The sequence below is a fragment of the Paenibacillus sp. JT31N17 genome (genome assembly GCF_056269255.1).
In genome coordinates this window covers 1-57671 of record NZ_JBWDNP010000003.1, presented here as the reverse complement: position 1 = coordinate 57671, position 57671 = coordinate 1, and the positions used below count along the sequence as shown (strand labels likewise).

At 54.7% G+C, this 57671-nt stretch carries 33 protein-coding genes and 1 other annotated feature (1 of these 34 running past the window's edge); of the genes, 2 read left to right on the top strand and 31 right to left on the bottom strand.

Translation table 11 applies throughout. From position 1 onward, the window contains the following. The 13 genes from AC0YOB_RS11900 to AC0YOB_RS11840 all read right to left on the bottom strand — a co-directional run. On the bottom strand, positions 1 to 611 hold the 5' portion of the coding sequence (locus AC0YOB_RS11900; protein ID WP_475793551.1) for an anti-sigma factor family protein. Its footprint begins 544 nt before the window's first position; 611 of the gene's 1155 nt are visible here — the first part of the coding sequence; the start codon lies at positions 609 to 611; its stop codon lies beyond the left edge, outside the window. A gap of 14 nt (positions 612 to 625) precedes the next feature. Next, positions 626 to 1174 (bottom strand): RNA polymerase sigma factor, encoded by a 549-nt coding sequence (locus AC0YOB_RS11895; RefSeq protein ID WP_210037738.1) that lies wholly within the window; start codon positions 1172 to 1174, stop codon positions 626 to 628. A 309-nt stretch (positions 1175 to 1483) separates the two neighbouring features. Further along, positions 1484 to 3418, bottom strand: a complete 1935-nt coding sequence (locus AC0YOB_RS11890; protein WP_475793022.1) for an AraC family transcriptional regulator — start codon at positions 3416 to 3418, stop codon at positions 1484 to 1486. Between the two features lie 312 nt (positions 3419 to 3730). Continuing rightward, the gene (locus AC0YOB_RS11885) at positions 3731 to 4684 is read right to left on the bottom strand and encodes a D-2-hydroxyacid dehydrogenase (protein ID WP_475793021.1); all 954 of its coding nucleotides are present in this window, start codon (positions 4682 to 4684) and stop codon (positions 3731 to 3733) included. A gap of 334 nt (positions 4685 to 5018) precedes the next feature. After that, entirely contained in the window at positions 5019 to 5729 is a 711-nt protein-coding gene (locus AC0YOB_RS11880; protein ID WP_475786312.1) for a S1 family peptidase, read from the bottom strand. Positions 5730 to 5754: 25 nt separating this feature from the next. Beyond that, the gene (locus tag AC0YOB_RS11875; protein WP_475793020.1) at positions 5755 to 15219 is read right to left on the bottom strand and encodes a chitobiase/beta-hexosaminidase C-terminal domain-containing protein; all 9465 of its coding nucleotides are present in this window, start codon (positions 15217 to 15219) and stop codon (positions 5755 to 5757) included. Positions 15220 to 15337: 118 nt separating this feature from the next. Continuing rightward, positions 15338 to 23068, bottom strand: a complete 7731-nt coding sequence (locus AC0YOB_RS11870; RefSeq protein WP_475793019.1) for an S-layer homology domain-containing protein — start codon at positions 23066 to 23068, stop codon at positions 15338 to 15340. 124 nt (positions 23069 to 23192) lie between these two features. Next, positions 23193 to 28700, bottom strand: coding sequence for a hypothetical protein (locus AC0YOB_RS11865; RefSeq protein WP_475793018.1), 5508 nt, complete (start codon positions 28698 to 28700; stop codon positions 23193 to 23195). Positions 28701 to 28855: 155 nt separating this feature from the next. Continuing rightward, on the bottom strand, positions 28856 to 29980 hold the full coding sequence (locus tag AC0YOB_RS11860; RefSeq protein ID WP_475793017.1) for a response regulator: 1125 nt from the start codon (positions 29978 to 29980) through the stop codon (positions 28856 to 28858). Positions 29981 to 30277: 297 nt separating this feature from the next. Further along, positions 30278 to 33016, bottom strand: coding sequence for a ComEC/Rec2 family competence protein (locus AC0YOB_RS11855; RefSeq protein WP_475793016.1), 2739 nt, complete (start codon positions 33014 to 33016; stop codon positions 30278 to 30280). A gap of 102 nt (positions 33017 to 33118) precedes the next feature. Next, the gene (locus AC0YOB_RS11850) at positions 33119 to 33649 is read right to left on the bottom strand and encodes a deoxycytidylate deaminase (protein ID WP_475786306.1); all 531 of its coding nucleotides are present in this window, start codon (positions 33647 to 33649) and stop codon (positions 33119 to 33121) included. Positions 33650 to 33690: 41 nt separating this feature from the next. Further along, the gene (locus tag AC0YOB_RS11845) at positions 33691 to 34983 is read right to left on the bottom strand and encodes a homocysteine synthase (RefSeq protein ID WP_475793015.1); all 1293 of its coding nucleotides are present in this window, start codon (positions 34981 to 34983) and stop codon (positions 33691 to 33693) included. Positions 34984 to 35051: 68 nt separating this feature from the next. Beyond that, a complete protein-coding gene (locus tag AC0YOB_RS11840; protein WP_475793014.1) occupies positions 35052 to 35726 on the bottom strand; it encodes a ComEA family DNA-binding protein in 675 nt (224 codons plus the stop codon). Between the two features lie 127 nt (positions 35727 to 35853). Here AC0YOB_RS11840 and comER point away from each other — a divergent pair, with 127 nt between their 5' ends. Beyond that, on the top strand, positions 35854 to 36693 hold the full coding sequence (gene comER / locus AC0YOB_RS11835; protein WP_475793013.1) for a late competence protein ComER: 840 nt from the start codon (positions 35854 to 35856) through the stop codon (positions 36691 to 36693). Between the two features lie 68 nt (positions 36694 to 36761). Here comER and leuS read toward each other — a convergent pair whose 3' ends face one another. From leuS to AC0YOB_RS11750, 17 genes are all read right to left on the bottom strand, one after another. Further along, on the bottom strand, positions 36762 to 39203 hold the full coding sequence (leuS, locus tag AC0YOB_RS11830) for a leucine--tRNA ligase (RefSeq protein WP_475793012.1): 2442 nt from the start codon (positions 39201 to 39203) through the stop codon (positions 36762 to 36764). A 73-nt stretch (positions 39204 to 39276) separates the two neighbouring features. Beyond that, positions 39277 to 39519, bottom strand: a binding site (T-box leader). Between the two features lie 66 nt (positions 39520 to 39585). Beyond that, positions 39586 to 40359, bottom strand: a complete 774-nt coding sequence (locus tag AC0YOB_RS11825; protein ID WP_475793011.1) for a class I SAM-dependent DNA methyltransferase — start codon at positions 40357 to 40359, stop codon at positions 39586 to 39588. A gap of 12 nt (positions 40360 to 40371) precedes the next feature. After that, a complete protein-coding gene (locus AC0YOB_RS11820) occupies positions 40372 to 41274 on the bottom strand; it encodes a CvfB family protein (RefSeq protein ID WP_475793010.1) in 903 nt (300 codons plus the stop codon). Beyond that, complete coding sequence (gene rsfS, locus AC0YOB_RS11815) at positions 41271 to 41618, bottom strand: ribosome silencing factor (protein ID WP_210037753.1); 348 nt, start codon at positions 41616 to 41618, stop codon at positions 41271 to 41273. Before rsfS ends, AC0YOB_RS11820 begins: the two co-directional genes overlap by 4 nt. Continuing rightward, complete coding sequence (gene yqeK / locus AC0YOB_RS11810; protein WP_475793009.1) at positions 41615 to 42190, bottom strand: bis(5'-nucleosyl)-tetraphosphatase (symmetrical) YqeK; 576 nt, start codon at positions 42188 to 42190, stop codon at positions 41615 to 41617. The genes rsfS and yqeK overlap by 4 nt, the downstream gene beginning before the upstream one ends. After that, positions 42180 to 42767, bottom strand: coding sequence for a nicotinate-nucleotide adenylyltransferase (gene nadD, locus AC0YOB_RS11805; RefSeq protein ID WP_475793550.1), 588 nt, complete (start codon positions 42765 to 42767; stop codon positions 42180 to 42182). The genes yqeK and nadD overlap by 11 nt, the downstream gene beginning before the upstream one ends. Before the next feature lie 62 nt (positions 42768 to 42829). Further along, positions 42830 to 43129: a ribosome assembly RNA-binding protein YhbY gene (gene yhbY / locus AC0YOB_RS11800; protein ID WP_210037755.1), complete on the bottom strand. Its 300-nt coding sequence runs from the start codon at positions 43127 to 43129 to the stop codon at positions 42830 to 42832. A 25-nt stretch (positions 43130 to 43154) separates the two neighbouring features. Beyond that, positions 43155 to 44057: a shikimate dehydrogenase gene (locus tag AC0YOB_RS11795; RefSeq protein WP_475793008.1), complete on the bottom strand. Its 903-nt coding sequence runs from the start codon at positions 44055 to 44057 to the stop codon at positions 43155 to 43157. A gap of 19 nt (positions 44058 to 44076) precedes the next feature. Beyond that, a complete protein-coding gene (gene yqeH, locus AC0YOB_RS11790) occupies positions 44077 to 45198 on the bottom strand; it encodes a ribosome biogenesis GTPase YqeH (RefSeq protein WP_475793007.1) in 1122 nt (373 codons plus the stop codon). Continuing rightward, the gene (locus AC0YOB_RS11785) at positions 45195 to 45722 is read right to left on the bottom strand and encodes a YqeG family HAD IIIA-type phosphatase (protein WP_475786296.1); all 528 of its coding nucleotides are present in this window, start codon (positions 45720 to 45722) and stop codon (positions 45195 to 45197) included. Before AC0YOB_RS11785 ends, yqeH begins: the two co-directional genes overlap by 4 nt. Before the next feature lie 160 nt (positions 45723 to 45882). Beyond that, positions 45883 to 48108, bottom strand: a complete 2226-nt coding sequence (locus AC0YOB_RS11780; RefSeq protein WP_475793006.1) for a transglutaminase-like domain-containing protein — start codon at positions 48106 to 48108, stop codon at positions 45883 to 45885. After that, a complete protein-coding gene (locus AC0YOB_RS11775; protein WP_475793005.1) occupies positions 48105 to 49367 on the bottom strand; it encodes a DUF58 domain-containing protein in 1263 nt (420 codons plus the stop codon). The genes AC0YOB_RS11780 and AC0YOB_RS11775 overlap by 4 nt, the downstream gene beginning before the upstream one ends. 5 nt (positions 49368 to 49372) lie before the next feature. After that, complete coding sequence (locus tag AC0YOB_RS11770) at positions 49373 to 50329, bottom strand: AAA family ATPase (RefSeq protein ID WP_475793004.1); 957 nt, start codon at positions 50327 to 50329, stop codon at positions 49373 to 49375. A 319-nt stretch (positions 50330 to 50648) separates the two neighbouring features. Next, positions 50649 to 50999 (bottom strand): stage V sporulation protein AE, encoded by a 351-nt coding sequence (gene spoVAE / locus AC0YOB_RS11765; RefSeq protein ID WP_210037761.1) that lies wholly within the window; start codon positions 50997 to 50999, stop codon positions 50649 to 50651. A gap of 31 nt (positions 51000 to 51030) precedes the next feature. Then, positions 51031 to 52041 (bottom strand): stage V sporulation protein AD, encoded by a 1011-nt coding sequence (gene spoVAD, locus AC0YOB_RS11760; RefSeq protein WP_475793003.1) that lies wholly within the window; start codon positions 52039 to 52041, stop codon positions 51031 to 51033. A gap of 2 nt (positions 52042 to 52043) precedes the next feature. Next, entirely contained in the window at positions 52044 to 52535 is a 492-nt protein-coding gene (gene spoVAC, locus AC0YOB_RS11755; RefSeq protein WP_475793002.1) for a stage V sporulation protein AC, read from the bottom strand. Between the two features lie 517 nt (positions 52536 to 53052). Further along, complete coding sequence (locus tag AC0YOB_RS11750; RefSeq protein ID WP_475793001.1) at positions 53053 to 54180, bottom strand: LacI family DNA-binding transcriptional regulator; 1128 nt, start codon at positions 54178 to 54180, stop codon at positions 53053 to 53055. Between the two features lie 144 nt (positions 54181 to 54324). Here AC0YOB_RS11750 and AC0YOB_RS11745 point away from each other — a divergent pair, with 144 nt between their 5' ends. Further along, positions 54325 to 57510 carry a beta-galactosidase gene (locus tag AC0YOB_RS11745; RefSeq protein ID WP_475793000.1) on the top strand — a complete coding sequence of 1062 codons (3186 nt, stop codon included), beginning with the start codon at positions 54325 to 54327 and terminating at the stop codon, positions 57508 to 57510. 74 nt (positions 57511 to 57584) lie between these two features. Here the strand turns inward: AC0YOB_RS11745 and AC0YOB_RS11740 are convergent, their stop codons facing one another. Next, positions 57585 to 57668, bottom strand: a complete 84-nt coding sequence (locus tag AC0YOB_RS11740; RefSeq protein WP_475793549.1) for an IS3 family transposase — start codon at positions 57666 to 57668, stop codon at positions 57585 to 57587. Positions 57669 to 57671 lie beyond the last annotated feature (3 nt).

The following is a 57671-nucleotide window of genomic DNA, read 5'->3' as shown; positions in this document are numbered from 1 at the left end:
GGGGACGATTCAGCAGAACCCCCGCCTGCTTGACTACTTGCGGCATTGTCTTTCGCATCGGCATTGTTGCCGGATACACGCACTTCATCATCTGCCTTGGGCATGTTGCTCTCTTGAGTGTTCTCATCCACAGTCATTTTGCGGCTCGCCGTATCGGCTGATGAAGTATCCGCGGTCATCGTACCGGAGTTCGCCGAATCGTTCTGGCTGTTCGTGCCCTCAAAAGGATTCGTGATGAAGATCAGGCCGACCACGATTCCTGCGGCGATAACGCCTCCCATAATACGTGTCGAAAACCGGCTTTTGCGTCTTTCCTGCGACCGGCCGCCCTGCACGCGTCTTGGTGCAGTCGCTTCTTGCTCCTCTTCCTGAGAAGGATCAGCCGCAGGCTCGGCGCTTTGAGCGGTCTGCAGCTCAAGCAGTCTGGGCATAATCGCATCAACCAGGCTGTAGCTCGGGGTTACCTTGGGAAGATTATCGAGTCCGGCGGATAGCAGCTTTAATTTCTCGAACACCGCTGTGCATTCGGGGCAATGCCGCGTATGAGTCATCAAGATTTCGGTTTCCCGATCATCAAGGTCCCCATCCAGCTCTCGTTGCATATATTCCATCACCTCTTGACAATTCATCCTCGGACACCACCTTTCTGATAATCATGGAGGTACGTTTGCAGCTGCTGTCTTGCCCGGAATAAATAGGATTTGACTGTATTTAGTGGCAGGTCTAAAGAATCGGCAATTTCATTGTAAGAAAAATCCTGTAAGTACCTTAAAACCACAACTGCCCGATGATGCTCCGGAAGCTTGTCTATAGCTCTGCGGATATCCTGCACCGCATAACTGGACAGCACTTCCTCTTCAACGGAATGCGAATCGGAAAACACCATTTCGTGTTCCTCGATCGACACAGTTGGTTTGTTGCGTCTGAACTTGTCGATACAAATATTTGTTACAATCCGCTGCACCCATGTTTTGAACTGCGCCTTCTCCTCGTAGGATCCAATTTTGGTATAAACGCGGATAAGCGCCTCCTGGGCCGCATCCATCGCATCCTGCTCGTTGTTTAATATATAGTAGGCTGTCCGGTAAACATGATTTTCAATCTCTCGCAATAGAGATATAAGAGCGTCGCCATCACCGGCTTGGGCCGCTTTAATTAGGCCGGGCTCTACCACGGAGGATCCCCCTCTCTTGCAACCTTTAGACGTAAAGGAAGTTGATAATGTTGCATTATTCAATCATTAAATCTTTAAACAAATTTTAGAATTATTATCATAAGAATGATTTGCACTGATTTTAAGAATATCAGAAAAGCAAAGTGCCGTATAGCCTTGCGGGATGAGCCTAAATTAGGATAATTTGCAGGTGAAAGCACTCTCTTGGCCATAAATAAAAATAAGAGCTGCAAAACCATGCATCAACGCATGTATTGCGGCTCTTGCCTGCAAGATGAATCTTCGCTCCTTTTCTGTAAGTCAAATCAATCAGAGGCTTGTCAGCCATGCAGCCAATTCTTCCGTCTGGCTCAGAATCGCTATCGGGTCCCAGTAGCCGGAGCGATCGCTTGTCCATAGGAACACATGATTATTTTTGACTGCCGGAAGCAACCCCCAAACCGGGTCAGCCTTGAGATCATCCAATGTTTTCGAATCGGAGGTCAGAATAATATAGTCTCCCACATAATCCGGCAATACTTCGGCAGAGAAGGAGGCCCAGCCGGGATCGGCCATTTCGGCGGCAACGTTCGCGGGAGGCTTGAAGCCGAATCCGTTGTATATCGGCTGCCCGCCTTTGCCGTAGCCCGTTCCGACGGCCATAATATCTTTGTCGCCCAGTTCAAGAATCGAAAACGTGCTGTCCGCAGGTATAGCCTTCAACACCTTCTCCTTGGCGCTGGCAATGCGGGTGTCATAATCGGCGAGCCAGGCTTTCACTTGATCTTCTAGGCCCAGCAGCTCGCCGAAATAGGCAACCTCCTCGTGTACCGTTTTTAAGGAAGCGTACGGAATGACGACTGTCGGCGCAATTTTCGACATCTGCTCGTTCAGTTCAGGATAGAAGTCGTCCATTATAATCAAATCCGGATCAAGCGACAGTATTTTCTCTACATTTCCGTTACCGTCCCCTATATTCTCAACGTCCTGCAGGTATTCCTGAAAATAAGGATTTTTAATATGATGATCGGACGTTCCGGCAGGCGTAATGCCGAGCGCAATCAAACTGCCGAGATACTCGCCTGCAACAATTCGTTGGGGCTTAAGGGGTACTTCCACCTCGCCGTTAACCGTTTGAACGACTTTGGTCTGCGCCTTCTCCGAAGCGGCCGGCGTGTCGCTTGGGCTTGGCAGTGAAGCGTCTGTCTCCCCCGTACCATTATTCGTGCCGCATGCGCTCAGCATCAGAATGGAGCTTAGCAGGAGCGCCGCCGCGAGTGCAGGCTTGAAATCTTTGAACATGAATAAATCTCCCTTTCCGTCACTATGATACTGATAATCGTTATCAATAGAATCAGTATAGTTAAATGACTCGGAAGGGGCAATGGAGGATCCCATGGTCGTGCAAGGACAATCTTCTGGCTTCTTCTTTGCGGCATGCACTTCTCTATAGCGCATTGGGGAAATACCCCTGTACTTTTTGAACAATCTGCTCAAATAACCCGGGTCTTGATAGCCGACACCAACTGCAATCTCCTTCAGCGTCGCGTCCGTTTCAAGAAGCAGTGCCGCCGCCCTGTCGATACGCACCTTGATCAAGTAGTCAATCGGGCTCATACCGGTACGGATTTTGAAATAGGAGGACAGATGGGGAACGCTATAATTCAGGCTTTCCGATAACGACTCCAGTGTAATGGATTCCGCATAATGTGTATGGATGATGGCAGCGGCCTGGGCGGCCAAATCGCGCTTAGCCGAGCTTGGGCCTTGCGCCTGCATCTGGTGAAGCAGCCCATGCATAAACTGATAGAGTAAAGTCCGGGCTCGCAGACGCATAAGCGGCTGTTTTTTTTCCCAGTCTTTGAACATATCGCTCAAGATCCGGTACAGCGCTATCGGATTGTCCGGAGTTATGCTGTACGAACGTTCAAAAGGCTGGGTCCGCTCTAGTAACACGGCAAGCTCTGGCGGTACAGGGGGAAGAATGCTCGCTTTGTAATAAACGCTATAGTAATCCAGGTCCTCGCTGCCCGCGACAATGTCGAGCACAGCCCCTTTGCCTGCGTGAAGCACTGTAAAGCGCCGCAATTGATAAAATTCCCGCCCCAAATTCACGGCAGCATGGCCTCGAATCGACATAAGAAACAGGCTTGAGGGAACATAATAGGAGCGTATAGATTCGCCGGCCTTGATTGTAGTGCGACGTATATCTATGACTTTGCAAAACGCCTGATTCCATAGAGCAATAAGATCATTTATGTCCATTACGTGACCCAGCCTCCACTCTTGTCTTCAGGGGCACTTTCCGCGTCTAGCAAAAGGCTGCGGTCAGGGACTTCAGTATACTCCTGCCTCGCCCTGACACCGTCAGGCATTCCCCTGGGCCTCCTTCACCAGCACATCCGGGCACGCGACCCAATCCAGTGCAGGCAGAAAACAAATCGCCCTTTTGAAGAGACAGAAAGCTGCAAGTGGACCGCCTGTGGCCAAGCACTGGGACCATACAGGCGATTTATCTCCATTGAATTGCTTCAGACAACTGGGTTCATTGCGGGTAAAGCATAGCTCTGACACGAGTTAATATTCACTGCTTAAATCAACAACACTTGCAGCCGGCTGAATGCCCTGCACGTACTGCTTCAAATTTTCAATAAATATCGCAATGACGCGTTCCGTATAAAAATTGGTACTGCCTGCATGATGAGGGGTTACAATAACATTGTCCATCGTCCAGAAGGGATGATCGGCCGGCAGCGGCTCCTGCTCGAATACATCAAGGCCCGCTCCGGCAATTTTCTTGTTTCGCAGAGCGTCAAGCAATGCTTCGGTATCTGTCGTTTTGCCCCGGCCTATATTAATGTAGAAAGCCGTATTCTTCATCGCCGCGAACTGTTCTTTGCCCAGGACGTGTTCCGTTTCCCGCGTATGAGGCAGGCAGTTAACGATATAGTCGCTTTGCTCCAATACCTCAAGCAGCCCCTCGCTGCCGTACATCCGGTCGACCCACTGCTCCGGAAGGCCGGATCTGCGGACCCCCAGCACTTTCATGTCAAAAGCTTTGGCCAGCTTTGCCGTCTCAAGTCCAATGGCGCCTACGCCTAGAATTCCCATCGTACGCCCATGAGCCTCCCCCATCTCGCCCGTGTTCACCCAGCTGCTCCTGGTTTGATTTCGGATAGCTGTGTGGAGATGGCGGGTGAAGGACAGCAGCATGGCAAAAATCGTTTCCGATATCGGATTCGGGTGGACGCCGCTTGCGTTCGTTAAAGCAATACCGAGCTCCCTGAATTTTCCCAGCGGCAGACGTTCGACGCCAGCCCCCCAGTTCTGTACCCATTTCAAATGAGAAGGATCCGAAACGACAAGCTTTTCCACCAATGAATTCCAGCCCAAAACAATTTCAGCATCAGGCAGATGCTGTGCAGCGACTTCTCTGTCATGGCCTTCGATAAGCTCCCATCCCGGAGCGGCTTCCCTTATTTGATCGGCAAACCCCGGTTCAAGCGAATGAACGACAACGATCTTCCCCATGTATGCTCCACCTTTCTCTTCAAGCAAATAGAAACACTGACCGTGCGGGACTTCATAAAAAAAGAGACTCCTGAACCAGCTCCTTCTCGGTCTGATCCATAGCCCCTGCCTTTCTTCATTTCTACCGGAAGAAATAATAGTTAACCAAATCGTACCATTGCCTGCTGAGAGCTGTCAAATAATAGCGCGGAGGGCGAATTTGCGCAGGTGACCCGATTATTGATTCGCTAAATTCCTTTTTCTGTCAAATAAAAGAGCCGCACAGCCATGGGGCCGTGCGGCATCTACTGCTGTCTCTCCAGAAGCAAATCTATCGAAGCAAACCTATCCTATCTTACTTGACCGCTGCCGGTTTGGCCTGCGCCGGCAGAAGGCTGCGCAAGTCTGCAGTACCCACCACCAGATGAATAGCATCCATTGTCCGGAGCGACCCCGACAGAATTCCGGCCAACCGGCCATATTGATCGATCAAAGGTCCGCCGGACATTCCGCTGACGACCTGGGCGGAGGTCAGAATGACAGATCTCCCGTTGATCTTCGCAGCCGGAGAATTGACAATGCCTTCTGTAATAATCGGCGTCTGCTTCAGCGGGTAACCGATCGCATATACTTTTTCCCCCTGCATTACAGCCGGATTCCTGATCTCAAGTGCGGCGTAAGCCGCTTCCTTGCCGGCCGGGAGCGGCAATTTCAGAACCGCCGCATCCGTCAATTCGTCATAGCGAAGCACCTTGATGCCCGTCACTGTGCGTCCGTCGTTGAAAACCCCCTCCAGCTTGTCCGCATCGGCAACGACATGGTACGCCGTCGCTGCAGTTCCGTCCGGGGAAATGATAACGCCGGTGCCGGTATCCTTCAATATGCCATTCATGCTCAAGGCGCGGATATAGAATACCGCATCTTGAGCGTTTGCATAGATTTCCTGCGCATTATAGCTCACAGGTGTGTCCCCGTAAACATTCCGGTCGGGTAGAGTGTTCGTATACAAGCCGATGCCGGCCAATAACGAAAAAAATAAGAACAAGGCCAGCAGTTTCCGTTTCATCTCTTATCGCCCTTTCCCCTTTGTTCTACTCCTTGACGGCCGACATAATCGCTGAATAAGCCCAGTGTCTGGAAGGCACATCATCGTATTTAGGCCCTGCGGTCTGCTGCTTACCTCTTCCAATGATATTGTTGATCAGCACAACCGCCTGAGCTCTTGTGAGCTTGCTGTCAGGCTTGAAGGTTCCGTCCGGGAAGCCCTGGATATAACCGGCCTTGGCGAACGCTGCGATGTAATTTTTCGCCCAATGGCTGGCCGCGTCGGAAAACTTCGACTTCCCTCCCTGGTTGACATTCAGGTTCAGTACTCTCGTTAAAATAACAACAAATTCCGCTCTCGTCAGACCGTTTTTCCCGCGGAAGGTGTTATCCGGATATCCGGACAGAATGCCCGCCGATGTAAAGAATGCGACAAGATCTTCCTTGCTGCGGTCTACGTCGCTGAACACATTTGCAACCGCAACATCCTCCTTGTCCAGCAGCTGTGAGAGGATTTCGGTAATCTCATACCGGGTGAGCGCCGTGTCCGGCTTAAATTGGCGGCTATTGTAGCCCGAAATATATTTCACATCTTTTGCATCGCTTTTCAATTCGTATTTCGCATTCTCAACCACGCAGTTAATCGTGATTATCTTATCATCAGAATCGGTAATGAACTTGATCGTCATATTCTTCGTAATCAGAATATCACCCTTGTACAGCTTGCTGTCTTTCGTCGGGCTGCTTCCATCGGTCGTGTAATAAATCATTTGACCCTCCGGCACAGATAGCGTCAATTTGCTGTTTCTGGCCATAGTGACAGCCGTCTTACCGTCCATTTGCACCTTTTTAGAACCGATGCTGGCGGTAACTGCCGGCTGCGGAGCCGGTGGCGGGAAGAACACAAACCAGCCGCCGGACTCCTTCTTCGTCCAGGTTCCGGAGAAAACCTCGCTGTCTTCCTTATCCTCGGCAATCGTGACCGCTTTGATGGTCGTCGTGTCCGACAAGGCGATTGGCCCGGTGTATAAACGTGATCGTCCGTCAGGCTCACTGCCGTCCAGGGTGTAATAAATGGTTCCCCCCGGTTCATCTGTGCTCAGACTAACCGCTGCTTTGTCCGTGAATGTTCCGGACTCGGAATCCGCCGTCGGCGCTTGGGCCGAATCGGCAAATCGCGGCGCCGGAGCATTAAGCGTGAAGCCTCTGGCAGCTCCATTCAGGGTGACCGTTAAAACTGCGCTGCCTGATGTCTTCAAAGATCCCTCCAGAGAGCCTGAAACAGGCTGAAGCGAAACTTCTTTCGGATCGGCGCTCCAGGTCATTTCATCAGCTTGGGTGAGTCCAAAGCCGTTCCGGATGCTGTTGATCGTATCCTGCCCGTCAAGAATGACAGCCGCAGTGCTGAGTCTAGATGCATCGCTTGCATTGAATGCCGCAAGCTGAGGGAAGAAGCCCGGAACGCCTCTCCAGACTCCTGCGTTGAGCTTGGCCGGCAAGCTTCCCCCCGCAAGTTCCTCGGACGTCAAACCCGCACTTTCCGCCGCGCTTCCTGAAACCCGCTTCCCATCGGCGTCATAATAAGCCGTATTGGCCTTCAGCATCTGCTTGTTGAAGGCGGTGCCGGCAATGACAGCTGACGCTTCCTTCCGGCCGGCAATGCCGCCGAAATCGCTCTTGCCCGGCACAATCCTGCCGCCGGTAACAGCGGTAACTTCACCGACACTCAAGGAATCGCGAATGGCGCCTTCAGCCGCATATCCGGCAATACCGCCTGCCTGCGACCGGGTGGAGCCCTCCGCGCTGGCATGTCCCGAATAGTAGACATCATGGATCGTCCCGCGGTTCACGCCTGCAATGCCGCCAACCGCGGCTTGTTCGGCCTGAGCAGCGATATCCATATACGAGAATGATTCGCTGATTTCACCGTTAATCAGGTTGGTACCGGCAATTCCCCCGCGCGTTAAGACAGCTGCGGAATGCTCCTTCATGCTTCCGCTTGAATAAGCCTGGCTGATCGTTCCCTCATTGGAACCGGCGATTCCTCCTGCAAACTCTCCCGCAGCCGCAAGCGTCGCGTTCACAGCCGCGTCTTCAATCACGCCTGTGTTCCGGCCGGCAAGGCCTCCGGTATAATCGGCTCCGCTGACATTCATGGATGCCAGCTTGATCCCGGTCATATTGCCTGCATTTGTTCCGGCCGCGCCGCCGGTATATTCGGAACCGCTCACCGGCATGGATGCCAGCTCGATCCCGGTCATATTGCCTGCATTTGTTCCGGCCGCGCCGCCGGTATATTCGGAACCGCTCACCGACATGGACGCCAGCTTGATCCCGGTCATATTGCCTGCATTTGTACCGGCTATACCGCCGGTATAATCGGAACCGCTCACTGACATGGATGCCAGCTCGATCCCGGTCATATTGCCTGCATTTGTACCGGCTATACCGCCGGTGCGACCGGTGCCTTTGACCGCTCCTCCCGCTTTGATTCCGCTGATCGTCGCTCCCGCATGGTTGATCCCGGCCACAAGTCCGGTGTTTTCACCGCCTATGATACTCCCATCGACAAAGCTTATGTTCGCGATGGTTCCGTTGTTCTCGGCTGCGAAGCCGTAAGCGGACCGTCCTTTCGCCGTTCCCGTCAGGCCGGCAATTGATTTGCCCTGGCCGTCAAACTGCCCGGCAAATATGCCAAACGGCACCCAGACATGACCGTCCATAACAATGTCCGCTCCAAGCGATAGCTTGGTCATATCCGGCTTGACGGTCGCTGTCCGGTTAAACAGCCTGAAATAGGCAAGCGCGGTGTCATCGTTGTACAGTCTCACGGCGGCATTCAATTGCTCCGCGTTGAGAATCGTGAAATCAGCGGGCTGCGGCCCGCTCAGGAAAGAGGCTTCGAGGTCAAAATTCCAGTCGTCGTAACCGTACGAGCCGGCAAGGTCCTTATCCGCCTTATTTACCTCTGCCGTGCCCAGATTACGTCCAACCCCGTTCAGCGTGCTCAGATAATCAGAGGATGTCACCTTCCCGTTCCGGAAGTTGTAGCCAATGAATCCTCCGCTGAAGACGTTCGCTCCTGCCGCATCCACCGTAATGGCCGGGACGCGGGAAAAAGCATCCTCGATTATGCCGTCGTTGTAACCGGCAAAGCCGCCTGCATATGATCTTGCAGGGTGATTGACGCCTATCGTCGCTACCCGTTCCTGAACCGCGTAGGCTTGCCTGATGATCGCATTCCGCTCGACAACCCCGGCAAAGCCGCCGCTTTGCGTATCAAAGCCGGTATTGGCCACCTCGCCGTCCGCATAAGCGCCAGTGATGGTATAACGGTCTACAGAACCTGCAAAACCGCCGGCATAAGAACCGGTAATCCCCTGGACTTTTGTTTCTCCCTTGGCGTAAGCCCGGTCTACAGTCCCCGAGCCGGAGCCGTCTCCGCCAAGAAGGCCGGCAAAGCCGCCTGCATAAATGGTCGTGTCCGGATTATCGCAAAACGCTTCGACAGGAAGATCGGCATATGAATCCGTAATTGCGGTATCGTCGCCCATTCCGATCAATCCGCCAACATATGTCGACGGCACCATTCCCGGTTTGGTGACGGCGCTGCCGATAGTGATTTTCTCTCCTGCCTTTGACACAGCGCGCGCATAATGAATCTCGCCGCCTGCAGCCTGACCGACCGCTCCGCCAACCTCATAGACGTTGCTGGAATCCGCACCGATCTTGCTGCTGGCTGCGGCATTGACGATGATGCCGTCGCTGAAGCCCGCGATACCGCCAACGACAGCCTTTTTGCCGCGGGTGACATCAAGAGAGGCCCTTGACTGAGAATAATAAATGGAGGCTGTCTCATTCCTGCCGACGATGCCGCCCACGAACAAATCCGCTTGCTGATCCGTTCCATTCGCCGCAATACTGATTCCGGATACGGAAGTATTGTAAAGCCCCGGATAAAAAGGCGCAGCCTTGCCGAAATCAAGACTCCTGTCGGGATCGCTCGCCGCTAAAATTCCGGCAGCGCCGCCGATCGCCGATCCGCCCGTTTGCGCGGCTGCTTCTATTGCCATCTGCGCATCCGCATGGTCCAGCAGCGAATCGTCAGACCGCCCGACAATTCCGCCAGCCGTAACCCCGTCTCCGGCAGCGCGGATCGTGCCGCTTGCCTCAGTCTGCCGCGCCGCGGCGTTGGCAAGCCTGCCCGCAATCCCCCCCACAGTAACCTGGGCGTTTCCGCCGTCAGCGGCAAGCGTCAGACCGCTGACTTGGACATGATCCAGATCATAGGTCTGGCTGCCCTTGCCGTTCTTGACTCCAACAATACCGCCTACGGTGCCGCTGCCCTTCAACTGCGGGCCGTCCTGCATGCCGCTCAGCGTTATATTCGAGATTGGACTATCGGCATCCGACTGGCCGATCAAGCCGCCGAGCACGGATCCCGCGCCCAGCGCTACCAGACTGCCATTCTTCAAGGCAAGCGACAATTTGTCGGCTTTACCGGATATATGCTGTCCGATCATTCCGCCAAGCGTGTCCCCTGCGCCTGTCGACCAGATGCGGAAGTTCGCGGACATATCCCATTCCATGCCGGTTACATCCCCTGCTTGTTTCCCGATCATTCCGCCGATGACCGCATTCTCTGCACCGCTGCCCACACTGCCGTCAACAAGCGTAAAGCTGACCGTCTCCGGTGTGACCGCAGCGGAATTATCGCCAATCAATCCTCCGGCGACCGAATTCGCTCCAACGGCTTCGATCCGGCTGCCGCCTTCCATGCGAAGCGAGAGTCGTGCCAGCGTTCCCGTGTTTTTGCCAAGAATGCCGCCAACCGTGCCGCCGCTGATTTCGGTGCCGTTCAACAGCCTGATCTCCACATCGGAGACCCCGCCCATATTCAGACCCGCGAGCGCTCCTGTAAATTGCTCACCGGACACGGATAATGGCTCAAGGATGACCTTCCGCACCTTGCCTTGTTCTCCGATGACGCCGAACAAACCGGCATATTGATCATCGGTCGGCACGCTGAGCCCGTCGATCAATTGGCTGTCCCCGTCAAAGGTTCCATTGAAAGGATGGTCTTCATCAATGCCGATCGGCACCCATTGATTCGACTGGATATGAATCGGGTTCAGCATCTTGATTGTGCGGTCTTCGAATGAAAACGGTGCGACACCTGGAATCGTGCCGTTCACAACCGCTGCCAGTCCCGCCAGCTCCGCCTCGGTCCTGAGCTCAAAGCTGATCGCTCCCGTATCACGCAAATACCAGTTGATATTGGCATTAACATCGTTCCCGCCGCCTCCTCCGGTATTGGCTGTACGGACCAATTCCGGATACTGGTACGCGGCATTCATCGAGCCATATCTCCACGTGCTGTCAAAATCCCATCCGGACAATGCGGGGAAGTAATCCCTGTTTTGAAGCGTGGTTGACAGGATAGTGCTGAGCCGTGCATAAACATTCAGCCAGATATAGTTGCCTTCGGCAAAATCCGGCAAATCCCCGTTGATGTCGTTGTCGACATCCTTCACATAATACGTCCTGTAAAGCAGTTCCTTGCTGGCATTGTCATAGCGCCCTGCAAAACCTCCCGCAAGCGCGCCGCCGCCTGCCGTGACCCGGCTTGCCGAATAAGCGGTCTCGACGGTGCCGTCCGTCAATCTCCCCACTAACCCCCCGGCGTAAGAATGATCGGCATTCGCCGCAACCTCCCCTGCTGTATAGGAGTTGCTGATGCTCCCGGCCGCATGCGCCCCAACGAGCCCCCCGACAATCGTATAGCTGCCGTTGGCCGTTACTTTGGATACCGAATAGGATTTATCCACCGTTCCGCTGTTCCGGCCGATCAGGCCGCCCAAATAAACGGAATGGCCATTCGTTCCGTATGCATCTCCTGTTACATCGATATCGACATAGGAGGCGATAACGCCGCCCCGGTTCTCGCCGGATAATCCGCCGGCGAGGGCATCTTTTCCTTTTAGCGTAAGATTGGCGTTGGAATAGGTGTAGTAAAGGGTTCCGCTCTCCGCATTCACCCCGGCTATCCCGCCCAAAATGCCGGATTCCCCAATGGAGGAAACCGAAATTTTATCGGAAATGCTTGCGTTGGCGATCAGGCTGCGATTCTCTCCAACCATGCCGCCGGTCACCGAATCCGGCGCATTGACCCATATTGTGCCGACCATGCGGCTGTTCTGGATGGTGCTGACCGCGTGAACGGGATCGTTCTCCGGATCTGTGCCCCGCTTGTCATTGACGCCGACGATTCCGCCGACTATGGCGGAGACCCCGGTATCATTCACCTTGATGCTGAGCGCCGCCGTATTATTGTCTGCAAGGACAGCCTCATCGGCAGCGAGGTTATAACCGGCCATGCCGCCGACTGTTGTGCCTGGACTGCTCACAATGAGATTGACGGAGCCGGAAAAAACCTGATCCAGCCTGGTCTTGTCATTGGTTCCGACAAGGCCGCCAAGTACGGAGGAAGCTGCCGAGGTCGTGCCGGTAATAACCAGATTGTCCGCATTCGTCAGTTCCCCGTCTCCAATGATGGCGCCGTTCTCGCTGCGGCCGGCAATTCCTCCTGCCTGCGCGTTGGTGCCTGCGGCGGTTATCATCACGTAATCAGGCAGCTCGCCGTTCACCTGGAAATCGCTGATTTCGGTATTTTGCGCCGATCCGACAATCCCGCCAATGATGGCATTGACGCCGGTTGCCTTAATCAGCCCTTCCTCGCCTGCCAGAACCCGAACATGGTGGATGCCGGCCAAATCCGTCTGGCCGCCCGGCGTCTGTGAATGGCCGGCGATTCCACCGGCTTCGACCTGGTCTCCGCCCGACTCAATCTGAAGGGCATTCACCTGAACATTGGTGATGGTGCCCGTATTGCGGCCGGCAATTCCTCCGAGCTCATTGTCTGATCCCGATGCGACAATTGTGATATGGTCCGCCAAGCCCTTAGGCGTATCCGCGGCATTTTCTCCAAAAAGTCCGCCGATCTCAAGCGCGTCTCCTGCTGCCGATACCGTCAGGTTCCGCACCGTTAACGCATCGCTATTGCCCGCCTGGTCACCCAGCCCGACGATGTTCTGAAGGCCGGCAATTCCCCCAGCCTTGACTCCGGATGCCGGAACATCGATGTGCAGATTCTCCGCATCCAGATAGACATCGGCTGATTGATTCCTGCCTATGGCGCCGCCCACGAAGCTGCCGGATGCATTCACCTGAATGTCAACCTGCTTAACGGCAACCGGCGTCACGTCCGTACCGATATGCGCATCGGAAGTCAGATTGCCCGCGACCGCCCCCAGATAATAGCCGCTTCTTCCGGCTTCGCTGAGCAAGCCAATTCGGGTGATGCCGCTGTCCGTAACGGCAAGCGAACCTGTATTATGGCCGACTACCCCGCCGGCGGTCATCCGGTCAATGCCGTTTGCAGCAGCGAGCCTGACGCTGTCGCTGCCTGGCGCGGCTTCGTCGCCAACCGATGCTCCGGTAATCGCGCCTCCGGCGGCACCCGCTATTCCGCCAATGAAGCCGTCATGGGTTGTCACCGTCCCACTGAAATACTTGACCGCTGCGGTATCGACGGTACCTTCCATATGGCCGGCTACCGCTCCAATAACGCCATCAGCCGTAATAGCGGCATAGCTGCCTGCCGTATTGCCGGAAACCGCATTATTTATCGCGCCGCCGTTCATGTAGCCGGCAATTCCCCCCGTATACGTACCGGCTCCGCCGCCAGTTGATACGATCGTGCCGCTGAAGGAATCCTGACTCAGAGCTCCGATGCGGCCCCCATCGGCGAAGTAACCCACAATCCCTCCTGTACTGACGGGATTCGTCTGGTCGGAAGCTGCCGCTGTGACGGTAATCCTCCCGGCAAACGCTGCATTATAGACTGTTTTATCGACTCCATCCTGCACGATCCCGATGAATCCGCCCGTGTACAGCGCGGTATTACCGGCAACGGCAATATTGCCGTTGCTGCTCACATTATCACTGTTTTCGGTGATTCCCCCGCCCTGGGCTCTGGCATAAGCGCGGTTGGACGAAATGCCTCCCGTGTACACGCCCGTCCCTCCGGTTACGGTAATTGCCCCGTTGTTCGCATAAGCATTCTCAGCCGGATTGTTGAACAGAAGCCGGCTTCCGGCATAACCGGTCAGACCGCCTGTATATGCGTTGTCCGGTCCAATCGGCTGCGCTCCTCCGGATACCGAGATGGCCCCGGCGTTTACGGCAGTTCCCGACAAGCTCAGCTCGCCCGTCACAGAGCCGAACAGCCCGCCGCTGTATACCTGACTCATTCCGGAGGCAGTGACGCCCGCACTGTTTACAAGATTTTCGCCCCAGGCCAAAGCGCCTTCAATGTAACCGGCCACTCCGCCCGTGTACACGTTGGAGCCTCCGTTATTCGTCACGGCTCCCGTATTGTTGAAGGCAAACGCATGGGTGCGTCCAACCAGCAAACTATCCAGCGAACCGGCCAGCCCGCCCGCGAAAGAGCCGCTTGCCGATGGAGCTGAAATACTCACCGCCCCGCTGTTTGCTGTGTCCTCCGAGAAGCTTGCTGTCCAGCTTGCTCTGCCCACGATGCCTCCGGCATAATTGCGCTGCCCGCCGCTGGACGACACAGCGCCCGCATTCAGAATTGCCGTATTGTCGTCGCCCATGTTGACAGATACGGGCGCATATCCGACAATCCCACCGGCGTACGCCTCATTGCCGGAGGAAGACGCGTTAACCGTGCCGTAATTCCAGACTTTCTTGAGCTTCAGGCCGGTCCCGTAAACTTGCCCTGCAACTCCTCCGGCATATACATCCCCGCCGGACACGGTGACTGCGGCGTTATTTTCCACGTTGGAGACCACGCCTTCACTCTGGCCCACGATGCCTCCGGCATAAGTCACGCCGGTTACCGTAGCGACCGATATCTGCATATCGGTTGCAATATTGATATCGTATAATGTGCTGTTGTTCATCATTTTGCCGACTGCCGTGCCGGCATAGACGGCTTGTGTAACGGAAGTCAGATTGATGCCGCCGCCCGTGAACGTTAATCCGCCTACCGTCGCGGCATCCATGTTTCCGACGAAGCCCGCATACTCGGCATTGTCCACCGTCATGCCGCTGATCGTCTTGACAACCCCGCCAGCTGCAATAAGCGTTCCTCTGAAAGGATGCTCCGCTGTGCCGATTGGCACCCACGTATAAGCGGATACATTCAGATCGCCCGCGATCTCCAGCACCCTGCCGCTAAAACCGTCAATGGAGTAACCGTCGTCGCTCAATCCGCCATTGACCAGCTTCGCAATACCGGCAAGCTTTGCCGGCGTATCAATCGTAAAGGTCGCATAGTCCGGATCATACCAGCCGGTGTCGGCATAATCCGTCCAGTACTCCGCCCCTGCCTGCGCCGTGAAAGCCTTCCATCCGGCCAATCCGGCCAGCACCAATAACAACGCCAATCCAATTGCAAACTTTCTTGTTCCCGGCTTTACAGCCATTTAAGTCACCGCCTCAATTTGTTAAGCCTCCGCCTGAAAGCGGACATCCCGTACGTTCCCTCTTCTTAACAGCAAGGAGCCGGCAACCTGTTCGAACGGTTGCCGGTGCTGCCTGTCGTTATTTTCCGGTTATCAGGGCATCGAGCCGCATCACAATTGCCGCAGCCTGTGCCCGTGTCAATCTATCCGTTGGGTTGATTTGTTGATTCTCGCCCAGAATGATGCCTTCCTGAATACAAAGCGCTGCTGACAGCTTGGCCCACTCGGGAATGGATGGACCGTCCGCGAATGTGCGTAGCAATTGCGCAGCTTTCTCCTCTGTAAGATCGCCGCCGCGGCCGAGCGCGTTCAACAGTCTGCCCGCCATGGTCATCGCCTCAATCCTCGAAATGGTCGCGCCCGGACCATATGAACCGTCGCCTATTCCGGTGACAATGCCCATTTGCGCGGCAATGGCTACGCTTTGGTAATACCAGTCCTGCTTCCTGACGTCGGCAAAGGATGCCCCCGCCTGTTTATTCATCATGCCTGCGGCCCTGAGCAGCAGCGTCGGATACTCCGCACGCGTAATATTGCTGTCCGGATCGAAAAGGCCAGCGCCTCTGCCCATCACAAACATTTTGGACGCTGCCTGATCGATCGACTGCCTGGCCCAGGAGCCGGCCTTCACATCGGTGAACGATGTGCTTTTCCGCATGAACACCAGACTGCCGCTTCCAGTCAATTGTATGTTCACATAGGCCTGATTGCCGGACCGCTCCAGCTTCCACGGCAGCGTGGTCCATGCCCCTTCCGGGCTTCTCAGCACGACCGCGGTTATATCCTCAGGCTTGATTGCACCCGGCACCGCGATGCGGGCGGCGGCGTAAGAATGCCAGTTGGCTGCTGGAAGATTCGTACGGATCGAAATCCCTTCTCCTGATCCGAGCATGGAGGCATCCGAGTCATCCGCAATTTGTTCCAGCGCTTTAAGCGCAGCAGCGTCGTTCGGATCGATGGAAACTTCCAGATCCTTGTCCATTCCCGCCAGCATATCGGGCGTCAGCGTCAGGCGGCCTGCCGGAACATCAATGATGATCCGCCGGCCCTTGTCCGCCGTCTGCTGAACGAGCGCCCTCTCGAATTGGAAAGTATAGCCCTTCAATGATGAATCCCTGGATACAATCCGGATATCCGACGTATCGTCTGTTATATCCTTGGTCGTAATCCGGGCGGTCAGCCTGCCGTCGTCTGTCCGCTGCGCGTCAAACGGCTGGTCGTTCAGGCTGAGCGCCGGATCTTTCGGACCTACGGCCGGAGCCCCCGCTCCGCCGAAAAATCCGCCTACCGATTGCCATACCTGGGCGGTAAGCTTAGCTGAAGCCGCGACGGCCTTTTTGTCCGAAGAGGTCCGCTTCGCCACCACTATGATGTTGCCCGGCTGGGCAGCAACCACTCCGTCTTCAGGAAGGAAGTCCCAATCGCTCAGATCCTCATTCAATGATGGCTGCCTCGCAGTCTCCAATTGCGAGAATACGTTGTAAACCAGCTGATAGCCGAGCATTTCTCCCGGATTGTCTATCTTGACTTCGGTCAAGGCGCTCTCAAAAGCGATCGGAGACGTTGAAGCTTCCAAATGACCGAGCCCCGTCGGTTCAGGCACTTCCACGGAAACGGCCTGCATCGCTTCAAGCGTGACGCCGTCAGCCAGTTCGTAGCTTGCCTGAATCAGGCTCGCCCCTGTTTCTTCCGCAGTGATCGTTCCGTCATCGGCCAAGGTCACCGAATCTCCCTGCAAAAGGGTATAGCGGACCCGATCGCTTGCGGCCGTAACCTCCTTGCATGACGGCTTGCCTTCCGCTGCTTCGCCCTCCGGCATGCACAGCACGACCTGCAGCTTCTGCTTGTCGCCCGGCTTCAAGCCAAGCTCCCGATCGCCCGGCTGCGCTCCCGCTTTCTGGATGGCGATCTCTGTCGGAGCCTGGAATTTGTCGTTCGTCACTTCGACGACCGCTTGATTGTAGTTCCCCGCTTTGTCATGAGCCTGTACCGTCAGTTCTACCGTCGGGGCATCCGAGCTGACAGCCGCTTCTCCCGAGAATTTGCCGTCCTCTGTTACGGTAAGAGGAGTAGTGTTCGTGCCGTCCAGCACCTCCAGCGCGTCGCCCTTGGTCGTCTGGCCGGAGAAACGGATTTTTCCGTCTATCGTTCTATCCCCGGTGATCGGCTCGTTCAGATACAAAATCGGAGCGATCGTATCCACGGTCAGGTACAGCATCTTGACAGAGCTGTCCCTCGTCTTCGAGTTGGTCACATGCAGCTCGACCGCATATGTGCCGTCCGTTGTGAACGGATCAAGCTGCAGCACCCCATGGCTGCCCTCGCCGTCTTTTTGCAGAGCTGCCTTGCCGATGGATTTGCCGTCATTGATCGCCTCTACTTCAACGTTCGGCAGATCGGAGTACAGCTCGATGCTCTGCTGCGCCGTATTTTTCGTCGTGATGTCGATTCTGGCGGTCGGCGCCGAGAAATCCTTGGTTTGCTCGAGCTTCGGCTTGACCGGCGCCGGAAGCAGCGTATTCACACTGTCGACCCTCTCGGCATAATGATAGTTTTCATTTTTGTCCGCTTCCTTGTCAGGCTTGACTACAGCCTCGACACCGATGACATATTTCTGTCCGACCTGCAATCCGGAGTACTGGACTTTATTCGGATCCAGTGTCTCGCCTTCCAGGCTGCTGTGATCAACAGTATTGTCGGTTGTCGTCGCGGACCAGCCGCCGAGCAGAATGCCCTCGTATTTGCCGGTTGACGCATTCCAGTGATCGGCCAGCTCCTGACCGGTAAACAGAATGTCGCCAAAATTCGGATACGGCGCAAGGCTGCCGTTCTGATCCTGCAGCGCAGTGATCACGTAATCATGCTCGAACGATTCCTGACCGGCTTTCTTCGCCGCCGGCTTGAAGGACAGCGAGAAGTATCCGTCGCCCGCAGGCTTGATCTCCACATCGGTTACTTTGCTTGGCGCAAGCGGATCGACGATGCTGATCTTCTCCGGCGACGATTTGGTGCCGAAGGTGGATGCCGACTTGAGCTCTGCACGCAGGTAGTAATCGCCCTGCTGCAGCAGCCCCCGGATATCCTCCTCGCCGCCCAGCATGTTCACCTTGGTGACGTCGATGTCCGTTTTGCCGCTTGTCGCGGAGCCGGACTTGCCGCCGTTATTGCCAACCGGCAGTCCTTTGGCGAGCAGCATTCCCGGATCGCCCGGATCGAGCACCTCCTGCCCGTTGGCCAGCTTGGCCGTGTTCGAGGATACGGCATTCTCCGTCAAATAGAGGTCCACCGTATCGCCCGCCTCGGCGTTGTCCACGGTCCAGCTTGCCGTAAATTTATTTGTGTCTGCTCCGCTTTGCGTCAGGTTCACCTGCTTCAGCTGCGGAACCGTCGGCACATTAATCAGACGGGTTTCGACAGGCGATTGCGCCGTAAGCGTCCAGCTGCCGCCATTCTTGACCTTATCCTCGGGAAGAATGATATAGGCCTTCCGGTGATCCACCTTGTCGCTGGACGAAGCCGCAGAAATATACTGCGTAAAGGCATTCGCGTCAGGATTCGTATTCGTATTGTCGAAAACCACCGGATACGCCTTGCCGCCCGGGTCCTTCAGAGTAAAGCCTGGCATTTCCTTATCGGTATACTCCATTTCGATAATGGCGTTTCCGCTCACGCCGCTCATCGGAATTTCGTGAATGCGTCCGTTATTGGATACCGTAATCCCGCCGACGCCGATGTCCATCGACCCGTTATCCAGCAGCTGTACGCCTTCGGAAATTTCCCGGTAAGTGATCTGCTGCGTCTCTTTCTCGGCATCCACCCAGGAGGTCGCGACCGTCTTCATTCCCTGCCCGATAACAAGCAGGCGCGGTCCCCGCTCGGGATCATTGATAAGCAGATCGGCAAAGCCGTCGGGAAGCTGTTCGCCCGAGGTTCCGAATTCGACACCGCCGCCCCAGTAGTATGTAATCCCCAGGGAAATAAACAAGATACCGATGCTGCCCCAGATCTTGTCGTTATTGAGACCGAAGAATACGCTGGCCAGCGGCATCCCGCCTACGACAGGCACATCCTCGGGTATCTGCACTTTCGCGCCGATATAGCCTTCGAAGTCAATCCGGTGCTTCTCGAGATTTTGTCCGACAAAAATCCCGACCTTGCCCACAATCAGATTCCAGCCGCCGATGTCCACTTCCGCCGCCATATGCACGAACCACGGACTCGTCCACTGCGCTTCAATCAGCGCCATGGTCAGCATCTTGATCAACTGGTCGTCCTCGGGCTCGGCCACCGCGGAAAAATCCATGGTGCCTTCCAGCTTAATGCCCGTGCGCTTCAAGGTCATGTCGATATCGCCGAAGAAGTAAGCCGGCGCAACCCCGAATCGCAAGCCCACGCCGGCTTGCAGCGTAAGCGGGAACGGATCGTCCTTCGTTCCTCCTGCGATCGTATCGGCCAGTTCACGCACCGCTCCCCGCAGCGCAGTCAAATTCAGCGCCCCGGCAATCGGAATGCCCGGCGCCGGCAGCGATGTTCCGAATGCAATGACATCGGGCAAGATCCGGCCGTCTGCCACCTGCTTGAAGGAAAGTTCCGCGGAAATTTCCGTCATGCTTTTCAATTGGGCGTCGAATTTTATGCCGTATTGATTCGATACATCCTCCACAGGCTGCACAAAATGCACAATATCGATTTCGCCGCTAGGGCTGCCCGGTTCTTCCTCTTCTTCTTTGCCCCCGCCGCCCGGACTTCCAGGTGTATCAGGATTTCCAGGCGTGTCAGGGTTTCCGGGCGCGTCAGGATCCTCGGCTTCACTGGTTTCCTCCTCATCGGAGTCCTCCGGTTCGATCAATCCGATTCCTTCATTGAGATTGAACTTGAGCGCCGCATCGATTCCGACAAAACCTTTGTCGTTGAAGATGACGTTGCGGACCTCGGCATTGATAAAGCTCAGGGAAATGCTCCCGCCGAAGGATACGCCGCCCTGTCTGAGCACGAAGTCGTTAAACTTGATGCCAAACCCGCTAAACGAAAATCCCGGCACAGCGAACAGGCTGTGCTTGTTGAAATATACGAGCGGCACCGTCACCTGCCGAAGCGGGTTGATCTGGTCGCCAAGCGCTCCCGACGCCCACTGCAGGCCGCCGTTCAGACTTAAGTCCATCGGGTTCCCGCCGCTTTGCGGATAATCCTCAGGGAACAGAGAGTAGCCTTCACCCAACGATTTATCGAAGCCGTTATAGAAGTCCAGCGTCCATTCTCCCTTATGGAACACGAAGCCGCTGCTGGCGACGCTTAGCGTGCCGTCTCCTTTCACGAACAAGGTGTCGAAGAAAGGCATGTCATTATAGCCCGCAAGACCGGACAGATTGAAAGCATCCAGCTTGCCGCGCACGAACACCATATCCTTGCCCTGATAGGCGACGGCGTCATTGATAATCGCCGGCTCGGTCTTCGTGTCCACCACGACCTGCTTGTCGCCGCTTCCGCCGGATTCCTTGATCATTCCGCGAATGCTGACAAGCATTTCACGCTCGGGATGCTCCTCCGAGTCGAAGAATTCCTCGAATTCCTCTTCGGAATCAAACAGCTTGTATTCATAGGCCGGCAGCTCCGCCAATGAATCATTATCCAGAAACGGACCCATATCGAATCCCGAATCCACGGCCCCGCTTGCGATTTTCAGATAGGTCATCGCCGATTTATAATGGTTCACGGCAATGTAGGGATCACTGGCGTTCCCAAAACCATTCGTCGGATAAGCCTCGTTAAGCTCATCCAATTGCTCCTGATCCATGGTTAGGGGAACGGAGCTTAAGTCGACCGTTTGCTTGTAGACAGCCATAAGCTGCGCTTCCCGGATCCGGGTCGCGTCATTGTCCGTGACAATAAATGTCTGCTTCGTCGAGACGCTGTACATTGAAGCAATATCCGCATTGCCTCCGGTATCGCCTTTGTAGTCAATTTGGACCCGGTATTCGCCAAGCGGCAGATCCGGCCCAAGGCCGCTCTTGTCCTCGATAGCCACACCATTGTCGTCTACCTGATCGCCGCCCCGGTACGTGATGCGCATATCACCGGAGAAGCCGTCGTCCGTCGGCTGCAGAATGACCGAGCTTTTGACCGGCACCTTGTAGCGCTCGCCGCTGGCCACATTCTCCAGGAACAGGTCAAAGTTCGGTTCGGCCGAGTCATTGCCGGTATTATACGCGTCGATATTCGTCATATTGACCGTAATATATTTCACATCGCTCGCGTAGTTCTCTTTGGGCGAGAGGCCGTAGGCTGTTGTCGGCACCGCTTCCCCGACAGCCGGCAGCAGAATGAAGCTGGCTTTGTTGGACTCATACTGCGCCTTGATGCCCTGATCTTCTTCCCCGGCAAGCGTCTTCTCCGTTTCCGGACTGCTAGCCGTCAGCATGTACTGTCTGGTTGTCGGCCAGGACTTGCCTTTGGCTTTCACCTTGAAGGTGGCGGTTACCGTATCGCCGGGCTTGTATTTCGGAATAATGCCCTGCTCCGCTTCCGCCGGAGTGGCCGTCTTCTTGAAGGTCAGCTTCTTGCTGCGCCCCTGTTCCGTCTGGGCGCTGCCGTCTGTGTTTCTCACCACATTGCCCTGATCATCCAGCTTGACGAAATCAAGTCCGTCATCAAGCTCCATAATGACCTCGATTTGTGATTGTTCCATATTAAATGAGGGCAGATTCTCCACTTCCGCGTTGATATCAAAGACGCCTTCATCGACATATGCGCTGTCGTCTTCATTCGCAGCCAGCTGCAGCGGCGTATCCAGATAACGGATGGAGAATACCTTGTCCGGAGCGACAAGCTCGCCCAGACCGTAGACGGTTTCGAATGATTGCGACGCCTTGTCGGCGATCACATTCGGATCCCAATAAAAAGCTACGGCGGAGTCGGCGGTTCCGTAGTCGTTCGTATCCGTCGTAAAATCCAGATTGCCATCCGGAGTATAATCCCACTTCGTATTGGCAAGACCGTTCCAATGTCCGACCTGCATCCTGTCCACAATATTGATGTTCTGCTCGGCAAAGTTGTTGAAGCCGTAAGCCATGACGTCAGTCGCCGTAGGCTTGCTCAGATCGAGCTTGTCCCGCATAACCCAATACGGCGGAAGTTTATAGTACGCTCTGTCTTCCGGAGAAATCTGTTCATTATCTTCCGGATTGTGCACCAGCTCCCGTTCGACCGTGAGCGGCTGCTCATAGGCCGTGCCAATCTGGAAGGCGGGACCGTCATTGCCGCCCACCATCGTATCCAGGAGGATGCGGGTGCCCAGCTCCACCTGATGACCGCTGTTGTTAAGCACCTCATAGCGGATGTTGATATTGCCCGCATTGAGCTTGGCGGATGGATCGGCATACAGCATCAATACCTGTTTGATTTGAACGCCTTTTATTGTCCAGACCGTTTCTATCTGCTTGGTGCCGTCGTTGTTCTCGATAATGCTCGGCTTGGATGTCTCAGAGAAGAAATCGATGCCGAATTTGTATGGATTGCCGAATATATAAGGAGTCCCGTCAATCATGAAGGTCGTAAAAGAAGTTTCCGGATCGTCACCCTGAAACAGCAGACTTACATTCTGGTCCTTCTTGCGGATGGGCTGCCCGTCCACCGTCCGGATGCCGAACCGGCCGGATGCATTGTCGACTGTAATTTTAATGAAATCATTTTGCAGCTCCGTCACCTTGGGCGCGCTGATATCCTCCGCAAGAGCGGACGAGATCCCGCTCCCCGAATAAAGGAACAGCAGCAGCGCGAGCACGCATGCAAGCAATTTGGTAAACAGCTTCAAACGAACTGCCTCCTCTTGTAAAGTCTCTTTTTTGGATACGCGGTGGTAAGCGATGGCCCTTGAGAAGCTCCGCCCAAGCCACCGCGTCTGTTTCGATCAGCCGTATTTGCAGTGAGACTTCGCGCTAGCCTTTCTTGCTGATGAAGAATGTCGCAAACTCGCGTTCCCGCTCCTGGTTCCGGACTATAATCGTGTACCAGCCGGCGCTTGGGAAGCTCACTTTGAAATTGCCTTTTACCAAATCGCTGTAAGAAATGCCCGTTGCGATATATTTCATCTGCCCTTCCCGGTACAGTCCGGACTGATACAGCAGGTCATAAGTTCCTTTCTCATTGACCTGATCGCGTCCGCCAACGTTCACAACGTTGTAGTTTGTAATATTGAACGTAAGCGTGCTTTGATCGAAGATCGCCGTTGTCGCAGAGGACCCGGATATCAGCAGACCGTTCGCGAATATGCTCATATCGTCCTTGTCGACTACCGTCACATATTGGGTGGCTGTCGCCTTATTGCCGACTTGGTCGACAGCCGTATAGGTCACAAGCTGCGGAGAGCCATCCGTCTTGCTCATATCCAGCCCGCTGACAATGACGCGGATGGCGTCCTCCGCTGACAAATTATCCGATACCTGGAATCCGCCGAGACCCATCTCTTTGGCTTTGTCTGCGGTTACGATATAACCGCCGGCTGCGGGGTCCTTCACCAGGCCGAGCGCATCCAGATTCTTCTTCATCAGGCCCACGGAAGGCAGATTCAGTTCGATCGACGGCGGCGTATTGTCCAGTCCCTGAATGTCGAGAGGCACTTTGACCGCATTGCCTACGATGTCAGACAGGGCAACTGTCGTCACTCCATTCGCGGAATAGGTCCGCGAGTAGCTGAAATTTCCGTCCTCCGAGCTTAAGCCATTCGTATAGCTGCCGTTTTCGGCTTTGATCGGAGCTATGCCGAGGAATACCCGGTTCGGCGACGCCGTTTTGCCGGTCAGCGTCACCTTCACATTGCCTCTGGCAGCCTGCTTGCCGTTTACGGTCTTGATCTGATTTTGCGGCAGCGGGTTGCCCGCATTATCCACGAATGTATATGTGATCAAATCGACCGCCGGCGGGCTTGAGATGATGTTGTCAACCACCTCTTTAACGACGTCCGTATTGCCGTACTGATCGGAGACAATGAAGGAAACCGTACCGTTCTTCTGCAGCATGACCGTATCCTTGCCGTCCACTGCAGTCACGGTGACGTCCTCGGCCTCATCTGTTGCTTTGATCACCGTGAGGTTGACGCCGGAGGCAAACAGCACATTGCCGCTGCCGTCCTTAACCGTGCCGTAGCTCTTGCTGTCGTTCTCCCCGTACGTATAGGAGCGGACGACCTCGACCTTCGGCACCGCTTTACGAATATTTTCAATGTTGGCCGTAATGTCATTGGTGTTGCCGGCCTCATCCATCAGCTGGAAGGTAAAGCTTCCGTTCTCCGTAAATGTATAGGACGTCCTGCCGTTGTTATTGAGCACTCTGGCCGGCTCGGACAAATCGACCAGTTGAACCGTCACATTGCCGTTGGTAGGAATCGTAGTCAAATACTCAATCTCACCATGCGGTAATATGTCGTCGATGTTGCTGACAGAAATGTACAAGGTACCCGTTCGGGTATTGTCCGCAATGTCGGTAAGGTCAAAGGCGTACACGCCGCTTGTATTGACCTTGAAGGTATTGCCCGACCGGACCGGAGCGGACGGATTCACCGCCGCAGGCACCACTTTGATGCCAAGCGGAGCCGTGACGTTAATGTCGACGCCTACACTTGGCTTCACCGGCCGCGTTGTGGTAAGCGACGCCAATGCATAGACCGGCTGCTGCGTAGAGACACCCGACGTATCCAGCTTGACCGGATCACCGACGATACCACCCGGCGTGCGGAATTTGACCTGGAGCTGCAGCGCCGCCGGCTTGTCCGTCGGCACCTTCAATGAGACGAAATTCGTATAAGGGCTCCATTTCACCCAACTGGCTCCATTGTCCGGGGATACGGAATATTCATAGCCTGTTTTGTCCTCTGCGCCAAGACCCAGCTTCACGATTGCGGTATAGCCGTCCAGCGTATCGCCATACAGATAGATCAAGCCTGCTGACACAGAGGTCGGAGGAATTTCGTCAGCCTCCCTGGATATATTGAACGTGCCGGTATGCGTAATGCCGGCGTTTCCGATGCCATCACGGGCCAGGACATAGAGCGTGTAACGCGCCGTTTCGCCCGGCTGCAGCCCCAGATTGTCGACTCCGGCCGTTCCGCCCTCCAATGGCTTCCATCCGGAAGAGCTTTCAACCGGTACCGCTTCGCCTTCCTTGACGAATTGGTAGGCTGCGGTGGCAGTGGCCGTAGGATACGGTTCCGTAACCGTCACCGTTACGCTCTGGGAGGGCCGCGGATATTCGGAGCCGGTTCGGCTGAACGTCACTACCGGAGGCAGGTTATCGAAATAATAGGCTTTGGAAAAGTAGTATTTCTTCTCCATGCCGGACTGGTCCAGCTTCGCCAGTATATGAAGATACAGCTTTCCGTTTAAGGCCGAGTCGGCCGGGATCACGTAGTTTAAAGTTCCGTCTTCCGCTTGATCAACAGCCGCTAGCGGTGTGAACGCTCCGTCATCGGCAGGATGAACGGGACTTGAGCTGAAGGCATAACCGGCAAAAAGCGGGCCGGCCGCAGCATCCGCCGGTGCAACTAAAGTCTGATCCTCTGCGCCGCCAACCCCATCCGAGTAGGTCGCGTCAATGACCGACTGCTCTCCTGTGCCGTCGTCGCCATCCGTATAGGTAGCCGAGGTGACGGTTTGCAGCAGCGAGCCGCCAAGCCGGAACTGCACCTCATGGCTGTTCACGTACACATCGGCTTCGGGCTCAGGATCGAAGCTGCCGGTAATGGCATTGGCGGAGTTGACCGTCACGGTCTCGCTCGTGAGGGTCTGCCCATTGCCTGCATGATCCGATGCTTTCACATAGAGGACATAGCTGCCGTCCTCAATAATGTCATTCGAAGTGGCCAGAGTCAGCGTTCCTCCGGAGCCAGGGATATCCTTCCAATCGATGTCCTGAGGCTGAGCACCTGCTTTCACCCATTGATATTGGCTGGTTTGGATTCCGCTGTGGGGATCACTCACCGTCACCTTGACCTGAACGGAGGACGTATCGTTCCCTGTGGTGCCGTCAAACGTAATATCCGGCGCACGGTTGTCCACCTTGACGGCAGTCACATTATGCGTCCAGTTGGAATCGTCGTTCCTGAAGTCGGCCAGGGGCCATACGCTCAGATCGCCATAGCTGCCGACAGCCGCAAGCGCCTGGTTGTTGGCGTAAAAGATTTTGTCCGCCTCCGAGCCAGGCGCTGCCGACAGCCAGTCGCTGTACTCTTGAGCATGGTCCTGGATATAGTTGTCCTTCTTCTCTTCCTGCATCAGCTCTCTCGCCGAGTCCCAGGTCATATCCGCCGTCCAGACATGCAAATACCATTCGCCGCTGTTCTGGGCGCTCAGCGCCTCCGGGGGAAGCGGAATCAGATTCGTTTTGTTGTTGGCAACGCCAAGATCCAAAGCCGCGAATGCGGTCTCGCCGGGATACATATCCTCTCTGGGCTGCTTGGCCGACAACGCATACCGTTTGAGGGCCGCGAAATGATCATCCGCCTTGTCTTCGAAAGGGTCTGTCTCGCTGCGCGTCCATACATAATAGACCAGTCCGACAGCCGGAGAATTCGATCCTGTCAGGTTGGAAGGACGATAGATGCCCTTGCTCGGCCGGGTTGTTCCGGGCTGCACCGGATCAAGCACCGGCACAATAAGCGGCGGATCGTTGGCGTCGATCGTCACCTTGCCGTTCTTCCGGTACGTTTGATTGTCGGCTCCGCCATTCTCGAAATGATATCCGATCGCCGGCGGCGTATTGTCAATTGACAACCCTGCCCAGTCAATCTTCGAATTGACATTGGCTCTGTCATCGGCGTTGACATCCGCAGGCCAGACGCCGTCATAATTGATGGGCTGGATCAGCATATTCCCCGCATAATCCCGCAGCACGTTGGTGTCGGATGGCTCATTCGTAGCGGGATTGATCGGAGCCTTATCATTCGTTAAAGCCACCGCCTTGAGCAGCGGTGTTTCCACTTCCTGTCCGTCCGCAATCTGGAGACTGAAGGTCCACTTGTCCGTTCCTTCTCCTGCTGTATACATAGCTTTCATACCGTTATTCAAAAGCAGGAACGTCCTGGTTACGTCCCATTGCCTGTTCACGACGGCCGGCTCCGAGAGCTGCAGCGTGAAATCGAACGCATCGTGATTATTAAGATTGACGCCGGTGAGAATTTGCGGCTGTATGCCGTTGCCCACCTTCGTGTACTTGGGCGGCACCGCATCGACTATGACGCGGAAGCCCTCTTTGCTGTAGTCGAACGGATCAACTGTTTTGCCGTCCAGATAATTATTGCTGCCCCCGCTGGCAGTACCGGGAAACGAAATATCCGCCACATTGCCGGCTGCGTCTGCGAACACGGCATCCTTAAACTTTTTCTCCAAAGGCTGGTCTATCGGCGGATCTCCCGACGTATTGTCGTCCGGATCGATGAGTATTTTCGGTTCCAGCGGATTGTTGCCGCTGTTATGGTACTGGGTACCCGTATATTGATACGCAATACTGTCATGAAGAGGAAACTTGAAATACTGATACGGGTCCCCTTGATTGGCTGAAAATGTGCTTGCCGTGTATGTCTTGCTGGTCAAATACTGCGCTTGCCCGGCGGCCGGCAGACCGGTTCCGGCGGGATTGACAAACAGCGGATGCTTAAGAAAAGCATCGGCATTCGCCGCAACGACTGTCGTTGGGCGTACGGGCTCGCTGAAATTGTAAGATAATGAAATGTTTTCGCCTTTCTTGACATAAAGCTCCTGCTGATTAATCTTGTTGTTGGGCCATTCCTCTCCATTGCCGGTGAACGTATAATCCGTCAACTCCGGACGTTCTTTGTCCTGAAACTTGACAAATAAACCCCTGGGTCCCGACGGAGCGTCTACGCCGTCTCTGACACCGCTCACCTCGATCCGAATCTCGGTCGTCGGAGTTATCGTCACCACAGCACTTCTTGCCGAAACCCCGCCGTCCCATGCTTCTTCATACAATACTTCCGTTCCGTCCACGTAAATCCACGTTCTTGTTCCCTGGAAGCAATTTTCAAGACTCAAAAAGCCGCAGCCGCCCGATGTTTCAGTCCAGTGAAGGGAGCTCCATCCCACAATCGCTTGCGCATGCCCGCTTTGTGCAACAGCCTTCAGTGCAGGATTGTCAGCTACGTTAATGATAAATTGGGCCGATTCTCCTGAATGCACGAAGACATCCCCATTGGCAGGATCCATATTGATCCCGTCGCTCTTGGTGAAACCCGGCTGATTACTGGCAAAGTTAAGAAACGAATTATCCGCCTCATGCGATAAATTTCCGATAAGCGTACCTGCGCCAAAAGTCACCTCCAAATCATCGCCTGCAGCTCCCGCCTTCGGCGCAGTCCAGACTGGCAGCAGCGAGAAAAGCAGACTAAAAACCGCCGTCACCGCCAGCCATTTTCTCAACTTTTGGCTATTCAACATCAACATATGACCCCCCAGCTATAAATCTGATTCCAATTACCTATATTACGCCAGGATTCTCACAAAACGCTGACAAGCTTCGACATTAAACGGGTCATTCCAACGAAAATAAACAAACTCCGAAGCGTGTACCTCGCACACGTCCCGGAGCCTGTTTATTTCATTTCCGTTTTTATTTTTTTATAAAGCCTTCTGACCGAAGCGGAAGGGGCGATTCCCACTTCCTTCAGCAGCCACTCCTCCATTTTTTTATAATGCGTGAAGAAAGCAATTCGATCCTTGCGCAGAACGTAGATACTCAGCAGCCATTCATGCGCCGTCTCGTCATATGGAACCCGTTCGAGCATGAATTGAAGCAGTTCATGCGCACGATCAACGTTTTTCGCGTCCATCCAGATGCGGATCAGATGTTTGGCAAGCTCGGCGAAAATCTTCTGAACACGCTCCCTCTCCGACTCGCACCATGCGTAATCCTTGTCCCCGAACAATGTGCCGCGGTATTGAAGCAGCATCCGCTCGGCATCATCCAGCGACTGATCAACCGGCGTCTGACTTTGGCTGCTGAGCTCCACCAACTGCCTGTAATCGCATGAATCAAGCAGTTCAAAGCGATACACGCCTTTTCTTGATTCCAGATGGATGCGGACACCGTTTTCCTGAAGGGTCTTCTTCATCCGGTATACGGAAGTGTGCAAATTCTGCTCCGATTTCTCCGGTTCCTGCTCCGGCCACAAGGCTTCGCATATCGCCCATTTGGAAAGATCCGTGTCGCGGTGGGTCAAAAAGTAGGCAAGAAGCTCTTCCGTCTTCATCGTCGGGAACCGAATCGGCTCTCCGTTTCGCCCAAAAATCGTGAAACTGCCGAAGCATTGAATGCGTGCAAGTGCGCTCTCCACCGGTTTAGGGGAATTCCCCCGTTCCCTGCGCTTATAAATTCTCTGCAGCGTACGCTCAAGCAGGCCTGGATCGACCGGCTTCAGCAAGTAATCGATCGCATTGACCCGGAACGCCTCCAGGGCGTACTGGCTGTAGGCTGTGGTAAAAATAATTTCCAGATCCTCCTGCATGTCCAGCAGCAGCGCTGCCAGTTCGAGACCGTTTCTTTCCGGCATTTCAATATCCAAAAAGGCCACATCCGGCCTCAGCTCCGGAAATGCTTTGAGCGCTTCGGAGGCTTTGGTAAATCCACCGACAATCTCCACGTCTTCCCGGACATTGAGTATTTGCTGCAAGCGGTGAATAGCCGGTCGCTCATCATCCACGATGACTGCTCTTAACATTATTGATGCCTCTTTTCAGTGTGAAATTCCACCCAATATGCAAGCACCGCATAAAAAGACGGCTGCATATTTGCACCGCCCCGCGGGTCAATTAATTTTGATTCCATTAAAATGCCTGTAAGCAGTCCAGCCTTAAGGCGCATCTTCAGATGACACAGGTTAATGTATATAACAGGCATATCCTTAACCTGGTTTTTGAAATGTTCTTGCGTGGAGCCTGCCTTTCTTTAAATTTATTCGACAATAATTGGCAATATCCTCCTGTTGTCCAAAAACACTGCTCCAAATGATTTCCCTTTAAGGCCATCCAGCAAGCATCTGCCGTGCGAACAACTGACTGTCCGCAGTGATGCGATACTCAATCTCGCCGTTCAGATCCGTGCGCTTCACATCGGCTCCGGCAGCGGTTAAACGCTCCATTACCTCGCCGTTCGGATGTCCATACGTATTGTTCCTGCCGACGGAAATAACCGCAGTATGAGGCTGCCAGTAGGCAAGCCACTCCGGTGTGGAAGAGGTTTTACTTCCGTGATGGGAAACTTTCATTACGTCGATGACATTTGTTTTTGTTTGGTTTATTGCTTGATTTTCTTCATGTTCACCGACACCAGCTCTTGCCGGCTGTTCGAGCAAAGCTCCCCCGGATTCAGAAATCCGGGCAAGAATCGCGCGCTCCTCCGCTGCATCGGCATCGCCGGTCAGCAGAAACGATCTGCCGTACAGCTCCACGATCATCGCTACGCTCTGCCCATTCTGTTCCTCCACGAGAGGAATAGTGTCGGATTCACTATCCCTTTTTCCTCCAATTAAGGAGATGGTGGCTCCATCGTCGATTTCCCATCTTTGGCCGGCCTCGCTGCGGTACATCGGAATTCCCTTGTCAACGGCAGCGCCAAGCATGGAGACCGCATCGTCGGAGCGCTTGAAGGTACCGTTCCAAAGCATTCCCTTTACAGGAATATTGTCTATGACAGCCCGCAGCCCCTTGATATGATCGCTGTCAAGATGAGTCATGACCAGCAAATCTATCTGTTGCACGCCGCGCTTTTGCAGCAACGGAACAAGGACCTTGCGTCCTACCTCGAACGGATCGTCGCGATCCTTCCACTCCTCCCCTTTCTTCCGAAAGCTCACCGAGCCCCCTCCATCTATGAGAATATGCTTGCCGTGTGCTGTCCGGATCAGAATGGAATCTCCCTGCCCCACATCCAGAAAGCTGACGTAGGCATCGTTATTGTTCCATTTCGGATAATAGGCCCACAGAATCGGAGCAATCAGCGCCAAGCAAAGCAGAACGGGAATTATAATTCGGCGGATGGGTTGGATAGGCTGTCCGGAACCCGGTGTGCCAAGAGAAGCCTCTGCCCGGTGATTCGGAAGAAGCGAACCCAGAGGCTGGGTAACATCTTCTTCCACCCACTGCTTTCCGCCCATCGGTTGGGTATCGTTGTCAGGCTGCTCCGATGACTTCCCGAAGATTGGCTGCACGCCCCGGCGATGAAGCACCGACAGGCACAATCCTATTGATGCGTACATATAAAGAACCCAGCCAAACGGCGGCGTACCGATAATGAAGCGGAATTGCCGGAATCCGCTTAGCTGCAGTACAATGCCAAAGCTCAAACGGTTGGCTATTTCCGCAACCGAACCGAGCCACGCTGCTCCTGCATGCCATAGACTGTCCAGAACTAGCGCAGCGCCTCCAAGGGGCATAACGATGAAGCTGATGAACGGTACCAGAATGAAGTTTGCCAGCAAGGAAAGCAGGTGGATCTGATTAAAATAATAGATGGTAAGCGGAAATGATACAGCCTGGGCCACCACCGTTACAGCGATCAAATCAAACAGCGCCTTCGAGCGTTTACCACGAGGCAGTAATTTCCTGAAAGGCTGTACGCCCAGAATGAGTCCGGCAGTAACAAGAAAGGATAGTTGGAAACCAACATCCTCAAGCAGATAGGGATCCCAAACCAGCATCAGCAGCGCAGCGGCTGACAACAGGTGCAGGCCGTCCTTCAGCTTGTTCAGCCGCGCCGCGAACAACCCCAGCATGGCCATGATTCCGGCCCGCATAATGGAGGGGGCGCCGCCCGCCAGAAGCACATAGAACGGGACAGCGGCAATCATGATAAGCAGCATGCGCTCGCGGGTCAATCGCAGCAGCCGCAGCAGCCCCCCGAGGACGTAGAGGAATACCGCTACATGCAGACCCGACACCGCCAATATATGCGTCAGTCCCAGCTGGGAAAACTGCCGGAACTGCTCCGGATCCAGGTCCTCGCGTATACCCAGCACCAGCCCCTTCATATATCCGGCCTGATCTGCTGGGAAGAGCCCGTCCATGCGGCTTCCGAGCGATCCACGGAACTCATCGATGCGGCTTAATAGAGAAGCCTTGCTCAGACGCGGACCGGGGCTTATTTGCACGGATGAAATGCCATTTGCCTTAAGCAGCCAATGGATGCGCTGGCTGAGAAGATAGCTCCGGTAATCGAAGCCGCCAAAATTGGTCGCTGCAGCAGGCTCGCTGATTTCGCCATTGATCACGATATGCGACCCCCGTCTCCAGCCCGCGGCAATGGCCTGATCCGGCTGCTCGGCAAGCTTGACGTTGACGAGCAGAAGCTCGCTCAGCTTGCGCGGTCCTGATTCGCCAGCAACAGCGGCATCGTGCACGCGCGCTTTAAATTGGGCGCGGTCACCGTCCACCTCGACAGCCGAGACAATCGTTCCCGAAACTTCCACGCTGTATGCAGCGGAAGTGCCGGGAGCCGCCGCCTCCTGATCGGGTGGTGGCAGCGCGCTGACATTATGCTTGTCCGACCAACCCCGTTCTGCCGCTGCACCGGCAAAAGCGATCAGGCAGGCGGCCGCCAGCAGCAAGGTCGAACGATGCAGCAGCACCTGTGCAAACAGCAGGACGGCAAATGCCCCTCCCGCGAGCAGCAGGCCAGGAAACAGCAGCCCTGCTCCAGCCGCACTTCCAAGTACCCAGCAGAGAGTAAAAAACACCAAGGGTCGACTGTTCATATTCATTTCGGGAAGCTCCTTCCTTCGAATAAAAAAAAAGAACCTCTGAAGCGCCCAAATAGGCGCTCACAGAGGTTCTTCCTCAAAATGCTTCGTTGCATCCCATACTCAGGATGTGATATTCATTTTCGCCTGCTCCGGCGGCTCATATCCCGCCAATGCACGGAACAGAATGCCTTTTTGCCGCATCAGATCGATCACTTTATCGCTGTCCTTCAAGTAATTCCGATGGTAGACGATTTCCTTGATTCCGCTGTTCGCAAGCATGTTGGCACAAGTCCAGCAGGGCTGATCCGTCACATATACGGTAGAGCCTTCCCGGTCGATCCGGTCGGTGAAGAGCAGCAGGTTCTGCTCCGCATGAATGGTTCGGATACAGCGCTGCTTCTTGACCATACGCTCTTCTCCGTCCGTAATTTGAAGCTCCAGCTCCTCCACAATCATGCAGCCGGCCTCCGAACAGTCGGCCACGCCCATGGGCGCTCCGTTATATGCCGTCCCGAGCAGCTTCTTCCCCTGCACCAGCACAGACCCTACATGCCGTCTCAAACAACGTGAACGCGTGGAGACCATGTAGGCAATATCCATGAAGTAAGTATCCCAGTCTTTGCGCGCGCTCTCGCGCGAATCCGTAACCATCGTAATTTTTCCTCTCCTATCCTATCCTATCCTGTTAAATCCTACTGCTGACTGGCCGACAAAGCCTGGCTCAGATCATGCAGAATATCGTCGATGCCTTCAGTTCCGATCGAAAGACGGATCATTCCCGGCGCTACGCCTGCCGCTTCCTGCTCCTTCTCCGACAGCTGCTGATGGGTTGTGCTGGCCGGATGGATAATCAGCGACTTCGAGTCGCCCACATTAGCCAAATGGGAGAACAGCGATACCGCATTAATCACTTTTTTGCCCGCATCTGCCCCGCCTTTAATACCGAAGGTAAGGATCGCCCCTTGACCCTTCGGCATATATTTCTGGCCAAGGTCATAGGAGACATGGCTCGGCAGCCCCGGATAGTTGACCCATTCCACCGCATCATGAGCTTCGAGGAATTGAGCTACAGCCAAAGCGTTGGCGCTGTGCCGTTCCATCCGCAGATGCAGCGTCTCCAGCCCCTGCAGCAGCAGGAAGGAATTGAACGGCGAAATGGCAGCTCCCATATCGCGAAGCAGCTGTACGCGCATTTTAATAATATATGCAATTGGCCCTACGGCATCCGTATAGATAACGCCATGGTAGCTGGGGTCCGGTTCGGTCAAGCCGGGGAATTTCCCGCTTGCCTTCCAGTTGAAGGTACCGCCATCCACGACGACGCCGCCGATGGAAGTCCCGTGACCTCCGATAAACTTGGTCGCGGAATGGACCACAATATCTGCGCCATGCTCAAGGGGACGACACAAGAACGGACTTGGAAACGTGTTATCGACAATGAACGGAATACCATGCTTGTGAGCAATGGCAGCGACCGCTTCAAGATCGATAATATCACCTTTCGGATTGCCAATGCTCTCCGCAAAAAGGGCTTTTGTATGCTCGGTGATCGCGGCCTCGAAGTTGTTCGGATCCTGCGGATCGACAAAGTTGACCTTGATGCCCAGCTTGGGAAGCGTAGTTGAAAACAAATTATAAGTCCCGCCGTACAAGCTGGTCGCGGAAACGATTTCATCTCCTGAGCCGGCTATGTTCAGAATTGCGTATGTAATAGCCGCCGAACCCGATGCGACAGCCAGAGCGGCCGGCCCGCCTTCCAGTGCGGCAATACGCTTCTCAAACACATCGCTTGTCGGATTCATGATGCGGGTGTAAATATTGCCGAATTCCTTGAGCGCAAACAAGTCAGCAGCATGATCGGTATCGCGGAACCCATAAGACGTTGTTTGATAAATCGGTACTGCCCGCGACATCGTCGCAGGATCGATTTCCTGGCCTCCGTGGACGGATAGCGTTTCCAATGAAAGCTTGCGTTGTTCGGACATGTAAGAATCCTCCTCGCCGGAATTGAGCAGCAACGGCTCTGGCCGCTGCTTTTCCCATTGTCGCACAATCAAGGCGCAACAACAATGGAAGGTTTCATTTTTTCCAGTAGTTTGGGACCGATTCCTTTGACCCGGAGCAAATCGTCAACTGAGCGAAACGGACCATTCTTCTCCCTGTCCGCAACGATCGTTCCCGCCTTGGCTTCCCCGATGCCGGGCAGCTCATCCAGTTCCTGAGCCGTAGCAAAATTAATGTTGATTTTGCCCTCTTCGGTCAGGCCGGCTCCCTGAGGTTCAATAGCCTTCTCACCTCCTGCCCCTGCACTTGCAGCCTGCTTCGCGTCTGTCCCTTTCCCCGATTCCGAGGGTATATCTTCCGCCGAGCCAGCCTTAGCTCCTTCCTTGGTCTTGCTTCCGCCTGAGGTCTTGGTGTCCTCCGCGACATCCGTTGAGCTTGCGGCTTCCTCCTGTTCCGCATCTTTTGGAGCTGGAACCTCCTTCCCCCCGCTTTGCCGGTCTTCGCCAGGAGCGTCGTTCTTTATCTTATCCTTCGCAGCAGGTCCTGGCTCATCGTCCTCCGGATTCAATACTTCTTTCACCTGGCTGTTCATAGCCACCCAGCCTGGCGGCTTGCTGGAATCCGATTGATACAGCGCAGCGACCAGCAGCAAGGCCCCCAGGAGAAGCAGGGCGGCCATCATCAGTTTTCGATTCCAGTCGGATCTTCTTTTTTCAGAGTACATATTGTAGTGGTCACCTCTGTCCTTTATTTATCCGCAATAATGTCTAAAACTTTGCATTACTTTTGGTTATGTTGGCCTTGCCCCCTTGCATAGGGTAGTAAGAGCAAAGTGCCAAGGAGGGGTTACGATGAATGTTGGATTTATCGGAATCGGAAGTATGGGAAGCTTGCTCATCGATTCGTTTATCGGTTCGGGTGCGCTTGAACCGTCACAAATTACCGCCAGCAACCGTACCTTCGCCAAAGCGGAAAAGCTTGCCGTCCGGCACCTTGGCCTGCGCGCTGTCCCCCTTAACCGCGATGCCGTCATCGGACAGGATCTGATATTTTTGTGCATCAAGCCGCTAGAATATAAACGGGTCCTCGATGAGATTCGCGGGATTCTGTCGGAAGATCAGATTGTTATCTCGATTACCAGCCCTGTCCTGATTGAGCAGCTGGAAAATTCTCTACCCTGCAAGATAGCGAAAGTCATTCCCAGCATAACGAATTATGTATGCTGCGGCGCAACCTTATGCATGTACGGCGATAGACTGAATGAAGCGGATAAAGCCCGCTTGAACAACCTTTTCTCCATGATCAGCGCACCTCTGGCCATTGAGGAGAAGCATACGCGGATCGTCTCGGATATTTCCAGCTGCGGTCCGGCCTTCATGGCCTTTGTCCTGCAGAGCTTCATCAACGCGGCGGTTGAAGAAACCGGAATCCCCCGGGAAGAAGCGGAGATTGTGGCAAGCGCGATGCTCTATGGCACCGGCCAGCTGCTCACCGAAGGAGGCATGTCGCCAGAAACCCTTCAGGCAAGAGTAGCCGTTCCCGGCGGTATAACCGCCCAGGCGCTTGCGCTGCTGAGCCGCGAGCTTGACGGTGTATTTAATGCCCTCATCCGGACGACACATGCCAAATACGAGGAAGATCTGGAGCGGGTCGCGCTCTCCTTATACGGCAAAGAGGTGAATGGCCCATAACGCATGCTTTGCGTTAATAAGCCATTCACCTCTTTTTACCAGGCAGCTTTGCTTACCTTGACAGATCCTTAATTGGCTACGATGTTGACAAGCTTGCCCTTGACGGCAATTACTTTACGGATTGTCTTGCCCTCAAGCGCCTCGGCCACTTTAACGGATTGCTTAGCGATGCTCTCCATCTCGGATTCCTCCGTATCGGCCGCTATCGAGAGACGATCGAGGATTTTTCCGTTGACCTGTACGACAATTTCCACCTCTTGATCAATCGTCCAGGACTCATCGTAAGCTGGCCAAGCCACATAAGTGACCGAACCGGTATGACCCAGCTTCGACCACAGCTCTTCGGCGATATGCGGCGCGAGTGGAGACAGCATCTGAACAAAATGCTCGACTGCTTCCCGTGGGAGCGATTCTGCCTTGTACGCCTCATTGACGAATATCATCAGTTGACTGATCGCCGTATTGAAACGCAGATGCTCGTAATCGTCCGTTACCTTCTTGATCGTGCGATGCCAGGTGCGCTTGAACGCATCCGTCGTTTTTGCATCCGATATTTTCGCATGAAGAGCGCCGTCTTCCCCGATCGCCATCCGCCATACGCGGCTGAGGAAACGGTACATCCCTTCCACACCGTTGGTATTCCATGGCTTCGTAGCTTCAAGCGGTCCCATGAACATCTCATACATCCGCAGTGTATCTGCCCCGAACTCATTGACAATATCATCAGGATTGATGACATTGCCCCGCGATTTGCTCATCTTCTCATTATTCATGCCAAGAATCATGCCTTGATTGACCAGCTTATGGAACGGCTCCTTCGTATCCACAATGCCCAGATCGTACAATACCTTATGCCAAAAGCGCGCATAAAGCAGATGAAGCACGGCATGCTCCGCGCCGCCGATATACAGATCCACCGGCAGCCACTGCGCCTGCTTCTCCTTGGAGCACAGCTCATTCTGGTTGTTAGGATCAATAAACCGCAGATAATACCAGCAGCTGCCCGCCCATTGCGGCATCGTATTGGTTTCCCGGCGCGCCTTCATCCCTGTTTCCGGATCAATCGTTTCCACCCATTCGGTCACATTGGCCAAAGGCGATTCGCCCGTCCCGGAAGGCTTGATCTGATCGATTTCCGGCAGCAGCAACGGCAGCTGATCATCCGGAACCGGCTTCATCGTGCCATCCTCCAGATGAAGAATCGGAATTGGCTCCCCCCAATAACGCTGGCGGCTGAACAGCCAGTCGCGAAGGCGGTAGGTGATTTTGCCTTTGCCCTTGCCGTTCTCCTCCAGCTTGCGGATCATCAGGGCGATAGCCTCTTCGTTGTTCAATCCGTTCAAATATTGCGAGTTCACATGGGGTCCGTCTCCGGCGTAGGCTTCCCCGCTGATCGTCCCGCCCTGAACAACCTCCACTATAGGCAGATCAAACTGCCTGGCGAATTCCCAGTCGCGTTGATCATGGCCCGGAACTGCCATAATGGCCCCGGTACCGTATCCGGCAAGAACGTAATCGGCGATCCAGATCGGGGTTTTGGCTCCGCTTACCGGATTGATGGCATAGGCTCCTGTAAATACGCCCGTTTTGTCCTTGGCCAAATCTGTGCGTTCCAGATCGCTTTTGCGCGCGGCCGACTCCTGGTAAGCTTCCACGGCAGCCTTCTGCTTCGCAGTCGTAATTTGAGCGACAAGCTCGTGCTCCGGCGCCAGCACGCAGTAGGTTGCGCCAAAAAGCGTATCGGGCCTTGTCGTAAACACGACCAGCGATTCCTCATAGCCATCGATGGCAAAGGTCACTTCTGCTCCCTTGGATTTGCCGATCCAGTTGCGCTGCATGTCCTTGATGCTTTCGGTCCAGTCCAGTTCCTCCAGATCCTCAAGCAGCCTCTCCGCATATTCCGTGATCTTCAGCACCCATTGGCGCATCGGCTTGCGGATGACGGGATGATTGCCCCGTTCGCTCAGGCCGTTGATGACTTCTTCGTTCGCAAGCACTGTGCCCAGCGCAGGACACCAGTTAACAGGAACCTCCGCCACATAAGCGAGTCCCTTGTTAAACAGCTGAATGAATATCCACTGCGTCCATTTGTAATAATCGGGATCGGTGGTGCTGAATTCGCGGTCCCAATCATACGAGAAGCCAAGCGACTTGATTTGTCTGCGGAAATTATTGATATTCTTGACCGTAATTTCCCGAGGATGCTCTCCCGTATCCAGAGCATGCTGCTCCGCAGGCAGTCCGAACGCGTCCCAGCCCATCGGGTGGAGGACATTATAGCCCTTCATCCGTTTGTAGCGGGAGACGATATCAGTAGCCGTGTACCCTTCGGGATGGCCTACATGCAGCCCTGAGCCGGATGGATACGGAAACATATCCAGCGCGTAAAATTTCGGTTTTCCCGAATCCTCAGTCGTTTGAAAAGTCTTGTGCTCATCCCAATACATCTGCCATTTCGGCTCAATGACCAGTGGGTTATAGCCTTGCTGCTCTGGACGTTCCTGTGACATTACCATTGCCTCCCGATTTCATTTGCTTATTCGCATATTTTTCATAAAAAAACCCCCCGCCCCCAGCGTAAACGCTAGGGACGAGAGGATTATCTCCCGTGGTACCACCCTAGTTAACAACAGGCATGCTTTGCCGCTGCTCACTCGAACCCTTAACGCGGGCGGGACGGCACGCTTAGTCAGGCCATAAGCTAATATGCCTGCTTGCACGTGCGGCTCCAAGGCGAGTTCATAACCCCTCTGGTCCGGCTTGCACCAACCGCCGGCTCTCTGAATCCAGTTCAAGGAAACTACTGCTCCTTATCGACGCCAAACCTAAAATGATTAGTTCGATTATAAAGAAGCACCCCCACGCATGTCAAGAGTACATCTGGATGATTCTTCATTTTACCGCAGCGAAGAAGAGCCGCTCAGAACGGTCATCGGGCGCAGCCAGCCTAAAGTCCGCGAACGATTCAACCTTGCCAAACCCCGCTCTCGCCAGTGCCTCCAGAATCCACTTCGGCTGATAAGCCCGCTGGACATGAATCTCTTCAAAACGGTTGTAATGGGACGGCCGCTCATCCGACTCACGGACAAAAATCGTCAGATGATGCTCGATTTCCACCCGTTCGCTGTCCAGATCGCTCGTCCAGATGTAGGCGATATCCCGGTCATCCAGCACGAAGGGCTGCTCATCCGCGTAACGCTGCAGAGTCCTGGGCGGATGCACATCGAAGAGAAAGACGCCGCCGGGCTTAAGTCCTTCATAGGTGGCACGGAAGGCGGCTTCCACATAATCCTCTTCCGTCAAATAATTGATGCAGTCGCAAAAGGAGATAACGGCATCAACCTGCTCCGGCAGCTCCCAGCTGCACATATCCTGCTGCAGCCAGCGGATGGCGCCTGCAGAGGACCGAATGGCCTGCTGCGGGCTTTCGTCCCATTTGCTCCGCCCGATGCTGAGCATGTCAGCCGAGAGATCGATACCGAATACCTGAAAACCGGAGCGAGCGAGCGGAATCGCCAGACTCCCCGTGCCGCAGCCCAGATCGACGACGGTTTGCGGGATGCCGTAGCGGTCCCAGCACTCCCTTGCAAACCGCAGCCAATCGGAATAGGGCATGTCCTCCATGAGACGGTCGTAAACGGTGGCAAACTGCCGGTAAGCACGCATCGCTTCTCTCCTCTATTCTTCTTCTGCAGGCTGCTTTTCCTGTACCAGGGTCGTCCAGCTTCCGTCCTGCACAACAAGCCCTTCCCTCATGAGCTTGCCAATCGCCCGCTTGAAAGCCGACTTGCTTATATTAAACTTCTGTTTAATGATTTCAGCCGAAGTTTCGTCCGAATACGGCATGGCTCCGTCAGGCCGCTCCCGCAGAAAGGCAAGGATGCGTTCCGAATCCTCCAGCCTGCCCACTTCCTTGCGCGGAGTCATCGACAAATTGACCCGTCCGTCTTCACGGATGAACGTTACTCTGGCCCGGACACGCTCGCCCAGCCGCAGCAGCTTGGTCCGCTCCTCTGCAGGAATGAAGCCCATCACGCCAAAACCGACAACACCGCCGTCAATAAGGACAAAAGAGCCAATCTTCAGCGTCTTGGTGACAAAGCCTTCCACCCATGTATTGCGCCAGGATTCCGGTGCGGAAAAAGCAAGCTCGGCAAGCTCTTCTTCAAAAGCCACTTTTGCCACGAGACGGCCGATTTTGTCATGGGCCAGAATCACATGCACTTCATCGCCGCGCTGGGGACGCAGCTCCTTGAGCTCCGGCTGCTCGGACATCGGAAGCAGAAGCTGCCGCCCGAGTCCCATCTCCAGAAAAGCGCCGATACGCGGATGAATATCCGCAACCGCCAGACGGGCGACCTTGCCAAGCGTAATGAACGGCTGCTTCATCGTTGCCGCGATCCGGTCATCGGTATCATAAAATATGAAGGCTTCAACTTCATCGTCCACTTTAGGACGGTGACCGACAAGCTCGGTATAGTGAAGCAGCACTTCCGATTCTCCATCGCTCAAAAAATAGCCGTAGGGCGACACTTCACGCGCCACCCTGAACTTCTGGATTGTACCGGCTATTAAACTCATGCAAACTCCACAACTTTCGCGTCGGACCACAGCCGCTCAATATTGTAATATTCACGTTCTTCCCGGTGGAAAACATGGACAACGACATCCCCGAGATCGATGAGCACCCACCGACCCGAGTCCATGCCCTCAATTCCGCGCAAACGCGCGCCATTGGACTCCGCCTGCTTGCGTATTTCCGTTGTAATCGCCTGTACCTGCGTATCCGAATTACCGTGGCAAATCACAAAATAATCGGCCACAAGCGAAATGTTCTGCAAATTGAGAGCGACGATCTGATGCGCTTTTTTCTCCTCGGCCGCTGCTACTACGAGCTGCAGAAGTTTCTCTGGTTTTATGGTCATTGCTCAGCCTCCCTGGCTTTTAATAGTAAATCGTTGCGTGCTGCTATGGTGAGCGGGTAAATCCGCTTCCCTTGGGCCAGTAAATGAGTGATGGTGGAGTCAAACCCGGCGATCAGCGCCTTCTCCAAATGCTGTCCGGACAGCTCGCGAATACGCTCCACTCCCGGAAAATCTCTTCCCGGCTCCATGTAGTCGGCCAGACAGACGATTTTGTCCATCCGCGTCATGTCTTCCCGGCCAGAGGTATGATAGCGAATCGCGTCCAATACCTCGGGGTCCGTGACGCCAAAGTTATGCTCGGCGACATAGGCGCCAACAGGCGCGTGCCACAGCTCTTTATCATACTTGAGCAAATCGGGGGGAAGGCCCTCCTCGCGGATAATGGCTTCCATTCGCGACGTTTGCCAATACTTCGCCACATCATGCAAAATCGCGGCGAGCTCCGCCCGGTCGGGATCCTCCCCGAAGCGCCGGGCAAGCACTACGGATGTCTCCATAACGCCAAGCGTATGCTTCCAGCGGCGCTCCGGCATCTCGGCCCGGACAGCGGCTATCATGTCATCACGATTCATACAGACCATTCCTTTTTATAAAAGAGTGGACCTTCTCCGGCACCATGAAACGGATGGATGAGCCTTCTGCCCTGCGCCTGCGGATATCCGTCGAGGAAAGTCCGATCAGCGGCATCTGGGTTATTTGCAGCCGGTTCAGAATGTAATCCGGAAGCTGCGATTTCTCAATTGCTTCTCCCGGGCGTTCCACACCGATGAAGTTGACCAGCTCCGCCAGTTCTTTGGCACGATGCCAGCTTGGAAGGTCGTTAATCCGATCCGATCCGATAATAATGCTGAACGAACGCTCCGGATTCTGCTCCAGAAGTGCCTCTACCGTATCAATGGTATAGCTCGTTCCGCCCCGCTCAAGCTCAATATCAAGGGCGCGGAAATGCGGCTGAAAGTCAATAGCCCGATATACCATTTCAAGCCTGGAAGGCCCTTCAGCTCCCGGCTCATTGTCTTTCAGCGGAGGCTGAAAAGCAGGGATGAACCATACCTCGTCAAGACCGCATGCCTCACGCGCTGTTTCCGCAGCGAGCAGATGCCCGTAATGAATCGGATCGAATGTTCCGCCCATTATACCAACTTTTATCACGATGTCCGCTCCCTTCCGTTACCATGCGTCATCCCTATGACCCTCGCAAGGTTCGCGTATTAACTGTTTTTCGGCAGTACGATTGTTTTATAGTCTTTGGATTCCTTGTAAAGAACAATGGTCTTGCCGATCACCTGCACGAGCTCCGCTTCCGCTTCCTCCGCCAGCCATTCGCCCACTTCTTTTGGATCCTCGACAGAATTGTTCAGGACTGAAATTTTGAGAAGCTCGCGCTTCTCGATCGCTTCTTCCACATGGCGGACAAGATTTTCATTCATTCCGCCTTTGCCCACCTGAAATACGGGCTGCAAATGATGCGCAAGTGCGCGCAAATGCCTTTTCTGTTTGCCTGTCAGCATGTTGATTGTTCCTTCTTTCGTCATATTAGCGTCCAGCGCCGAACGCATCAAGCACAGCCGAACGCATCGCCTCGACAGGAGCCTTGCGGCCTGTCCAGAATTCAAAGGCGTAGGCCCCCTGATAGATAAACATTCCGAGCCCCCCATGAATTCTGCAGCCCCGCTGCTTCGCCTCCGCCAGAAAGCGGGTCGTCATCGGGTTATAAATCAAATCGCTCGCGATGACGCCGGGCGCAAGCCAGCTGGCATCGACAGGCGTCTCCTCGATCTTCGGATGCATCCCGAGCGATGTCGTATTAATTATGATATCCGCTTCGCCGCATGCTTCCCGCAGTGCTTCGCTGCCGATGGCCCGCAGGATGTCTGTTTGGCCTTCAAAAGCCAGGACCAGCTCCTCCGCCCGCTGCACCGTGCGGTTCGAGATCGTAATGCTGGCCGCTCCTTCGCGGGCCAGGGCATACACGATCCCTCTTGTCGCGCCGCCGGCGCCGACAATCAGTATCCGCTTCCCTGCCAGATCCGGCTCCGCTTCCTCCTTCAAGGACCGGACATATCCGATCCCGTCGGTATTGTAGCCTACAAGACGACCATCATGGTTTACGATTGTGTTTACCGCACCTATGGCCCGGGCGCTCTCGTCAATCTCATCAAGAAGTGGCATGACAGCAAGCTTATGAGGGATGGTGACATTCACGCCTCTGATTCCCATCGCCCGCACACCCGCCACAAAATCAGTCAGCTGCACGTCCTTAATATGAAAAGCGGTGTAAATCCCGTTGATGCCGGTTTCCCGGAAGGCCCTGTTCATCATGACCGGTGATTTGGAATGATGGATAGGATCGCCGATGACGCTGTACAAGATGGTATGGCTGTCCACAACATTTCCAGCCCGGCCGGAGATTCCCGCAACGTTGTCTGTTGTATTCACTGTCTTAGCCCACTCCTTCTCAAATCAGCGCGTCGCGCAGCATGACCCGTATGCCTTTGGGGGCGTAGACATCGAGAATCGCTCCCGAGGTATCATTGATACGAATCCAGCCCAGACCGGAGATCACAACATCCATATCGGAGCCGCGTTTGATCGTCAGTCGATGCCGAGTCCAGGCCGGGATTTCCTCCAGCTGCTCTCTGGTCGGCGGAGCGAGCATCTCTCCCCGGTGATCGGCGAACAGCTGATCGGCCCGCTCCAGCTTCGTCCGGTGAATCGGCAGCGCGTTGGACGTATACAGGGTGAACGATTGTCTCGGACCCTGGGCAAAATCAAATCGGGCCAGGGACCCGATAAACAGCGTCTGCTGCTCGTTTAATTGATAAACGACCTGCTTGATCGGCTTGTCCGGCAGCAGCGCCTGCAGCACGCCGCGGGGAACCACTTCGGTCAACCGGTGGTTGTAGACGATGCCGGGAGTATCGATGATGTCATGTCCGTCATCAAGCGGAATATGCACGGCATCAAGTGTCGTTCCCGGATAGCGGGATGTGGTCAGCTCGCGCTCGAGATCGCTGTAATCGCGGATGATCCGGTTAATCAACGTGGATTTCCCTACATTGGTCGCGCCCACGACATACACATCCCGGTCGCCGCGGTGCTCGGCCAACGCTTCAACCACTCGTTCAAACCCGATGTTGCGCTTCGCGCTGCACAAAACGATATCCACTGTCCGCAGTCCCTGAGCCTTGGCTTGCCTTTGCACCCAGTTGAGCAGTCTGTTCATATTGATGCCTTTGGGCAGCAAATCCACTTTATTGACGACAAGCAGCACCGGATTATTGCCGACAAACCGCTGCAGCCCGGATATCAGACTGCCTTCGAAGTCAAATAAATCGACAATATGAACGACCAGGCTGTCGGTTGCGGCAATACCGCCGAGCAGTCTTAGAAAGTCGTCCTGATCAATGGCGACGGAAGCCGCCTCGTTATAATTCTTGATACGAAAGCAGCGCTGGCAGATTAAAGGCTCTCTCTCCAGCGCCGATTGCGGGATATACCCAAGCTTGTCGGCCGAATCCGTTTGCAGTTTGATTCCACAGCCTGCACAAGCGCCCAGCTCTAATTGCTCATTTGTCAAGACTTACGTTCCTCCTCGGGCCACAGCCCTTTTTTGCGCAAACGGGACAGGGCCACTCGTTCGATCCTGCGGTTGATCCGGGTCATGAACCCTTCATCGCCAGGCGATATCGGGCTGACAAGAATCGTGAACAGCCCCATCCGCCGGCCGCCAAGAACATCCGTCATCATCTGATCGCCAATGACCGCCGTATGCTCGGCTGCCAGCTCCATTACCGTAAGCGCTCTGACAAACGCCTTGTTGGAAGGTTTGCGGGCGGCATGTACAAACGGAATGCGCAGCGGATCAGCGAATTTCGAGACACGGGTGCGGTGGTTATTGGATACGATGACGACCGTAAAGCCCAAATCGCGCACAACATCGAGCCATTTGACAAGCTCCGGTGTGGCGAGCGGCACTTTGGCGCCAACAAGTGTATTGTCCAGATCGGTTATGATCCCGAGAATGCCCCGTTCCTTCAAGGCATGCAAATCGATATCGTAAATGGTATTGACGCGCATATGCGGCAACAGCCGTTCAAACATATTTTCGACTCCCCTGTTATCGCTATCAGGAAAAACTATACCATACAAAGGGAATTTGTTGCAAAGTACGATTCTCCGGCCCGCCGTCCTCAGGCTTCCCCCTTGCAGAACCAAATAACCGGAAGGCATGCCGATGCCGTCCGGTTATTTGATCCATTATTTACCCGATACGCTCACGGATCAGCTTTACATTGCTGTCGAAACGGTCGGCTTCCTCCTGGGTCAGCATCTGGCTGCTGTACATCGCTTTCTCAAAGGTCCCCAGCACAACCTTGAACTCGGACTGCAGAAAGGTCAACCGCCCGGACCAATGAGTCATGGTTTCACGAACCGTTTCATTCGCCTGGCGGTCAAGACCTTTTTTACGGCAGTATTTGATCAACCGGTTCGTCTCTTTTACAATCATCTCATTAATAGTGCCCGTACCGCGGCGGTAGCGGCGCAAAGCCGCAAGAATGGCGCGCAGACGGAAAAGCACGATCAAGGCAGCGATTACGGCTGCGCCTGCAATGTAGACCCAGACCGGCATTTTGAAGCTTTCCGCCGCCACAGGCTCATCAACGGCTGCTGGTACTTCGGGCTCAACCTCGGGCAGCGGGGCCGCTTTCTCCTCAGGCAGCAGGTAGGGATACAGGAAGCCAGCCGTCGGCTCGAACGGCAGCCAGCCGTATCCGTCAAAATAAACCTCTACCCACGAATGGGCATCCGCATTGCGCACCGTATAGGTGCCAGAGCCATCGGGATTAAGATCCAGTCCCGGTGTGCCCTCCATCCCCATCATACTGGGATCGACCGCCATAGCCCCCGGAGCATATCCTTTCACCCATCTGGCCGGAATGCCGGAAGCCCGGGTCAGCACTGCCATCGCGGTAGAGAAATAATCGCAATAGCCTTCCCGTATCTCAAACAGAAAGGAATCCACGAAATCGCTGCTCTCTTTCTTGGACAAATCAGGCTCATTCGTATACGTATAGTTCAGCTGCAGATACGCCTCGATCGCCTTGGCTTTATCGTAAGGCGTTGACGCATCCTTGGTGATGGTTGCCGCAAGATCCCGGACACGCTGCGGAAGCTCCTCAGGCAGCTGGGTATACATGGGACTCATCTCGCTGTCGTCCCGGGCCGCCTTGCCCTCACGCAGCGCCGGTTCGTCGAGCAGCGTTACTTCCGAGACAATCGAGTAGGTTTCGGGATAGCTGGCATTTCTTTGGGGCAATCTCAGCTCCCATGACTGCGGCATCCAGTTCAGACGGGGCAGCGAGCCCTCGCCGTCATTGACGGAAACCACGCTTGCTATCGGTCCCGCGCCAAACAATACGGGATACTTGTCTTCGCGGAGCATGGTGAAGGTCTGTTCCACCTTGTCCGTCTGGACGGAATCCGGCTGCCCGATCGGCTGCAGCTGTTCATCCTTCGCTATGGAGCCGACCACTTCTTCCTGCCTCTCTCCCCTCGCTTCCTCCCAGCCGCTTCCATTATAGAAAGCCTTCGTTTCGCCGCGCCAATAGCTGCGTTTGGTGGTAGTAACCGTCATGACGGGAGAATAATCAAATTTGAAGCCGCCGCCCAATTCATCATCATTGCGGCTGTAGCCTGAGCGGCTGTCGCCGGTGTTCTTCGGTGCGGAGGAGCTGACTCCCTTATCCCCCACAAATGAAGGGACCGCCTCCCCTCTGGACTCTTTCCAGGCTGTATAGGGATCGGTCAGAATCGGCTTGATTGTCGGAACGAACAACCCCGCGCCCATGAAGATCGCGAATATAAGCAGGACGGGCAGGAACAGGCTGAGCGGGTAATCCAGCAGATGGCGCCAGCTGTCCGGATGGCTTTGCTTGAAGCCTGAAAAATGACTGGCCACAAGCCAGGCAAGTCCCGTAAAGACGATCCATGCGATCTCGTCCCACAAATAAATCGGCGTAAATAATGAATCCATAATGGTCAGGGAAAGAAGCGCCAAACCGACCATAACAATAATGCCGATACGCTTTATCCGGAAAACAAGGATTAACCGGAAGATCACCCATACCGCAAGGCTGATCCACAAAATAGGCGACAGCTGGTCGAACTGCGAACCGGCCCAATCCGCCCAGTCAGCTGCTTTTCGTTTATCTCCGATAAAGGAGACCCACTGAAAATCCGTAAATACAATATTGAGAACCAGGATCGCAAGCAGCTGCAGCAGGCCTGACATGATTTTTGAAGGAAGGAACGCCACAAATAAAAAGGTGGTCAGGAGCAACCCGTTAACGACCGCAAAGGTTTCTTCCCACCAATAATCTCCCAGGCAGCTGATCCATTGAAAAATAATGATGCCGGTAAACAAAGCCGACAGCTTCAAATATAAATCGGCCGTCAGCCATTTGACAAAGCCGCGGGAAGGATTCATGCGGTCCCTCCTTCCAGGACGCCGGGAAGTTCCTGCAGCGCGCCAAGCGAATGAGCCGCGTAGCCGCTCCGCTGCAGCAGCCGCAGCCAGTCTGCGCCTTTGACCAGGGAATCTCCTATTCCCACAACATTGCCAGTGCCCTTAAGATGGATCAAAACAGGCACGGTACCCTTGCGCTTCAACCATTCCATCGAGCGCACCGCCTCTTCGCCGCCTTGCGGACTTACAATCACCACGAAAGACCCCGCAGGGATCAACGACGACGATTGTCTCAGCATCCGGTATAACGGAGTCGTTCCATCCGGCTGAACCTTCACGAGATGGTTCATGAGCATCAGACGGTGATCCGAGGACGATTGCGGCGCAAAGCTGTCCACACTCTCCCCTGCGGATACCAGACCGACTGCAGTAGCCCGCCGGAACCCGAATTCAAGCAGGGAAGCAATGACGGACACGCCGGTCTCGAACTGCTCCTGGTTCTCGTATGAGCCTGAATAGCGGTCCAGCACAAACACGGTTCTGGGCAGGGATTCGCGTTCAAACTCCTTCGACTTCCATTGACCGGTTCTTGCCGTAGCATTCCAGTGAATACGGGAGAGCCGGTCGCCATAGATATATTCGCGGACGCCGTTGATCTGAGTAGTCTCCTTCGCCGACAGACGCGATGAAGAGGTGGAATAGGGACCTTTTACACCCAGCTTGAGCTGACGCCACTGCCGGATGGATACCATTCTCGGATAAACGCTGAAGGGAACGGAGGACTCAAAGGAACCCACATGTTCGAACAAGCCGAAAATATCGCGGGTCGAGCACTCTGTAGGCGCGAACTGATAAACGCCGCGCTCCAGCGGCGGTGTGGTGTACGTGATTTCCCCCGCTCTCCGGTAGCTCGGCACGAACGAGGCTTCAAACGGAACCGAGCTGCCGTTCTGGCGGACAAGACGGTCGCGCACCAGAATATACGGTATCGGCCAAACGCCGGGAACCCGGATGGAAATATGCACTTCCATTCTTGCGCCCGCGGACAGCGTATGCTCGGATTGCGATACGCCCCCCGCCGCATTGGACAGACGGCGCATGCCCGTCACATTAGCGATTCCGCTCCACCTGCCCATCACAAGATAAAGCAGCAGTACATTCAAGATACAAAAGAGCATTAAGGATGTTTTGCCGCCCTGAAACAGCAGGAACAGCAGGGCGCCGATATAGATGATGCCAAACATCCGCCATCTGAACATCGTTGCTTTTGCTGTCAGCATATGCGTTATCGCTCCATCCGAACGGGTACGTTCGTTTCGCGAACGACTGTCTCAATAACTTCCTCCGCCGTTAGTCCATTCACTCTCGATTCGGTGTGAAGCATCATCCGATGCGCCAGTACGGGCGAAGCAAGCTGCTTGATATCGTCGGGAATGATATAATCCCGTTCCTGGAGGAAGGCGCTGGCTTTGGCCGCAGCCAGCAGGGAAATCGCCGCGCGGGGGCTGGCGCCAAGCTGCACGCCACGATGCTCGCGGGTTGCACGCACGATGCGGATCAGATAATCGGCTACCGCCTCGTCCACATGCACCCTCTTCACGCTGCCCATTATAAGGGCGATACGCTCGATATCGGCGATGGGAAACAAGGAATCCGCAGGAGCGGAGGAATTCGGGGAGAGCACCATCTGGCGCTCCGTCGCCTCATCCGGATACCCCAGCGTAATCTTCATCATAAAACGGTCAAGCTGCGCCTCAGGAAGGGTATAAGTGCCTTCGAATTCTATCGGGTTCTGGGTAGCAATCAGGACAAAAGGAACCGGAAGGGCGTAGGATTCGCCATCCACCGTCACATGCCGCTCCTCCATGGCTTCAAGCAAGGCCGACTGCGTCTTTGTCGTCGCGCGGTTGATCTCATCGACGAGCAGGAGGTTAGCCATCACCGGACCCGGCCGGAATATGAATGCTTCGTCCCTGGGATGATAAATAGCGACGCCTGTAATGTCGGTCGGGAGCAAATCCGGGTTGCATTGAATGCGCCTGAAATGGCCGCCAATCGTTCTGGCGAGCGCTTTCACAAGCTGGGTTTTCCCGGTGCCCGGCACATCCTCAAGCAGAATATGCCCGCCGGCAAGCAGAGCCACCATCATACGTTCTATTTCTACTTTTTTACCCAGGATACAATTTTCCAGATTGCGGCGTATTTCATTGCATAACGTAAAGTCAGCGCTACGGTTGTCCATAGAAAAACCTCCCGGATGATGAAATGGAAACGGAATTGGAAATAGAAGAAGAAACAGCTGACGCCTCGGTACGAACTTTATACGGAAGTTCCCGCATTTAGTTGCGTACCCATTAGGAAGCGCAGCAAGTTTCTTCCAAGCGTGCTTATGAGAGAAAAGTTATTCCTGTCTAATACTTTAAAGATTGTTGATAAAAATTGCATCATGTTATTATTTTACAAAAGATACAACCTAACGTATAGCTGTATATCCAACAAAAAAAATTGGAGAATCCCACAGGGACTCTCCAATACACGGATTTATGAACTGTCTCTTCCGTTTATCCCTTGGGCTTGGCCACGAGCGCCGCGAGGAAAGAGAAGATGATCGCAGCGGAGATACCCGCACTCGTCACATCGAATATCCCGGTAATCACCCCGATCCATCCGTCGCGGTGAAGCTCTGTAATCGCACCGTGCACAAGCGCATTGCCGAAGCTGGTAATAGGCACTGTCGCCCCCGCACCGGCAAAATCAATGAGCGGCTCATACCAGCCCAGGCCATCCACTACAGCACCCACGACAACCAGTGTAGCCATCGTATGAGCCGGGGTTAATTTGGCAACATCAAACATCAGCTGTCCGATAACGCATATTGCGCCTCCAATAATAAACGCCCACAAGTAAATCATGTTCATCTATGCTCCTTCCGGAATGTTAAAGTTAATTTGGCTGTTCAATTGAAACGGCATGGGCGATGCAAGGAATGCTCTCTCCCTGCTGATAAGAAATGGGAGACAACAGCGCGCCGGTGGCGACCATGAGAATTCTGCGCAGCTCCCCCTGCTTCATGCGCTTCAGCAGATGGCCGTAGGTCACGACAGCGGAGCATCCGCACCCGCTTCCGCCAGCCTGTACCTGCTGCTTGTCCAGGTCATATATCATCAGGCCGCAATCATTGAATTCCGTCTGTTCCATCTGGACTCCGTCGCGCTTGAGCAGATCTCTGGCAATCGGAAATCCGACCGAGGCCAGATCGCCTGTAACGATCAGATCATAATCGCCCGGCTCGCGGCCCGTATCATTAAAATGGGTCTGGATGGTGTCCACCGCAGCAGGCGCCATGGCCGCCCCCATATTAAACGGGTCCTTAATGCCCAGATCGACGATTTTGCCGACTGTGGCGCATTCGATTACCGGACCCTCCCCTTCGGCCGCCACTACCACGGCTCCGGCGCCTGTAACGGTATATTGGGCGGTCGGCGGTTTCTGCGAGCCGTATTCCGTGGGATAGCGGAACTGCTTCTCGACGGTGCAGTTATGGCTGCAGGTGCCGGCCAGAACATATTGTCCGGAGCCGGAATTGACGATCAATGAAGCGAAGGCCAGCGATTCCATGGAGGTGGAGCAGGCGCCAAACACCCCCAGATATGGCGCTCCAACGGTCCGCGCGGCAAAGCTGTTGCTGATGATCTGATTCATGAGATCGCCGCCGACGTAAAACTGCAGCTGCTGCTTGTCAATGCCTGCATGCTCCAGGGCAAAATCCGAAGCCTGCTCCAGCAGCAGGCGCTCCGCTTTCTCCCACGTTTTCTGCTGCATATCAAGCTCCGGATGAATCAGATCAAAGTCTGCTGCCAGCGGTCCATTCCCTTCATCGGGCCCGACAACTGTGGCTGAACCGATTATGACCGGCCGTTTGTCAAACCACCACGTTTGCTTGCCTCGCAGCATGGTCAGTGTCCTCCAATCCCGAACACCCAGTAAATAATGCCGATGAAGAAAGCGGCGACTGTGCCAAAGACGATAACGGAGCCGGCAATCTTGAACATATTCCCGCCTACCCCCAGCACCATGCCCTCGCTGCGGTGCTCCAGCGCGGCCGAGCACATGGAATTGGCGAATCCGGTAACCGGGACCGCGGAGCCGGCTCCAGCCCACTGTGCCAGCTTGTCGTAAACACCTAAGCAGGTCAGGATAACCGAGATCAAAATAAGGATGGCTACCGTCGGATTCCCTGCTTCAATCGGTGTCATGTCGAAGGCATAAGCGAAGAAATCCTGAATAACCTGACCGATCAGACATAAGCAGCCGCCCACCAAAAATGCTTTCAGGCAATTTTTCAGAACAGGCCGGGCCGGCTCGCGCGACTTGGCAAAGGCCTGGTACTCCTGGGGGGACATCGTCATTTTTTTGTATTTGCTTTTTTCTGCGCTCTTGGTTGTCATTGTTCACCCCGTAACCATTTTTCTGTATTACACTTTTCCTCGGGCGGCACTCCATCCGATCCGTTTCACTTTAGGAAGCAGCCGCTGATGCTTGTAGTATTTGTCAAGACAGGAGAGGTTATGCCAGTATATTTCAAGAAAAAGGGTCCGGAAACAGCAAGAACCGGCTGCGCCATCCTCTGGCGGCGCAGCCGGTTCTTTCCTTTGAACTTATAGCAGGTGATCGATGCGAAACAATATATGGTTAGTAAAACTCTCCGTCCGTAACCGGAGGGCAGCCATTCCCAATATCGCATGCAGTGCCTATTAGAAAGAAATTGCAAACAGCAGCAAAAGCACAAGCAGGACATACAGGACAAGCGCCAGCAGCAGTACAATTCGTCTGGATTGCGGCATAATAGACTCCTTTTTTGTTAAAGCAGACATTTTACTCTATCCTATGCACAGATCATCCAAACCGGAGCTTATCCGCTCATTTTGCCGTGAATATAGATTCCGTACAGGACATGCGGGACAGTCAGCCGGAGTGTCTGACAATCAGTCTGGCAGAGAGAATCACCTTCTCATAGGGGGCTTCCGGGTGCCGGCGTCTGCGGATGAAGGTCTCGACCGCACGCATCCCGAGCCGTTCCTTCGCAAGCTCCACCGTCGTTAAAGGGACCGCAGCCTGCAGGCTTGCGGCGGTATTATCAATTCCCAGCACGCGGCACTGATCAGGGAGGCTGATGTCATGCAAACGCAGCAGCTCCAGCAGATGAAGGGCAATATCATCGTTGGCGCAAATAATCCCGTCCGGCAGCTCCTTATTGCTGATTGCCGCCGTAATTCGCCGGTTCAGAACCTGCTGCCAGGAAGAGCCGCCGTAAGGGATGGTCCACTTCTTCAGTTGAATGCCTGCTCCAGTTGGTGATTGTGAGGAAGCCTGCATTTCTCCTATTGGCAGCTTCCGCATTCCCTGTCTCTGCTGATCGTCCAGTGAAATCCGGCAGCCCCAGAACCGCTCCCGGAAGCTGACGGCAAAACGGTCATGTCCGATAAAAACAATGGTTTTGCAGCCCTGCGTGGCCAAATGGCTGCAGGCCATCCGTCCCGCTTCCACATTGTCGTTCAGCACCGCATCCGCTCCCACAACCGCTTCCTCATGGTCGACAAGCACCATGGGCAGCCCAATCCGGCTTATCCGGAGCAGCACCGAAGCGGGACATTTGCCTGCAATAATAAATCCGCTGGCGCCGGCAATCCGGAGCTCTTCCGGCCCGGTCAGGTCAACCGGACGGTCTGCAATCTTGTCCAATATAAAATAGTGCGGCTGAAGTCCATGCTCTCTGCAGCCTGCGGCAATGCCTTCTCGGACCCGCTGCCAGAACAAAGGCTCATTGGCATGGACCTCGTTCATGCCGATCAGTATGGTCCCGTTCCCTGCCGCGGGCTGCTTCTGACTGGCTTGCGCCGTCTGCTCCAAGCGGGAATCCAGCTCCCCGGAATGGCGCGGAGGGATGCGGTAACCCAGTGCCGCCGCCATCGCGGTCACTTCCCGCCGGGTGGCTTCGCTGACGCCCGGTTTGCCCGATAATGCTTGAGAAACCGTATATTTGGAAACACCTAAACGGTCGGCTATTTGCTGCATGGATATCTTTTGGGCCACCTTCGGTACCTCATTTCAAAAAATATAAGCGTTGACTTTTTGACTCTTCCTCTCTATTGTATGCGCCAAACAGAGTTGGGATCAACCTAACAAAGCTAACAATTTTATTCTATTAACGATGATGAAACGGGATGGTGACCATTAATGGGCAAGACAGTACTTTTTTACGATGAATCATTTCCTTATGAAGGGCAGAGACCCGGTGAATCGCAGCTTGTCCGTCTGAAAGAGGCTTTTACCGTGGCTGATGCCGGGCAATTGGCTGAAGCTTTGGCAGATGCCGTTGCGTTTGTGCATATCCACGGCGCTTATTTCCCCAAGGATGCCTGGAAAGCGATTTTCAGCCATGCCTCTCAAGGCAAGGGACTGCTGCATGCCGGAGGAGCCCCTTTCAAAATACCGGTATACCGGGAGAACGGCGAGTGGGTGCAGGAACCAGCGCAAACCGCTTATCATCAGCAGCTGCATATTAATGAAGTGCTGCCTGTTTCGGTCGACGGCATTGAAAAGCTGGCCCATAATGCCGATGTTCCACTATTTGCGGATAATGTGAAGCTGTTCACTCTTGAGCCGACTTTCGGCCTTGTCCTGCATGTGACCCGCTCGGATGACCATCCTGCAGAGGGAGGCACCGCCGGACCTATGGACGCCCATATCTACCCGCTGCTCCGCGGAATTAGCGGCGATGGTCTTGCCCGGGAACTGGCGGCGCCAGCTGTGCTGCTGGAGCATACGAAGGGAATATTCAGCGGCGGGCGCTGGGTGCTGGTCAATCAGGCGCTGCAGACCGCTTTCTGGCAGAACGGCGGCGCAGATGCGCTTGCGAAATGGGCGGCATTCACCGCTGAGGGCGTGACCGAGCTGTGGCTGAAGCCGAATTACGGCTCCTATGAGCCTGGCGAACGCGCCATCTTCATGCTCCAGGGCCAGCGGATCCAAGGGGCGCGCAAGCCGCATAATCAAGCCGAAGCAGCCGAATGGACCTTCAAGCTTCGTGTGCTCCGCTCAAATGAAAGCGCCGTGGCAAATCCTGATCCGGTATTTGAGTACGGGTCGGACCACTTCACGGAAATTTGGAAAACGGAACAACCCGTTGCCATCGGCCGCGAACTGACTATTAAGCGCATCCCTATGCCCATTACACTTGCAGCCGGGTATTATGCGGTTGAATGCGAAGCAGTTTCGCCATCCGGCGAGCGCCGGATTCTGCGCCAGGGGTTCTGGGGCTTTGATCAGGAGCTGCTTGCTTCGGGCGATTTTCTGTCCTGCGACAGGGATTATTTTATCAAGGACGGGCGTCCGTTTCCCATTGTCGGCATGACCTACATGACCAGCGATGTCGCGCGCAAATATTTATTTTTGCCCAACGCCGCCGTATGGGACCGCGATATGGCTCAGATGAAACGGGCGGGAATCAACCTGATCCGTACGGGCATATGGACAGCCTGGCGCAGCATCATGTTTGTCGACGGCCATCCTTACGAGGAGGTGCTGCGGGCAATAGACGCGTTTATTCTGACGGCCAAGCGCCATGATCTGGAGGTTACCTTTAACTTCTTCTCCTTCACCCCGGAAACCTGGGAAGGCGTCAACCCTTATCTGGATCCGCGCAGCGTGGAAGCCCAGAAACGTTTCATTGCCGCGATTGTCTCGCGCCATGCGCAGTCCAGGCATTTGCATTGGGATCTGATTAATGAGCCTTCGATGTTCGATCCCAAGCGGATTTTCGAAGGTCCACGCTCTGCTCACGATCCCTTCGAGCACAGCCATTTCATAGAATGGCTGCGCGAGCGCCACGGCACAATCCGGCTGCTGCAGGAACGGTGGAACATGACGCCAGCCGAGCTGCCCGCTTTCGAGTCGGTCAAGCTGCCTGAGCCGAAGGAGATTAATTTCGGAACAACCGAGACTATGACCAAGCGCGGCGGACCATGGCTCGACTATACATTGTTCACGATGGACATGCATAACCGCTGGGCGGCCCAGCTGATCGAGACTATCCGCTCCCTTCAGCCCCGGCAGATGGTCACCGTCGGCCAGGATGAGGGTCTTGGGGCGCAGCGCCCGTCTCCGTTCTTCTATGCCGGGGAGGTTGATTATACGACGGTCCACTCCTGGTGGAAAATGGACGCGCTCGTCTGGGACGGTGTTTTCACCAAAGCGCCGGATAAGCCCAACCTCATTCAAGAGACGGGCATCATGTATGTGGAAACCCCGGATGGCCGGGCCAAACGCAGCGAGGCCGAGCTCCGCAATATTCTCGAGCGCAAATACGCCTTTGCCTTCTCGACCGGCGGCGCCGGCGCTGTGCAGTGGATCTGGAATATCAATTTCTATATGAACAATATCAATGAGTCCCATATCGGCGCTCTGCGCGCAGACGGAACGGAAAAGCCGGAAGCGGCGGTTTCCTATGATTTCGGCTCGTTCATGGGACAAATCCGTGATCTGTTCCGTGGCCGGAAGCTGGAAGAGGTGGCGCTGGTCTACCCTTACTCCAATGATTTCTCCAGCCGCAATCTGGCTTATGATGCCACAACCCGGCTGGTAAGGACCTTATCCTACGCGATGAACGTGCATGCCCTGGGCATTAGCGAATATCATCTGGAGCGGCTGGATGAGATCAAGCCCAAGCTTATCATCGTGCCAAGTCCGCATAACTTCACGCAAGCTGCATTGGATGCTCTCACCGCTTATGTTCGTGTGAACGGCGGCACCCTGCTCTTCACAGGTCCTGCCGGACTCGACGAATACTGGCGGCCGGCCGGTCGCAATCCGGATGAGTTCGGCGCTCTTGTGAACAGCTCGCAGACAAGCAATCTGCTGCGTGAAGAGCTGCTGGAGCTTGGCGGCTCGCTTCTTCCGGTCTCATTCGGCGGAACGCGGATTGCCGACAGCAACAAACAAAGCGGTCCTGCATGGAGCGGACCGGCCAAACTCCATAATGTCCAGCTTGGAGCCGGACGTCTCCTCTACTGCCCGCTGCCGCTGGAGCTTAACGAGCGGATTGAGCCGCTTGTTGCCGTGTACAATGAAGCGCTGAATCTTGCAGGCGTGGACAAGGAGCTTGAATGGCTGCGCGGCGGCGAGCTGCCGGGCGTATATGGACGGAAGCTCGCCTTTGCGGAAGGCTCCCTTTATATTTTCGTATCGGAGCTTGGCATGGATGCCGATATTGAGGTTCGCGATCCCTTATCCGGCAAAGGCTACTCCTTCACGCTGGAGCAGGAGCGCTCCGTGTTATTTGCGACCGACCTGAACGGCCAGGTTACCGCTGTCTACCGCCCGCGAGAGGTACAGATCGACACGAAGACAGCACACCCTTTATGAAAAACAATAACCCGGAAGAACGGCTCTCTTCCAAGAGTGGTCAAGCCCCAAATTTGTAGACAATGAAAAAAGCCCTAGGCTATGAGCTGGCGTCGGTACTCAACCGGCGTCAGTTTGTTTAGTTTTAATTGAATCCGTTCTTCGTTATAAAAACGAATGAA

Excerpts from the sequence above, each read along its gene's own strand:
- AC0YOB_RS11860 (WP_475793017.1), bottom strand. The coding sequence starts at position 29,980 with ATGTTAAGAGCAGTCATCGTGGATGATGAGCGACCGGCTATTCACCGC.
- spoVAD (WP_475793003.1), bottom strand. The coding sequence starts at position 52,041 with ATGCTGCGAGGCAAGCAAACGTGGTGGTTTGACAAACGGCCGGTCATA.
- AC0YOB_RS11865 (WP_475793018.1), bottom strand. The coding sequence starts at position 28,700 with ATGTTGAATAGCCAAAAGTTGAGAAAATGGCTGGCGGTGACGGCGGTT.
- AC0YOB_RS11825 (WP_475793011.1), bottom strand. The coding sequence starts at position 40,359 with ATGCGTGCTTACCGGCAGTTTGCCACCGTTTACGACCGTCTCATGGAG.
- AC0YOB_RS11845 (WP_475793015.1), bottom strand. The coding sequence starts at position 34,983 with ATGTCCGAACAACGCAAGCTTTCATTGGAAACGCTATCCGTCCACGGA.
- AC0YOB_RS11850 (WP_475786306.1), bottom strand. The coding sequence starts at position 33,649 with ATGGTTACGGATTCGCGCGAGAGCGCGCGCAAAGACTGGGATACTTAC.
- AC0YOB_RS11885 (WP_475793021.1), bottom strand. The coding sequence starts at position 4,684 with ATGGGGAAGATCGTTGTCGTTCATTCGCTTGAACCGGGGTTTGCCGAT.
- AC0YOB_RS11875 (WP_475793020.1), bottom strand. The coding sequence starts at position 15,219 with ATGGCTGTAAAGCCGGGAACAAGAAAGTTTGCAATTGGATTGGCGTTG.
- AC0YOB_RS11775 (WP_475793005.1), bottom strand. The coding sequence starts at position 49,367 with ATGCTGACAGCAAAAGCAACGATGTTCAGATGGCGGATGTTTGGCATC.
- spoVAE (WP_210037761.1), bottom strand. The coding sequence starts at position 50,999 with ATGATTTACTTGTGGGCGTTTATTATTGGAGGCGCAATATGCGTTATC.
- leuS (WP_475793012.1), bottom strand. The coding sequence starts at position 39,203 with ATGTCACAGGAACGTCCAGAGCAGCAAGGCTATAACCCACTGGTCATT.
- yqeK (WP_475793009.1), bottom strand. The coding sequence starts at position 42,190 with ATGAATCGTGATGACATGATAGCCGCTGTCCGGGCCGAGATGCCGGAG.
- AC0YOB_RS11770 (WP_475793004.1), bottom strand. The coding sequence starts at position 50,329 with ATGGACAACCGTAGCGCTGACTTTACGTTATGCAATGAAATACGCCGC.
- AC0YOB_RS11880 (WP_475786312.1), bottom strand. The coding sequence starts at position 5,729 with ATGAAACGGAAACTGCTGGCCTTGTTCTTATTTTTTTCGTTATTGGCC.
- AC0YOB_RS11840 (WP_475793014.1), bottom strand. The coding sequence starts at position 35,726 with ATGTACTCTGAAAAAAGAAGATCCGACTGGAATCGAAAACTGATGATG.
- AC0YOB_RS11745 (WP_475793000.1), top strand. The coding sequence starts at position 54,325 with ATGGGCAAGACAGTACTTTTTTACGATGAATCATTTCCTTATGAAGGG.
- AC0YOB_RS11780 (WP_475793006.1), bottom strand. The coding sequence starts at position 48,108 with ATGAATCCTTCCCGCGGCTTTGTCAAATGGCTGACGGCCGATTTATAT.
- AC0YOB_RS11820 (WP_475793010.1), bottom strand. The coding sequence starts at position 41,274 with ATGAGTTTAATAGCCGGTACAATCCAGAAGTTCAGGGTGGCGCGTGAA.
- spoVAC (WP_475793002.1), bottom strand. The coding sequence starts at position 52,535 with ATGACAACCAAGAGCGCAGAAAAAAGCAAATACAAAAAAATGACGATG.
- AC0YOB_RS11785 (WP_475786296.1), bottom strand. The coding sequence starts at position 45,722 with ATGTTTGAACGGCTGTTGCCGCATATGCGCGTCAATACCATTTACGAT.
- comER (WP_475793013.1), top strand. The coding sequence starts at position 35,854 with ATGAATGTTGGATTTATCGGAATCGGAAGTATGGGAAGCTTGCTCATC.
- yhbY (WP_210037755.1), bottom strand. The coding sequence starts at position 43,129 with ATGCTGACAGGCAAACAGAAAAGGCATTTGCGCGCACTTGCGCATCAT.
- AC0YOB_RS11890 (WP_475793022.1), bottom strand. The coding sequence starts at position 3,418 with ATGGACATAAATGATCTTATTGCTCTATGGAATCAGGCGTTTTGCAAA.
- AC0YOB_RS11855 (WP_475793016.1), bottom strand. The coding sequence starts at position 33,016 with ATGAATATGAACAGTCGACCCTTGGTGTTTTTTACTCTCTGCTGGGTA.
- rsfS (WP_210037753.1), bottom strand. The coding sequence starts at position 41,618 with ATGACCATAAAACCAGAGAAACTTCTGCAGCTCGTAGTAGCAGCGGCC.